Below are 57,671 nucleotides of genomic sequence, written 5' to 3'. Positions count from 1 at the left end.
GTTTCTGCGAATACACCTCCCACGGGCATTGCGGCGTACTGCATGACCACGGCGTGGATAACGACGCAACGCTGATTAATCTCGGCAAACAGGCGGTGGTTGCTGCCGCTGCCGGTGCAGATTTCATCGCGCCATCCGCCGCACAGGACGGTCAGGTACAGGCTATCCGCAGTGCACTGGATGAAGCCGGTTTTATCGACACCTCGATCATGGCGTATTCCACCAAGTTCGCGTCCTCAATGTACGGACCGTTCCGGGAGGCGGGCGGCAGCGTGCTGAAAGGCAACCGTAAGCAATACCAGATGAACCCGATGAACCGCCGCGAAGCCGTGCGTGAATCGCTGATGGATGAACAGGAAGGCGCCGATGCGCTGATGGTGAAACCTGCCGGCGCGTATCTGGATGTGATCCGCGATATCCGCGAAGCCTCCCGCCTGCCACTGGCGGCGTATCAGGTCAGCGGCGAATACGCGATGATCAAGTTCGCGGCGCAGGCCGGTGCTATCGATGAACGCGCCGTGGTGCGTGAAAGCCTGGGCGCGATTAAACGTGCAGGCGCAGATATTATTCTGACGTATTTTGCGATGGATATTGCTGAAAACGGGCTGTAATCTCTGCTGATGCTGCAAACGAAAAACCGGGCTTTCGCCCGGTTTTTTTATGTCCTCGCGGCAGAACCGGCAGGCAGTCTTTCGCTTCTGACCTTAGACGGATGACCGGGTTGTTCTACTTTCACCATTACCGTCAGCACGGCAGCGACCAGATACAGCACGGTATACGCCCAGACCACACCTTCGATGTCGAAGAACGGCAGCACAATGGATGCAATGGCCGGTGCGACAAAATTACTGAGACCTGCGGAAAGGTTATAAATCGATATCGCCGCGCCTTTGTGGTTGGGTTCGAGCACCGGGAAGACGGCGGTCATCGGTACGAAAGCGGCGACGGTGATACCGAGCATAATGGCCGGGATCAGCGCCACCCAGAAATTATGTCCTGCCCAGACCGGCAGATAATAAAATGCCAGGCTGGAAATCGCGCAGCCGATACAACCGAACCAGCGCACCTGCCGCAGCCAGCCAATTTTCTCGCCTAATACGCCCCACATCACGTTGGTAAAAATCGTCACGAAGAAGAATACTGCCCAGATTTGCAGCCATTCCGACATCGTGAACCCCAGTCGCCCGACAAACAGCATCGGCATGATAACCGCAAAGCCGAAGAGCGAAATCGTATTAATAATGCGGATCAGGCAGGACATAAAAATATTGCGGTTGGTGAATAAAATCGTCACGGCGCGGCTCAGTTCGCCGAGCTTTTCTTTCGGCGTCAGACTGGCTTTACTGCTGGGTTTTCCGACCTTACGCAGCAGCGTCATCGCCATTACCCCACCTGCGACTACCCACGCAATCGCAAACCACAATGTGCCGGTTTCACCCATAAACGGAATGGTAAAACTGGGCAGATAGCTGCCGATACAACCAATGCCAATCGAGTACATGGCCCAGAACCAGCCCATCGCGGAGGACAGATTTTGCTTCGGCACGGTCTGAACCACCAGCATCACAAACGAGTAGATGAACAGCGGATAGGCCAGCCCGCGGATGCCGTAAAACAGCAGCATCAGTGGATAGTTTTTCATACCCAGACCGAACAGCATAAACAGTACATGCATCACCACCCACAGAATGAAACCGATGCGCATGGCTTTTTGCGGCGTGATGATTTCCGCCACCACACCGGAGCTCCACGCCGCCAGCGCCGCCGCCAGGCCGTACACGGTAAAGACCACGGCAGATTCTGAGGCGGTGAATCCCATATCAATAATATGTTTGGAAAGGAAGGCCATTTCGAAGCCGTCGCCGCTCATGAAAAGCGCTATGGCGATGTAGCCCCAGAACAGATTCATCGGCAGGCCGAACCAGTGGGTGCGCGGTTTTTGTATATCGTGCATGTCAGACTCCTCTGCGAAAGGTTTCGCAGCTGGTGATGTTGTAGAGGACAGAGGCGGGGCGCTCAGGCGCCCTCGGGTGTTATTTCAGTATTCAGGCAGAACGCAGGGCGACCTGCTGCTGATAAAGCTGACGGTAGGTTTTCAGGCGCTCCGCGAGCATGTCGCGGGTTTGGGCATCAGGATGAAAGTGCTGGGCTATCGGCGGCTTGCTGCACACTTCGCGAAAGTCTCCGCCCGCTGCCAGCCAGCCCAGACGAGCAGCGCCCAGTGCGCCACCGGCCTCGCCGCCGCTGTGGGTGACGACCGGCAAATTCAGCGCATCACTCATCAGTTGCGCCCAGCGGTCACTGCGCGCACCGCCCCCGACCAGCGAGCATTGCTGTAATTGCGTTCCGGCCTGCTGCATCACATCGCACCCGTCGGCCATGCCGAATGCCACACCTTCCAGCACCGCATAACCTAAGGCGGCGCGGTCGGTGGTGTGCGTCATCCCATGAAATGCGCCGGTGGCATAAGGATCGTTGTGCGGCGTACGTTCGCCGGAAAGATAAGGCAGGAACAGCGGTGCCTGGCGCTGCTGCGACGGATTTAGCTGGGCAATTTCCGCCAGCAGCGTGGTTTCATTGCTGCCCACCAGATTGCAATACCAGCGCAGCGCACTGGCGGCGGTCAGCATCACGCTCATCTGGTGCCAGCGGTCCGGCAGGGCGTGGCAAAATGCATGAACCGCCGACTGCGGGTTAGGGCGGAAGCGGTCATTGACCGCAAACAGCACGCCGGACGTGCCCAGAGAGATAAAGGCATCACCCGGATCTACCGCACCAATACCGACAGCGCTGGCGGCGTTATCACCGCCACCTCCGGCGATCACCACGTTGTCGCGCAGACCCCATGCGCGGGCGATATCATTTTTCAGGGTAGCGCTGACGTCACTGCCTTCGGCCAGACGCGGCATATGGTCGCGTGTCAGGCCACAGGCGGCGAGCAGATTATCCGACCAGTCACGTTTCGCGACATCCAGCCACAGGGTGCCCGCCGCATCTGACATATCAGAGACTTTCTCTCCGCTCATCATCCAGCGCAGATAATCTTTAGGCAGCAGGACAGTCGCCGTTTGTTCGAAAATCTCAGGTTCATGGCGCGCCACCCACAGGAGTTTCGGCGCGGTAAAACCGGGCATCGCCAGATTTCCGGCAATCTGATGTAGCTGTGGCGCGCTTTGTGTCAGCTGCACGCATTCCGCCGCACTGCGGGTGTCGTTCCACAAAATGGCAGGGCGCAATACCCGGCCTTCGCGGCTGAGTAATACCGCGCCGTGCATCTGGCCTGATAAACCGATGGCGCAAACCTCTGCCCATTGCTGCGGCAATTTCTTGCGCAGGCTCGAAATCACCCGTTGCGTGGCCAGCCACCAGTCCTGAGGATCCTGCTCTGCATGGTGCGGATGCGGGCGACTGACCTCCAGCGGCTCACCGGCGCTGGCCAGCAAACGGCCCTGACCATCAATCACCACGGCTTTGATTTCCGACGTTCCTAAATCCAGTCCGAGATACATACGTTGCTCCTCAGGCGCGTTTCGCGTCATTCAGCCAGTGATGAACACGCTCAACGGACTGGCGCATCAGGTCGGTAAAAGCAATGTCACCCGCCAGTCCGGCAAACAGCTTTTTATCGGCGGTAAACTGCGCCACAGGATCGTCGCTGCTGAACAGGGCGTGCACCGCAACCGCATCGAGAATGCCGTCCTGATATTCGTACGGCAAAAGACCCAGATGCCATTGCTGAATGTAAACGAAGAACAGGGCGGGCAGCATGGTGGTCGCCCGTGGCGTCTGGCCGCGCTCATAGCATTCCTGCAAAGTCGGCGTAATGAATCCCGGTATTTTGGAGAAACCGTCGGCGGCAACGCGCTGATTGGTGTCCTGAATATGCGGATTACTAAAACGCTCAAGCACCACGTCGCGATAGTGCGCCAGATCTAACGGGCTTGGCGTCAGGGACGGGATCACATCTTCGGTCACATAGTCATAGGCCATCTGACAAATGGATGATGTGCGGGTGCTTTCATCAATAAAGCGCTGACCAATAAGCGTTCCCGCCCAGGCGATGCAGCTGTGACTGGCGTTGAGAATGCGGATTTTGGCTTCTTCATACGGCAGAACAGACTCCACCATTTCGACGCCGACCTCTTCAAGTTGCGGGCGACCGGCGATGAAATCATCCTCAATAACCCACTGAATAAACGCTTCGCCCATCACCGGTGCGCGGTCTTTGAATCCGGTTGCCTGTTCCACGCGCACGGCCACTTCCGGTGACGGACGCGGCGTGATGCGGTCAACCATCGTGTTCGGGCTGCGGGTGTGATTTTTCACCCAGTCGCTGATGTCGTGCTGCTGACGCAGCGCCAGAAATTGCAGCAGACCGTGGCGGAAGCGCTCGCCGTTATGACGCAGATTGTCGCAGTTCAGCAGGGTGACATCGCCGCCGTGAAGCGCAATTCGTCGCGCCAGAATATGACCGATGGCACCGTAAATCGTGCGACATCCGCCATGAATATCGGCCTGAACATCGGCGTTATGCTGGTCGAGATTGAACTGGTTATCGAGGTAGTAACCGCCTTCCGTCACCGTAAAGGAAATTACTTTGGTCTGCGGATCCGCGCCCTGTGCTACCAGCGCCGCCAGTTCGTTATCCCACGGAATGATTTTCTGAATCGACGTGATGGTTTCGTATTCACGTTCGCCTTGCGGAGTGACCGTCTCCAGCACGTACTTGCCATTCTGCGCCTGTAACGCGTTCAGCACGGGGACGCCATCTTCACGGATATTCCCCAATGCGATAGACCAGCTGTTATCGCCTTTAACCAGCAACCGGTGCAGATACCATGCCTGGTGGGCACGGTGGAAAGATCCACTGCCGATATGCAGCCAGACAGACGATTCAGATGGGTGAGCGTTTTTCATCGGATTCTCCAAAAGATAATAATCATTGTTTTGGGCTTAAGCTCTTCAGTTGGGCTTTTGCTCGTTGATGGTCAATCTAATGGAATATTTGCCCGTTAAATGGGCTTTAGCTCACAAATTTCACGGCAGGGCAAATTTAGCGATCACGGGAGGGGGCAAAAAACGATAAAATCCGGCCATTGAAATCACCGGTCGGAATGGGCGCATGAGTAAGAACGATAAGAAAATGGATCTGGCTGCGCGTGCTGCGTGGATGTATTACGTCGCCGGGCAAACCCAAAATGAAATCGCTGAAGCGCTGGGTGTTTCGCGACAGGTCGCCCAGCGGCTGGTGGCCAGCGCAATTGATAACGGGCTGGTCAGCGTCCACATTTCCCATTCTGTCGGGCGCTGTATGGAACTGGCGTCGCAACTGCAAAAGCGTTTCGGTCTGGGCATTTGTCAGGTGGTTCCGGGGCAGGGAATGACACCCGCGGGCATCAGCCACGCGATTGCGGTGGCGGGCGCAGAAGTGATGACGCAGTTTATCCGCAGCGAAGAACCGATGATTATCGGCGTGGGCTCCGGGCGCAGCCTCAAAGCGGCTATCGACGAACTGGCCGATATTGAAAGGCCGCAGCACAGCAGTGTTTCGCTGATTGGCGCCATCGCATCTGACGGTTCCTGTACCCGCTACGACGTACCGCTGCTGATGGCGCAAAAAACGCAGGGGCGTTATTTCATCCTCCCCGCGCCGCTGTTTGCCGACGGCGAGGAAGATCGCGCCATGTGGTGCAATCACCGTATCTATCGCACGGTCAGCGAAAAAGCCAGTCAGGCCAACGTGACCTTTATCGGTATCGGTACCATTGAGCCGGGCTGCCCGCTACACAAAGACGGATTTATCAGTCTGGAAGACGTAGAAACGCTGACGAATAGCGGAGCCGTCGGGGAAGTGCTGGGGCATTTTATAGGGCAGGACGGGCAGCGTATCGACAGTGGATTGAATTCGCGTCTCACCAGTGTGGGGCCGCATCCGCATGATAACCAACCAGTGATCGCGCTGGCCGGTGGCGCAGATAAGCAGATTGCTATCCGCGCCGCGCTCGAAGGCCGCTGGATAAACGGTCTGGTGACTGATGAGGCTTGTGCCCAGGAATTGCTGGGGTAACCTACTTCTTCACAATCCCCGCAATATCATTGGTGTTCATCAGATGGTAATCGCCGTCCATGTCGGTGTAGCTGGTCATGCCGGTATCGCGGTCACGCTCGGGTTCGCCATGGGCGAAAAGCTGATCGCCGGCTTTGGTGTTGATCACATAATCACCGGCACAGCCCGTTAAACCCAGAGCCAGCAGCATTACCATCACGCAGGATAATTTCTTCATTGTTCAGTAGTTTCCCGTTGCAATCATCTGCCCGCATTACAAAACAACCCGCCGCAAGAAGCAAAGAAAAAAATATAACAACGGGTTATCCGTCGGCAACTTCGCGTCGCATTTTGGTGCAGGGCGTTCCTGCATCGTCATTTTCCTATTCTTTTCAGCACCAGTGCGGTGCGATGTGATCCCGTCGTTGTTTCTGTGAGTTCCCCGCAACGCCTGACGGGCGCTATCTATACTCACATAACCGTAACATTCACAAACGTCGGGTAACACTGGCAGATATTTTGCTTAAGTTTCTTACCTTTGATGTTGTCCGCCTGCGGTGGACATACGGGATCTTCCCTCCATTGGCTTGTGCTTTAAATTTCAGATTTTCAGATTACGACTTTGCGTTGGTGTTTTTGCTGCATGCGTTGCCCATAACCCGTTTGCATAAACTCAGTCCTAAGGATCATGATGATGTCGATGAAATTTATGAAAAGTCCTCTCTCTCTTTTACTGGCAGGTTGTCTGGTCACGGCGTTTTCCGCGCGTGCGGATATTGTGATTGGCGTGGCAGGTCCGTTCACCGGCCCGAACGCCACTTATGGCGACCAGTACTGGCATGGCGCGACTCAGGCCGCCGAAGACATTAATGCCGCTGGCGGGATTAATGGCGAAAAAATCAAGCTGGTGCAGGGTGATGACGCCTGCGAACCGAAACAGGCCGTCGCGGTCGCTAACCGTCTGGTCGATCAGGATAAAGTGCAGGCGGTGGTCGGGCATTTCTGTTCGTCTTCCACCATGCCTGCTTCCGAGGTGTATAACGACGCAGGAATTATCGCCATCACGCCGGGGTCAACTAACCCGCAAATCACCGAGCGCGGGATGAGCGACATGTTCCGTATGTGCGGACGCGATGACCAGCAGGGACTGGTCGCCAGTGATTACATCATCGACAAGCTGAAAGCCAAAAAAGTGGTCATCATCCACGATAAAGATACCTACGGGCAGGGGCTGGCGGATGCAACCAAAGCGGCGCTCAACAAACGTGGCGTCAAAGAAGTGATGTATGAAGGTCTTTCTCGTGGCGAAAAAGACTTCAACGCGCTGGTCACCAAAATCAGCGCGCAAAAACCTGACGTGGTGTTCTTCGGTGGCTGCCATCCGGAAGCCGGTCCGTTAGTTCGTCAGATGCGTGAGCAGGGCGTTCAGGCGACCTTCTTCTCCGGCGACTGTATCGTCAACGAAGAAATGGTGACCGCAGCAGGCGGTCCGCAATATACCAACGGCATTCTGATGACCTTCGGCAAAGACCCGCGTCTGATCCCGGACGGCAAAGCCGTTATCGACAAATTCCGCGCCAACAAATTCGAGCCGGAAGGTTACACCCTCTATTCCTATGCCTCCGTACAGGCGATTGCCGCAGCGTTTAAAGCCACCGGTGGCAGCGATTCCGCCAAAGCCAGCGCCTGGCTTAAAGCCAACAGCGTCGATACCGTCATGGGTAAAAAGTCCTGGGACAGTAAAGGCGACCTGAAAGTCTCCGATTACGTCGTCTACAAGTGGGATGACAAAGGCAAATATCAGGAAGTGAAAGAATAAAGCCATCTTTTTTGCCATTTTGAACCCGTGTCAGACCGCGCGCTCAGCCAGGCGCGGTCACAAAAAGAGACTGCGTATTTATGGACTCATTCTTCCTGCAACAACTGTTCAATGGCATTACGCTCGGTGCTGTTTACGGTCTCATCGCCATCGGCTACACCATGGTTTACGGCATTATCGGCATGATCAACTTCGCTCACGGCGAGGTGTATATGATTTCTGCCTACCTCTGCGCCATCGCGCTGGCGTTGCTTTCCTTCTTCGGGTTGCACTCATTTCCCCTGCTGATCCTCGGCACGCTGGTGTTCACCATTGTGGTGACCGGCGTTTACGGCTGGGCGATTGAGCGTATTGCCTACAAGCCGTTACGAAATTCCACCCGCCTTGCGCCGCTGATTTCTGCCATCGGGATGTCGCTGATTTTGCAGAACTACGCGCAGATAAGCCAGGGGCCGCGACAGCAGGGGATCCCGACCATGCTCGACGGCGCCCTTCGTTTTCATATCGGTGAAAGCTTTGTCCAGATGACCTACACCAAACTGTTCATTCTGGTGGCATCCCTGGTCGGGATGCTGGTTTTATCCTGGATTATCAGCAATACCCGTCTCGGGCGTATGTGTCGTGCAGTGCAGCAGGACAGAAAAATGGCCTCGATCCTGGGCATCAACACCGACCGCATAATCTCGCTGGTCTTTATGATTGGTGCAGCGATGGCGGGGCTGGCAGGCGTTCTGGTCACCATGAATTACGGCACTTTCGATTTCTATGCCGGATTCATTATCGGCATCAAAGCCTTCACCGCGGCAGTGCTTGGCGGTATCGGATCGTTACCGGGCGCGATGCTCGGCGGGCTGATTTTAGGCATCGCCGAAGCGCAGTTCTCGGGCATGGTGAATTCAGATTACAAAGACGTGTTTTCTTTTGGATTGCTGGTGGTGATCCTCATTTTCCGCCCTCAGGGCCTGCTGGGCCGTCCGGTCGTGACGAAAGTGTGAGGGAAATAAAATGACGACACAAACTGCTGTGAACAGCGGATTTTCGCTGAAACGTTGTCTGCTGGATGCGATTTTTGCCGGACTGGTGGCGCTGATTATTTTCGGACCGGTAGTCGGCGTGGTGCTGGACGGCTATAGCTTTAACTTCCATTCTCAGCGGCTGATCTGGATTATCGCCGCCGTGATGATCGGGCGCTTTTTACTGAGTGCTTTTCTGGAAACCGCGAGCGGACAGAAAATGCGCGCACGTTTCGAATCGGACAGCGCCGGTGTGTATGTCCGTCCGCACGATCACAAAAGCAATCTGCGCTGGATATTGCCGCTGCTTATTGTGCTGGCAATTTTCTTCCCGTTCGTCGCCACCAAATACATTCTGACCGTCGCGATCCTCGGGCTGATCTACGTGCTGCTAGGCCTCGGGCTGAATATTGTCGTCGGGCTGGCCGGACTTTTGGATCTGGGATACGTCGCCTTTTACGCCATCGGCGCGTACGGGCTGGCGCTGGGGTATCAGTATCTTGGCCTCGGATTCTGGTCGATGCTGCCGCTGGCCGCGCTGATGGCGGCGCTGTCGGGCGCGCTGCTGGGATTCCCGGTGCTGCGTATGCATGGCGATTATCTGGCGATTGTGACGCTCGGATTCGGTGAAATCATCCGGCTGGTGCTGACCAACTGGTTGTCATTTACCGGCGGCCCGAACGGCGTTTCCGCACCGCCACCGACGTTTTTCGGCCTGGAGTTCGGGCGAAGGGCGAAAGAAGGCGGCGTGCCGTTCCACGAGTTTTTTCACCTGACTTACAACCCGAACATGAAGTTTATTTTCATCTACGCGGTGTTGGTTCTGGTGGTCTTGCTGGTGCTGTTCATCAAACACCGGCTGACCCGTATGCCGATCGGTCGTGCGTGGGAAGCGCTGCGCGAAGATGAAATCGCCTGCCGTGCAATGGGGCTCAATCACGTTCTGGTCAAGCTTTCGGCGTTCACGCTTGGCGCGTCGACAGCCGGAATAGCGGGCGTGTTTTTCGCGACTTATCAGGGCTTCGTCAATCCGACCTCATTCACCTTTTTCGAATCTGCGCTGATCCTCGCCATTGTGGTGCTGGGCGGAATGGGTTCGACCATCGGCGTGGTGCTGGCGGCGTTTGTACTCACCGTCGCGCCGGAATTACTGCGCAGCTTCGCTGAATACCGCGTGCTGTTATTCGGCGTGCTAATGGTGGTGATGATGATCTGGCGACCGCGCGGATTAATACGCATCAGCCGCAGCGGGTTTGCCGTGCGTAAAGGAGTCGCGCCATGAGCGAAGCGTTAGCGGATAACAATATTCTGAGCGTCGAACATTTACGCATGCATTTCGGCGGTATTAAGGCGCTGAACGATGTGAATCTGGCGGTAAAACGCGGGTCGATCACTGCGCTGATCGGCCCCAACGGCGCGGGAAAAACCACGGTATTTAACTGCCTGACCGGATTCTATAAAGCCTCCGGCGGCAATATCTTGCTCAACACCCGCTGCCGCACCACTAACGTAATCCAGGTGCTCGGGCAGAAATTCCAGCCGGATGACTGGATAAAACCGGCGCAGCTGGGCAAACGGATTTTCTACAAAATGTTTGGTGGCACGCATCTGGTGAACCGCGCCGGACTGGCGCGCACTTTCCAGAATATCCGGCTGTTTCGGGAGATGTCGGTGATTGAAAATCTGCTGGTCGCGCAGCACATGCAAACCAACCGTAATCTGATTGCCGGTGTGCTGAATACGCCAGCCTATCGTCGTGCGGAAAATCAGGCGCTGGACCGGGCATTTTACTGGCTGGAAGTGGTCGAACTGGTCGATTGTGCCAACCGGCTGGCGGGCGAAATGTCCTACGGTCAGCAACGGCGGCTGGAAATTGCCCGTGCGATGTGTACCGCGCCGGAGATGATATGTCTCGATGAACCGGCTGCCGGGCTCAATCCGGTAGAAACCCGGACACTGAGCAAAATCATCCGTTTTCTGCGCGATCACCATGACATTACCGTCCTGCTGATTGAGCATGACATGGGCATGGTGATGGAGATTTCCGACCACATTATCGTGCTCGATCACGGCGATGTGATTGCGCAAGGTCTACCGCAAGCTATTCAAAATGATGAAAAAGTCATTGCCGCCTATCTCGGTGCTGATGAAGACGACGAGGTCAGCTTATGAGTGACGCGATGCTGGAGTTTCGCGATGTGAATGTGTATTACGGGGCGATTCAGGCGTTGCAGCAGGTTTCCCTGCAGGTAAATCAGGGCGAAACTGTGGCGCTGATCGGCGCAAACGGCGCCGGTAAATCGACGCTGCTGATGTCGATATTCGGTCAGCCGCGCGTGCAGAGCGGGCAGATTTTATTTCGCGGTGAAGATATCAGCCGTAAATCGACGCACTTTGTGGCCTCGGCGGGCATTGCGCAGTCGCCGGAAGGACGGCGGGTTTTCCCGGATATGACCGTCGAAGAAAATCTGCTGATGGGCACTATTCCCGTCGGCAATAAATATGCATCGGAAGATCTGCAAACCATGTTTGATTTATTTCCGCGTCTCAAAGAGCGGCGAAAACAGCGGGCAATGACCATGTCCGGCGGTGAGCAGCAAATGCTGGCGATTGCCCGTGCGCTGATGAGCCGCCCCAAACTGCTGTTGCTCGACGAACCCAGTCTTGGGCTGGCGCCTATCATCGTAAAACAAATCTTTCAGACGCTGCGCGAGCTGGCGCAAAGCGGGATGACTATCTTTCTGGTGGAGCAAAATGCGCACCATGCGCTGAAACTGTCCGACCGTGGCTACGTGATGGTCAACGGGCAGATCCGCCTCAGCGGTAGCGGAGAGGAATTACTAGGAAATCAGGAGGTGCGCAAAGCCTACTTAGGCGGAATCTGATTTTTGCTTCTTTAAGCCCGTAATACCGCGTGTTGCGGGCTTCTCCACAAATTTCTTTCTCAATTTTGCATCTCCCTCCACATTTCGCTCATACTATTCCGCTATCATGCAATTCTTACCGAAAAGTGACGGTGTTGTTAAAGTTCTGAGTTATCATCCGCAGCCCGCCGTCAATAATTTGTAAAAAGTCAGTTTTTTAGGACAAATCAGTGACCTGACGCAGTGTTAAGGCGTTGACCCTGCACGGGGCAAGACGCTAAATAGCGCTATCCGTTTTTGGCATGACATTTTCCTGTCTCAGGGATGCAGTGAATGACAAACCGGTCATTCGCTCGATGAGTTGAACCGTCGGCGCTGCCCGCAAAGCGGCAGAGAAGGGTCGCAGAGTTTATTGTTTTAATCAGACAGGGTGCTGAAATGGCTTCTGAGATAATTTCATTTATTTTATTTCTTTCCTCAATTTTCTTATACGTCACCCGGGCGTCGGCCAGCCGTATCTGGTTTTCGCTGGTGCTGTTTTTTCTCGGCCTTTACGTCATCCTGAATGTCATTCTGATTGGCAGTAATTACTTTACCGGCGAAGGCATCACGGATGCCGTGTTGTATACCGTCACCAGTAGCCTTAAAGGTGCCGGTCTGAATAAATACATCCTGCCATTCATAGGGTTACTGAGCGGGCTGATTGCCGTTTTCGCACTGCTCGCCTGGGGATTAAAACAGCGCCGGGCCAAAAACAGCAGCGTGATGTACAGCGTGCTGGCCGTCGTGCTGGCGGTCTTCTCGGTGGGTTCTACTCAGGCCTTCCAGAACATTTCCCGTCTGGTCAAAACTCAGATTTCCGGTAACGGTGCCGATTTCGATACTTATTACAAAGTGCCGGAAAAAATCGTTAAAGGCGCGAAAAAACCGAATCTGGTTTATATCTATGGCGAAAGTCTCGAACGTACCTATTTCGATGACAAAGTATTTCCGGGACTGACGACGCAGTTAAGCGAACACAAAGCGCAGAGTATTGATTTTACGAACACTAAGCAGGTTCCTGGCACCGGTTATACCATCGCCGGTATGGTCGCCTCGCAATGTGGTATTCCTCTGTTTGCGCCATTCGATGGTAATGCCTCGAGCGCGCTGGCGACGTTCTATCCTGAAAACGTCTGTATTGGTGATGTGCTGAAAGGCGCCGGTTACACCAACTATTTCTATCAGGGCGCAGAACTGGCGTTTGCCGGTAAAGGCACCTTCCTGAAATCTCACGGTTTCGACCATCTTTATGGTTATAACGAACTGCGTCCGACCGTCGCTGACCCGTCTTATAAAAATGACTGGGGCTGGTATGACGACACCTTGCTGGACGAGGTGTACAAAAAATTCGTTACGCTCAGTAAGGAAGGCAAACCTTTCTCACTGTTCACGCTGACCGTGGATACGCATCATCCGGACGGCTTTATTTCACGCGGTTGTACCCGCAACGAATATAAAGTTAACGGCAAGGCTAATCAGTCGCTGAGCGCGGTGTCCTGTAGTCAGGAGCTGATTGCGGCCTTTATCGATAAAATCAAAAAGTCCGGTTATTTCGATAACACCATTATCGTGGTGTCTTCCGATCACCTGGCGATGAACAACACGGCTTACAGCATTCTGACCAAACAGAACCGTAAGGACCTGTTCTTCGTGATTGACGGGCGTCATCCTGTCAGCGAACTGAATGCGGCCAAACGCAGCACCATTGATAACGGTGCGACCGTGCTCGATATCATGGGCGGCGACAACTATATCGGTCTGGGGCGCAGCGGGATTTCGGCCACCTCCATGACGGCGCAGTTCCTCAATATTGATGACAAAGTGAATGCCTGGAAACCGGCGGTCATCAAGCAGTGGGGCTTCCCTAACAGCATCAAAAATTACATGGTGAACAACAAAGACAGCACTTTCACCTTCTCCGGCATGACCATTAAAACGCCGTTTATTCTGAAAGTGACCGGCGACAAGATTGAACCTATGTTCGACGTTTATCTTTCCACGCCGCTGAAAAAACAGCTGGCCGGACTGGCGACCAGTGACAACTTTGTCTGGGTGGATAAATGCTACGAAATGGGGCGCGTCTGGGCACCGGAACTTTCGCTCAATACCGGCCTTTGCGTGGCTTCCGGTAACCTTGGCGCGAAACCTTCCATCGTGCAGGCCACCGGCGACAGCTTCAAAGGGAAAGTCGATTTCGCGAAAGACACGTCTGGCAGCAATGAGATTTACCAGCAGACGCTGAAAACGCTGAACATTGACGATGAAGCGACCCGGTATCAGTCTCCGGCTATCGCCTTTATGGTGCCGGGTTTACCTGAGCAGGTGAAAGCGATTACCGGTGTATCTGCGGTGGAAAACTGGGGACGCTGGTCTGATGCCAATCTGGCACCATCGGTGAAAATCGATTACGTCAAACCGCTGCCAACCACGTTTGATGTGGTGATCCGCGCGCGTGCTTACGGTAATAACATTGATAAACCGGTCTCCGTCCGTGTGGGCGACCAGGAGCAGTTTGTCACTTTCGGCGATCAGGATGGCATTGTGAAAGTCCAGTTCACTAACCCTGAAGCAGCGCAGAGTATTGTTATCACGCCCCCTGCACCGACCGAGCCAACCGAAGGCACCAGCGGCGGTTTCCAGCCGCGTAAACTGGGCATCGGGATGGTGTCACTGGAAGTCCAGCCGGTAGAAGAGCCGCAATCTTAAAACGCGCTTCCAATCCCCTTATGCTGAACATGAAAACCCGCTCCGGCGGGTTTTTTTATGGGCTATTTCCTTGCCCCCAAACCCTTAGCTTTTTTCTCGATTTACTATCCCATTTCAGTTATTCATTTCAGGAATAACTATCATTAAAACAATATTATATAGAAATATGCCGCTGGGTATACTCGCCAAATTCCTGCACTGAAACACAGCCGTGTGCAGGCCTCTCATCACACTTTTGGGGATACTTTATGCGCAAGACTTTTAACAAATCTAAGACCCGAATTAACCGTGCATTTTTACTGGCCGTGACATCCGCAGCCATCCTTTCAGGCAGTGTTCTGGCACCGCTGAGCGCGGCACATGCCGCCGACAAAACCACCATCAAAGTCGGCATTATCAGCGGGGAAGATGAAGATGTCTGGCGCGAAGTGGTTAAGCAGGCAGCCGCGAAAGGGCTGACCGTGAAACCGGTTATTTTCAACGATTACAACCAGCCTAACGAAGCGCTGCAAAACGGTGAAGTGGATGCCAATGCTTTCCAGCATCAGCCTTTCCTCGATAATCAGATCAAAGTAAATCACTACAATATCGTGCGCGTGGGCGATACCGCCGTGTGGCCAATCGGTTTGTATTCCAAAAAAGTAAAATCGGCTGACCAGCTGAAAGAAGGCGCAGTGATTGGCGTGCCAAACGATCCGTCGAATGAAGCGCGTGGCCTGATCCTGCTACAGCAATCCGGCGTGATTAAACTCAAACCCGGTGCCGGCATTTTCGCGACAACGGCAGATATCACCGAGAACCCGCGCCACGTGACCATCAAGGAACTGGATTCCGGCATTATTGGCCGTTCCGTGCCTGATTTAGATGCGGCCATTGTCAACACCGACTGGGCGCTGAAAAGTGGACTGACGCCTGCGGATCGTATCGCGCAGGAACCGGTAAAAGGCAATCCTTACAACAACTTCATCGCGGTCAAAACAGAAAATGTAAATGCGCCGTGGGTGAAAACGCTGGTCAGTTCTTACCAGAATGATGCCGTCAAACAGGAGTTTGATAAGGTTTATAAAGGCACCGGCGTGACGGCCTGGTAAGGATGTAAAGCATGACGATCCTCTCTGAAACCGGCGCGCAATTTACCGCGACGCCTTCAGACAACGACTATGCCCGCCCGGTTAACACCGGGCTGTACACTCATACCGGCAACGATGTGGCACAAGACAGCACGGAAAATGTTGTGCGTCTGCACCACGTCAGCCGTCAGTTTGGTACGACGCAGGCATTGAAAGATGTTTCGCTGACCGTCAGACGGGGGGAAATTGTCGGCATTATCGGGCGCAGCGGAGCAGGAAAATCGACGCTGATCCGCTGCCTTAATGGCCTCGAACAACCCGATGAAGGCGTGATTGAGATAGAAGGGCGTCCGATCACCGGTCTCAGTGAAAAAGCCTTGCAGGCCGTGCGTAGCCGCGTCGGGATGGTGTTTCAGCATTTCAATTTGCTCTCGGCCAAAACCGTTGAGCAAAACGTCGCGCTGCCGCTGAAAATTGCCGGATACGACAAGGCACGGCGTCAGGCGCGAGTCGCCGAATTGCTGGCGCTGGTCGGCCTTGAGGATAAAGCCAAAAACTACCCGGCGGCTTTGTCCGGCGGGCAGAAACAGCGCGTCGGTATTGCCCGCGCGCTGGCGGCCAATCCTGCACTTTTGCTCTGCGATGAAGCCACCTCGGCGCTGGATCCGGAAACTACCCGTTCAATTCTGGCGCTGCTGCAATCTCTTAATCAGAAACTCGGCATCACCATTTTGCTGATCACCCATGAGATGGAAGTGATCAAAAAAATTGCGCATCGCGTGGCAGTGATTAACGCCGGTGAAATTGTCGAAGAAGGACCGGTGTGGCAGGTGTTTGCCCATCCGCAATCTCCGCTGACCCGAACGTTGTTGCAGGGCTTGCTGCCGCAACTTCCTGAATCACTGGCTGAACGCCTTTCCCCGGTACGTCAGGGCGAGGCGATTTACAGTGTTCAGTATGCCGAACAGGGCAGGCAGGGCGAAATTCTCACGCAGATGGCGACGGCATTACCGGGCAAATTCCGCCTGATTCAGGGGGGTGTGGATCATATTCAGCATTACGCCGTCGTGCGTTTCTTCTTCTCATTGCCGGTAAACGATACGGTCTCTGAGCAGGTCGTTTTAGACTGGCTGCAAGCGCACCAGGCCACTGTGGAGCTGACAGGTTATGTCTCCGGTAATGATTGATTTGCTGATTAACGCCATCGAAGAAACGTTGCTGATGACGGCGATTTCCGGACTGTTTTCTCTGATCGCCGGTCTGCCGCTGGGGCTGATTCTGGTGATGAGCAGCCCCGGCGGGATTGCTGAAAACCGTTGGGTTAACCGCTCGCTCGGGCTGGTCATCAACGGTTTCCGTTCGCTGCCGTTTATCATTTTGCTGGTAGCGCTGATCCCGGTTACCCGTTTTCTGGTCGGTACCTCGCTCGACACCTGGGCGGCGATTGTGCCGCTATCGATAACGGCGACCCCATATTTTGCCCGTGTGGCAGAAGTTTCACTGCGTGATGTCGATCGCGGCCTGATTGACGCCGTTCGTGCGATGGGCGCCAGCAAACTGCGTATTGTCTGGGACGTACTGATCCCCGAAGCCCTGCCGGGGATATTGTCCGGGTTTGTCGTCACGCTGGTGGCGCTGATTGGTGCTTCGGCAATGGCGGGCGCAATCGGTGCAGGCGGGCTGGGGGATCTGGCGATCCGCTACGGCTATCAGCGTTTTGAAACGGTGGTGATGATTGAAGTGATCGTCGTACTGATTGTGATGGTATGCGGTATTCAGTGGCTGGGTGATCGCGTTGTGGCGCGCGTCGATAAACGCCATTGAAACGCTGTCGCCAAAGCTTGTGTTACACGGACTCATCGTGGTTTGTTTCACATTGCTGGCCTCAGGCACCCGTTCTTTATTTTTTCCATCGCACGAATTTTTGGAAGACGTCTTCCGTATTTTTACCTTGCTCCTTGTGAACGATTCCCTTCGCGCAGTACCTTCTGATTATAGCATTTGACCTATATAGTAATTGACCTATAATCGACAAGGAGTCGCTGTGTGGATAATTAATACGACAGAAAAATTTGATCGCTGGTTTAATCAACTCGACGATGTTGAGCAGGCAAATGTGTTGGCTCTGTTGATTGTCTTAAAAGACAAAGGGCCTGCATTATCGAGACCTTACGCAGATACTGTGAATCACTCTTGTCATCGTAATATGAAAGAACTGCGGATACAGAGTAAAGGCGATCCCATCCGGGCATTTTTTGCTTTTGACCCCTTGCGAAGAGGCATAGTGCTTTGCGCTGGGAACAAAGTTGGAAATGAAAAACGATTTTATGACGTCATGATACCGGTCGCCGACAGTGAATATACCCGTCACCTGAATACGATAAAAGAAAAGGAATGGCCTTAATGAGCAGAACCCTTGAACAGTTACTGGCATCGGTAAAACCTGACGTTGCCGCACAGGCACAGGCAATGGCCGCCGATATTCTGATCACCATTGAGCTGGCTGAACTGCGTGAAAGAATGCATAAAACACAATGTGAGATGGCAGAAACGTTGGGCGTTAAACAACCGACGGTTGCCGGAATTGAAAAGCCCGGTCGTGACCTGAGATTGTCTACTTTGAAGCGTTATGTCGAAGCCGCCGGTGGCAAGTTGCGTCTGGAAATCGATTTGCCGGATGGCAGTCATTTTGGGTTTGCGATGTAACAGCAAGGCCTGACCTGCAAGATTTCAGCTCATAATCAGAAAAGCAAAACGCCCGCTTAAGTTTCCTTAAGCGGGCGTTTCTAATATGGCTCCTCTGACTGGACTCGAACCAGTGACATACGGATTAACAGTCCGCCGTTCTACCGACTGAACTACAGAGGAATCGTTTGAACGGGGCGAATAATAGCGACTGCCCCGAAGCATGTCAAAGGGTTAACGCAAAAAGTTGTCTGACTGCTGCCTTAATATTCAACTTGTTGAGTATTAAGGCAAAGTGATTAAAACCTCTGCCATTCATCCCAGTCTTCACACCATTTCACTGCCGCATTGCACTAAAAGCAAACACAAGTTGCCTGTTTGTTGTGCAGCCGTTATCAGTAAGTTCGATTCTGGCCGATCATTAGCAAGTTTTTTGCCAGTAACGGGGCATAAATCCACTCTAAATTCAGATCTGCTGCACAAATTTCACTCATTTATGGGAATTGGCACACCCCGTGCATTGTTATTTTTCTAACAGCGAGTAGTTTTTTGACAATAAAGCAACAAAGGATTAACCGATGCAGCCAGCGCAGGATGTGATCCAGCAACTCGAAGCCTCGTTCGCCGGACAGACACCGACGGGTAAACGCATTGCCAGTTATTTGCTGGCTAATCTGGCGCAGATCCCTTTCGAAACGGCGGACAGTATTGCGCGCAGCGCGGCGACCAGCGGCATTTCCGTCGGGCGTTATCTGCGCAGTCTCGGTTATCGCAATCTCGATCATTTCAAACAAACTTTGCGTCTGCAAAGCGGCTCGTCTTATCAGCCCTGGGTGGTCACCGACCGTCTTGGTGCTTACCGTGAACGCAGCAAACAGCCGCAACAGGAAAAGCTACAGGATTCACTGGCGCTTGAGCTTGATGCCATTAATCACGTGTATCAGCTGGCGCAGACCGATAGTTTTGCGCAGATCAGCCGTCGCCTGGCCGATGCGGAGGCGGTATTTATTCTTGGCATTCAGTCCGTGCGCGGCATCGCTAACAATTTCTCCAGTTATCTCGAGTATTTACGGCCAAAAGTGTATTTCGCTGACGGACTGGCAGGCACGTATGTCGAATCCCTGAATTCCGAATTTGCGCAGCCTTATCTGGTGGTCACCGATACGCGGGCGTATTCGAAAATGGCACAAACCTATTGCGAAGCGGCCTGCGAACGCGGGCTGAACGTGGCGTTGATCACCGATATTTACTGTCCGTGGGCGCGCGATTATCCGGTGGATTTATTGCAGGTGAAAACCGACACCGGCCAGTTCTGGGATTCGATGGCACCGCTCAGCTGCCTGTTCAATCTGCTGTGTTCAGCAGTGCTCGAACTGCGTGGTAACGACGTGGAACAGCGTCTGGCCAATAACCGCATCCTGCAAAAACAGCTTGGACAATTTGAATCCTGACCTTTTAAACCAGCGGAAAGATTGACTGATGAACACGAAAACACCTGATATCGACCTGATCGACCTGGCAGATGCTTTGCCCGATGCCGTGATCGACCTGAAATATGCCACCGCCGATAACCTGACCGGTCAGCCGATTTATCGCGAATCGCGCTGTTTGTTACATCCCGATGCAGCTGCGGCGCTTCTGCGCTGCAACGAAGTGGCGAAACTGGCCGGATTTAGCCTGAAAATTTATGACGCCTACCGGCCTCAGGCGGCGCAAGCCTGCTTATGGGCGGCGTTTCCGAATCCTGATTACGTTGTGGATATCAAACTCGGTTCGCACCACAGCCGGGGCGTGGCGGTAGATCTCACCTTGCTCGATGAGCAGGGGGAAGTGGTGGATATGGGCGCGGGCTTTGACGAAATGACTGAAGTTTCACACCCGTTTTATCCTGATTTACCGCCACAAATTCAGCGTAACCGCCTGCTGCTCAACGCCGTGATGGCGGCGGGAGGCTTTAAAGGTATCACCAGCGAGTGGTGGCACTTTGAATTACCGGATGCCAAAACGTATCCGTTGTTGGAAGAGCGGTTCGGCTGCTATCCGCCGGTCAATGCCGCGTAATCATTGCACGTCTCTTATCACTTTTTGACAGAGCCAGGAGTTATCCGATGAGCAACACAGCAATCAACACGTTCCGCAAAAATACGAAAACACAGGTCGCCGGTGCCATTTTTCTCGCCTTGTCAGGCTTAAGTTTTACTGCGCAGGCCGCCGTACCGAAAGACATGCTGGTGATCGGCAAAGCGGCGGATCCGCAAACCCTGGATCCGGCGGTGACTATCGACAACAACGACTGGACGGTCACGTATCCGGCATATCAGCGTCTGGTGCAGTATAAAACCGAAGACGGCAAAGGCTCGACGCAGGTAGAAGGTGACCTCGCGGCAAGCTGGACTGCCTCGCCGGATCAACTGGTCTGGACGTTCAAACTCAAGCCAGGCGCAAAATTTGATGACGGTTCCGACGTCAATGCCGACGCGGTGAAATGGTCATTTGAGCGTCTGATGAAAATCGGTCAGGGCCCGTCTGAAGCCTTCCCGAAAGATATGACGGTCACCGTGGTCGATCCGATGACCGTCACCTTTACGCTGAAAACGCCGTTCGCACCATTCCTCTACACGCTGGCGAATGACGGCGCGGGCATCGTCAATCCGGCGATTGCCAAAGCCAACCCTGCCGATGAAGGCAAGGCGTGGCTGGCCGGTCATACTGCCGGTTCCGGTCCTTATAAGCTGGATCGCTGGCAGAAAGGCCAGCAACTGGTGCTGGTTCCCAATCCGCATTACAGCGGCGCGAAGCCTGCGTTCAAACGTGTGACCGTGAAAATTATCGGTGAAAGCGCCACCCGCCGTCTGCAACTGTCGCGCGGGGATCTGGATATTGCCGATTCCCTGCCGATGGATCAGCTGGCTGCGCTCAAGAAAGAAGACAAAGTCGCAGTTGAAGAATTCCCTTCATTGCGCGTGACGTATCTGTATCTCAATAACGCTAAAGCGCCAATGAATCAGGTGGATTTACGTCGTGCGATTTCTTCTGCCGTAGATTATCAGGGCATGGTGAAAGGTATTCTCGGCGGCAATGCCAAGCAAATGCGCGGCCCGATCCCGGACGGCATGTGGGGCTTTGACCCGACGGCGAAGCAATACACCTTAGATCTGACGCAGGCCAAAGCGGATCTCGAGAAAGTCAAAGACAAGCCACAAACGCTGGACTTCCTGTACTCCGATAACGACCCGAACTGGGAATCTATCGCGCTTGCCGTGCAGGCCAGCCTCGGCCAGGCCGGTATCAACGTGAAGCTGGAAAAACTGGCGAACGCCACCATGCGCGACCGCATCGGGCAGGGCGATTACGACATCTCGATTGGTAACTGGAGCCCGGATTTCGCCGATCCGTACATGTTCATGAACTACTGGTTCGAGTCCGACAAAAAAGGCCTGCCGGGTAACCGTTCGTTCTACTCCAATCCGGACGTTGACGCGTTGCTGAAAAAAGCCGTGTCAGTTACCGATCAGAAACAGCGTACTGACTATTATCAGCAGGCACAGAAAATCGTTATCGACGAAGCGGCGTACGTTTACCTTTTCCAGAAAAACTATCAGGTGGCAATGAACAAAGATGTGAAAGGCTTTGTTTTCAACCCGATGCTGGAACAAGTCTTCAACGTTGGCCAAATGCATAAGCAGTAACCGCAATATCATTCACGAAAACCCCTTTCAGGACCTGAGAGGGGTTTTACGGGGAAAATACTATGACTTTTTGGACTCTGATCCGACAAAGATGCTGGGGTTTAATACTGGTGATGGCGGGCGTCTGCGTCATCACTTTTATCATCTCGCATATGATCCCCGGTGACCCGGCTCGGTTGCTGGCGGGCGATCGCGCCAGTAATGAAATGGTCGAACATATCCGTGAGCAACTGGGGCTGAATCAGCCTTTATATGTGCAGTTTTTCCGGTACGTCAGTGATTTGCTGCACGGTGATTTGGGTACTTCGATCCGTACCGGCCGTCCGGTGCTGGAAGACCTGAAAGCGTTCTTCCCGGCGACGCTGGAACTGGCAATCAGCGCGCTGTTTCTGGCGATTGTGCTCGGTATTCCGCTGGGGGTGTTGTCGGCGGTTTATCGTAATAAATTCCCGGACCATCTGGTGCGTCTGCTCTCGGTGTTGGGGATTTCCACGCCTGCATTCTGGCTGGGCCTTGGCGTGATCATCCTGTTCTACGGTCATCTGAACCTGCTGCCGGGCGGCGGAAGGCTGGATGACTGGATGGATCCGCCCGCCAATATCACCGGCTTTTATGTGCTCGATTCCCTGCTGACCGGCAACTGGGACGCGTTCTGGAACAGCCTGCAACATCTGGCGATGCCTGCGCTGACGCTGGCGTTTGTGCATATGGGCATTGTGGCGCGACAAATTCGTTCGGCGATGCTTGAGCAACTGAGTGAGGATTACATCCGCACAGCGCGTGCCAACGGGCTTTCGCATTGGCGCGTCATTCTCAGCCACGCCTTGCCGAATGCGCTGATCCCGTCCGTGACCGTGCTCGGGCTGGCGATGGGCGATTTACTGTATGGCGCGGTGCTGACCGAAACCGTTTTTGCCTGGCCGGGCATGGGCGCATATGTGGTGAATTCCATTCAGGCGCTGGATTTTCCGGCAGTGATGGGCTTTGCGGTGGTGGTGTCGTTTGCGTACGTCATCGTCAATTTGTGTGTGGATTTACTGTATGTGTGGATCGATCCGCGCATTGGCCGTGAGGGGTGAGGCATGTCTGTGATTGAACCGGGCGTCAATAATCATCGGGCCGACATCGTGGCGCCGGACGTCAAACCGCGCTTCGCTAACTGGCGTCGCACATTTCATCTGCTGAGCCGCAGCCCGCTGACCATGCTCGGGCTGGCGATCATGCTGATTGTGTTGTTTATCATGATTTTCTCGCCGTGGCTGGTGCCGCACGATCCGAACGCTATCAGCCTCACCGACCGGTTACAGGCACCTTCCGCGCTGCACTGGTTTGGCACCGATGAAGTGGGGCGCGATTTGTTCAGCCGCGTGCTGATTGGCAGCCAGCAGTCGGTGGCGGCGGGGCTGGCGGTGGTGATTATCGCCGGCACGATTGGCTCGCTGCTGGGTTGTTTTTCCGGCGTGGTCGGCGGTGTGGTGGATGCGCTGATTATGCGCTGCATGGACATCATGCTGTCGGTGCCGTCGCTGGTATTAACGATGGCACTGGCCGCTGCGCTCGGGCCGAGTTTGTTTAATGCCATGCTGGCGATTGCCGTGGTGCGTATTCCGTTTTACGTGCGGCTGGCGCGCGGGCAGACGCTGATGCTGCGTCATCAGGCGTATATGCAAGCCACGCGGACATTCGGCGCGTCGCGCTGGCATCTGATCACCTGGCATGTTTTACGCAACGTTATGCCGCCGCTGGTGGTGCAGGCTTCGCTGGATATCGGTACCTCGATTCTGATGGCCGCAACGCTCGGTTTTATCGGCCTTGGCGCCCAGCAACCGACCGCAGAGTGGGGCGCGATGGTCTCCAACGGTCGTAATTATATTCTGGATCAGTGGTGGTATTCGGCGTTTCCGGGCGTGGCGATTTTAATTACCGCCACCGGTTTTAACCTGTTCGGCGACGGTCTGCGCGACCTGCTGGATCCAAAAAGCAGAGGCCGCTGAGATGACTGAACAAATACACACGCCGGTACTGGAAATCGACAATCTGCAACTGGTCTTTCCGGTTTACGGCGGCGAAGTGAAAGCCCTGAATCAGGTTTCGTTGTCAGTGAGCGCTGGCGAAATCGTCGGCGTGGTTGGCGAATCCGGTTCAGGTAAATCGGTCACGGCGATGATGGCGATGCGCCTGCTGCCACCCGACGGTTTCACCGTCACCGGCGGCGAATTACGGATGCTCGGCACCGACGTGGTGCACGCCAGTGAAGAGCAGATGCGCACCTTACGCGGCGCGCGCGTGGCGATGATCTTTCAGGAGCCGATGAACGCGCTGAACCCGACGCGCAAGATTGGTCGTCAGATGTGTGAAGTGATTTGTCTGCATCAGAAACTCAGCAAGGCGCAGGCGTGGCAAAAAGCCATCGGCTTGTTACAAGATATGCAGATTGCGGACGCCGAACAGGTGATGTCGCGCTATCCCTTCGAGCTTTCCGGCGGTATGCGCCAGCGCGTGTTGATCGCAATGGCGTTCTCCTGCGAGCCGGAACTGATTATCGCCGACGAGCCGACCACCGCGCTGGATGTCACGGTGCAGCGACAGGTTTTACGTTTGCTCCAGCGAAAAGCCCGCGCCAGTGGCACCGCCGTGTTATTTATCACCCACGATATGGCGGTGGTGTCGCAGCTTTGCGACCGGGTTTACGTGATGTATGCCGGGCATGTGATTGAAAGCGGCGACACACAGGACGTAATAGAAGCGCCGTCGCATCCGTATTCCATCGGTTTATTACAGGCGGCACCGGAAAACGGCGAGCCGCGCAGCCTGCTGAAAGCCATTCCCGGGACGGTACCCAATCTTGCAAAACTGCCGCAAGGCTGTGCGTTTCGCGGACGGTGTAATCATGCCGATGAACGATGTCTTGAAACACCGGTGCTGGCGCCAATGACGCAATTCCCGCACCAGTCCGTTGCCTGCTGGCATCCGCAGCGTCATGCCGGTGAAATCCGGGTCCAACCCGTTGAGGAGCTTTCCTGATGATTGATGAAGCGTTAGTCGAACTCCAGGATGTGCGGGTGCGTTTTCCGGTAAGTGTTAACTGGCGCGGCAAACCGACCGGTTATGTCCATGCGCTGAACGGGTTAGATCTCAATATTATCCGCGGCGAAACCTTAGGGATTGTCGGCGAATCCGGCTGCGGCAAAAGCACGCTGGCGCAGTTACTGATGGGTTTACAAAAGCCGAGCAGCGGCGAAATTCACCGCGCGCGCCACGACAATTCGTGGTTTGGTTCGGGCATGCAAATGGTGTTTCAGGATCCGCAATCGTCACTGGATCCGCGTCTGCCTGTCTGGCGGATTATCACCGAGCCGGTGTTTGTGCAAAAACACAACAGCAGCCGCGAGCGTCGCGAACTGGCCGCCACGCTGGCAGAGCAGGTGGGCATTCGCAAAGAATATCTCGACCGTCTGCCGCATGAATTCTCCGGCGGCCAGCGTCAGCGAATTTCCATCGCCCGCGCGCTATCTTCAGAGCCAGACATCATCGTGCTGGATGAACCGACCTCCGCGCTGGATATTTCGGTGCAGGCGCAAATCCTCAATCTGCTGGTGGAACTGCAACGTCAGCGCAATCTGACTTACGTGCTGATTTCCCACAACGTGTCCGTCGTGCGCCATATGAGCGACCGTGTGGCGGTGATGTATCTGGGGCAAATCGTCGAACTGGGCGCGGCGGAAAAAGTGTTGTCCGAACCGCAGCACCCGTACACCCGTTTGCTGCTCGATTCCGTTCCCCGCGCCGGACGTGCTCTGGATGAAGGGATCGTCGATAAGAAGGGCGAATTACCCAGTAACCGGAATCTGCCGATGGGCTGTTATTTTCGCGAACGCTGTCCGCTGGCCGGCGACGGCTGCCAGATGCCACAGGATCTTGTCTGCGGAGCAGGGGGGGTGGTGGCGCGATGTCATCGGGTTATGCCGGAGCGGGCATAAAGGCGCTTTTTTAATTTTAAGGTCAAAACCGTGGGTGGCAACCCACAGTTTTGACCTTAAGGCCGGCACCCCACGCCCCCCGACCTTATGATCGGTTCGCATCACCGGCGATGCAAAATATCCATAGTTTTATCCCACTCAAACGGCTCCAGATCCGAATACCGGATCCCCTTCGCTGCCATTGCATCCACCAGCCCTTGCTGGGCGAGCACCGTGCCGGAACTCATATTCGGCGCGACGCCTACATCCGCGAGCGTTTTCACCACTTCGCGCATTTCCTCGGCGCGGCGTTTGCCATGTTCTGCAATCCGGCTGATGAGATAGTGCGGCAACTGTGCGTCCCAGCCGAGTGACGGAAAACTGGCGTGCAGTGAGGCCAGTACTTCTTTTTCGACGCCGTACTGGCGCGCGGCGCTCAGGCATTCGGCGGTCAGGGCTTCGAGGCCTTTGATCATCACGCTGCGGCACATTTTGATGGCGGAGGCTTCACCGACAGTTGTGCTGTGAACTTTGGGGTTAAATCCATTTTCATTCAGCCATTCGCTGATGGCGTAAACCTGTGCGCCGCCCAGCAGCAACGGAGTTTTCAGACGGGCAGGGGGATAGGGCGCCATTACTGCGACGTCGAGATAATTGCCGCCAGCCTGTTCAATTAACGCCATTGCCTCGCGTTTGGTGTGCGGCGAAACGGAATTCAGATCAAGAAAAAACTGTCCGGGTGCGAGGTGGCGGGCAACGGAACCGGCAACATTCAGCGCTTCGGCGGCGGTCACGGCCGAGAATATGATCTGACTGTTTTTTACGGCGTCTTCCAAAGACGGCGCAAAGTGCACCCCGGCGTCGCGGGCGCGCTGCCGGATAACGGCTGAATCCGTCTGCTTATCAAACGCCACAATATCCAGCGACGGATTTTGGTTCTTTAAATCCGTAGCCAGAATGGTGCCGACCTCGCCGAGGCCAATCAGGGTAACGCGGGTCACGTTATTCATGGGGGATCTCCTGATGTCCGTCCCAGACGCTGGCGGGGACGGCGACGCGGCCTTCAAAAATCAGCCGTGCGGTGCGTAACAGGGCGCACCCTTTAAGGCGTTGTGCGCCGGTCTGTGTCGGATCGAGTTGTAATTCCACGCTGAATTCGCCGGTCGGATGTTCGACGCTGATTAACGGCGTGTCGCCGGAGGGCGCGTGCGCCAGGCCTTCGGTGATGCTGCCGGGGATCAGGCAGGCGCTGGCAACGCTGACCGCGCCGAGGACACCAATCGAGGCGTGGCAGCGGTGCGGAATAAATGTCCGGCTGGAGATGGCACCGCCGTTTCGCGGTTCAGCGATCAATGTCATTTTCGGCACGGTACGCTGCGTGACATCGCCGAGATTCATTTTCGGACCGGCCTGCAAGCGTATCGATTCGAGACGCATTTTCAGCTCCGTATCGGCATCCAGCTGTTCGCGGGTTTCATAGCCACTGCGCCCGAAATCGGCGGCGCGCAGCAGGATCACCGGCATACCGTTGTCGATGCAGGTCACGTCGATGCCATCAAACTTATCGCGCGCATTGCCTGTCGGCAGTAACGCGCCGCAGCTGGAACCGGCGATATCGGCAAATTCCACGCTGATTTTGGCCGCAGTGCCCGGCACGCCATCGATGCGTAAATCACCCTGATAGCAAACCTGGCCGTCTTTGACCGACACATACGCAGTCGCAAGTTGTCCGGTATTCTCCATAAAGATGCGCACCGGCGTGATGCCTTCGACCGTGCTGACAAGATCCCGCTCGAGAGCGAACGGGCCGACGGCGGCCAGAATATTGCCGCAGTTTTGTCCGTAATCCACCACCGCTTTATCGACATTCACCTGAGCAAAAAGGTAATCGACGTCGGCATCCGGGCGCGCGGAAGGGCGCACAATCGCCACTTTGCTGGTCAGCGGATCCGCGCCGCCGAGCCCATCAATCTGGCGCGGATCGGGGGATCCCATTACCGCCAGCAGCACGCGGTCGCGTAGCTTTTCATTTCGCGGCAAATCAGCCGCCAGAAAAAATGCGCCTTTCGAGGTGCCGCCGCGCATCAGCAGGCAGGGAATTCGGGTCTGCGGCATATCGGCTCCTCAGCGCTTTCCGGCTTGTTCTAATTCTTCAGTGGAATCAAAATATTTCAGGCCTTTTTCCGCCAGACGAGGGCGCATGTTGTAGATATCCAGCCCGAGTTCTCCGTCAGCCATTCGCGCCCGTTTGCTCTCTTCCAGCGCTTCCCGTTCACGGCTGGCCTGCACAACCTGTGCGACTTCTTCACGACGTACAACCACCACGCCGTCGTCATCGGCCACGATGGCATCACCCGGATATACCAGCTGTCCGGCACAAACTACCGGCACGTTAACCGACCCGAGTGTCTCCTTGATGGTGCCTTGCGCATGAACCGCCCGCGACCAGACGCGGAATCCCATATCTCGCAGCGTTTTGGTATCACGAACACCCAGATCTGCCACCAGCCCAACCACGCCGCGCGCTTTCAGCGACGTTGCCAGCAAATCGCCGAAAAAGCCGTCAGAACACGGCGATGTCGGAGCAACCACCAGAATGTCGCCCGGCTGACATTGTTCGACGGCAACGTGGAACATCCAGTTATCACCCGGCGCAGTGAGCACGGTGATGGTGCTGCCGGAAATCGCACAATCCTGCTGAATCGGACGAATGCCCGCATCCAGCAAACCTTTGCGACCCTGTGCTTCATGCACCGTCGCCACGCCAAAGGCGGCAAGTGTGGTCACGTCCGTTTTATTTGCCCGTGGAATATGGCGTACCACGACGCCTTTTTTGCCGACCAGACTCATGCTAAATCCTCCGTCACACGCGGGAAGATGCTCTGATAACCCTCGCCGTAAACGATGTTCTTGGTGCTGGTGATCCCGACATTACGTTTTGCCTGCACGCCGCGCTGCTGGGCGACGCGGGTGTAGTATTCCCACAAATGTTCCTGACCGGCCATGCACTGAATAGCCTGATATTTCTTGTCCCAGACATCAGTGATATCGAGCAGCACGTCGGGTTTCCACTCGCATTGTTCCGGCTGATGCGGCTCAAAGCAGTAAACCGGTGGCGCGCCGACGATGGTTTCGCCCGGCTTATAGCCTTCTGCCTGCGCGATAATCCGCGCTTCCTGCGCCAGATGCGTCGCCATCGGATGGTCATAGTTGTACGGGTCTTTCAGGGAATGCGTCAGCACGAAATGCGGCTGTACGCGGCGGTAAACATCGGCCAGACGGAACAGCGATTCTTTGTCGGCACGCAGCGGATAATCGCCCATATCAAAGAACTCAACGGTGGCGCCCAGAATTTCAGCGGCCGCCATCGCTTCATCGCGACGCGATGCTTTCACGATTTCTTCGGTCATATTGCCTTTACGCCACAGTTTGGCGGATTCGCCACGCTCGCCGAACGACAGGCAAACGATGTGGACGGCATAACCGGCCTGGGTATGTTTGGCGATGGCGCCGCCCGCGCGCCAGACGAAATCGGCGGAGTGGGCGCTGACGACTAATGCGCTTTTAGAATCATCTTTTTTTGGCTGAGTCATGAGGGTGTCCTTGGTTTTATTGTTCTCAAAATGTCTGAGTTCCATGCTGTCAGCCTGCGCCCGTGACGGGTAATTCATTTGATTGCAGGGGGTATGCGTTTTATTTATATTGCAGGGGGGCGTCACGTAAAAAAACCAGAAAGGAGAAGGGGATGGCAGAGACTGAGATGCTGAGTAACCTGATGCAAATACGGGCATTTTGTCAGGTTGTCGATCAGGGAAGTGTATCCCGCGCGGCTGATGAGCTTTACCGCACGCAGTCGGCGGTCACGCGGGCGATACGTGATCTGGAACAGGCGCTTGATGTCCCGCTGTTTGAACGTCACGCCAACGGCATGTTACTGACCGATTTCGGAAAATGCGTGCTGCCGCGTGCGCGGCGGGCGATTGCCGAACTGCGTCAGATCCCTTCGCAGCTGGCGAAATTACAGGGCAAAAGCGGGCAACGGCGCGGTGACACTGAACCGTTGTATTTGTTTAACGTCCGGCGTCTGCAAATTTTTATCTCCCTGTGCAAAACACGGCATATGCAGACGGTCGCTACTTTGCTGGGTCTTAGCCAGCCTGCGGTCAGCGCCGCGCTGAAAGTGCTGGAAAACGGTGCCGGTCTGGCGCTGCTTGAGCGCACGCCGCACGGCATGATGCCTTCGCTGGCCGGGCAGGATATCGTGCCGAACCTGCGTCGTGCGCTCAACGAACTGCGCCATATTCCGGCGGATATCGCCGCGCGTCGCGGTGTGCTGGAAGGAACAGTGCAGGTCGGGGCGCTGCCGCTGGGTCGCACACGGTTATTGCCGCAGGCGATTATCGGCCTGACGCAACGCTACAGCGGTGTGAAAGTCGTGACTAACGAAAGTGCGTTCAGCGCATTGGCCTCTGAATTGCGTTCAGGTGAAGTGGATTTCATTTTTGGCGCGCTGCGATCCAGTGATTATGCGGCGGATATGGCGACGGAAACCCTGTTCACCGAAAGCATGGTGATTCTGGCAAGAAAAGGGCATCCATTGCTGAGCGGTACCCTTACGCAGGCGCATCTGCGCGAGGCGCGATGGGTGCTACCGCGCGCCGAAACGCCCGCCCGACGCCTGCTGGATAACAGTTTTGCCGCAATGAATATACCACCGCCCGATCCGGTAGTGGAAAGCGGGGATCTGGGAATTGTGCGCGGTCTGTTACTCGGTTCCGATATGCTGGCGGCAGTATCAGCCCGCCAGCTGGAGCACGAGCTGGGATCCGGAGAACTGGTCAAACTGCCGCTGGATCTGACCGACACGCACCGCGCCATCGGGCTGACATTCCGCGCCGGGAGTTTGTTGTCACCCGCCGCCGAGGCGCTGGTAGCGGAGATCAGAAAGCTTTGCAGCTAAATCATTTTTTCAGATTCACCACAGCCTGTCTGATCGCATATTCATAACCCTGAATGCCGAAACCGCAGATCACGCCGACGGAGACGTCGGAGAGAAATGAGTGATGGCGGAAGGTGTCGCGTTTATGCACGTTGGTGATGTGCACTTCGTACAGCGGCAGGCTGACGGCAGTCACGGCATCGCGGATGGCGACGGAGGTGTGCGTCCAGGCGGCGGCGTTCAGGATCATCGCGTCCACCGTTCCCCGACAGGCCTGAATGCGGTCAATCAGGTCACCTTCGTGATTCGTCTGGAAGAATTCGATAGTCGCGCCACAGCTTTCGCCGGTCTGATGACACAGCTTTTCGATGGTCGCCAGCGTGTCGTGACCGTAGGTTTCCGGTTCACGGGTGCCGAGCAGATTGAGATTCGGGCCGTTAAAGACGGCGATTTTATAATTCATTGTCCTTCCTTTCTTCAGTAATCGGTAAATCCAAACAATGCTTTCGGCGTCTGCCACAAAATCTGCTGACGGGTTTTTTCATCAGGGAATAATTGGTCCACCAGCATCAGCAACGTGCCGAGATCCATCCGGTGTTCTGCCCGCAGGAACGGCCAGTCGGAACCCCACATGCAGTGCTCTGCGCCAAAGGCATCGAGCAGGGCGTGCTGATAGGCGTGTCCGTCCTGATAAGGAAAAGGCTGACGACTGAATTTCGCCAGGCCCGACAGTTTGACCCAGGTTCTTTGCGTGTCGGCCAGGCCGAGAAGTGCCTGAAACGCCGGTTGTCGCAGACCTTGCGTGACATCCGGACGTCCGGAGTGATCAATCAGCAGCCGCGTTTTATTGCGGTTGATCAGCGGCAACAGCGCCAGCAGCTGATCGTTCTGTACCTGGATAGCAGCGAACAGTTCCAGTTCGGCAAGACGCCCCATCAGTTTGTCGAGATACAAAAACGGCTCCGTGCCGAGCATCGCCACGTTCATGGCAATGCCGACCACACCGGCCTGTTTCAGACTGGCGAGCCGCTCAATGCTGATATCAAAGGGCACCACGGCAATACCTTTAAAGCGTCCGTTGCCTTTTTCCAGCGCATCCAGCAGACAGGTACTGTCGGTGTTGTAACCTGACGTCGGGCCGACAATCAGCGAGTGGCGGATGTTGTACGCCTGCATCACGGCGCGGTAATAATCGGTGGTGCCAATCTCGTGCCCTTCCGGACGATAAGGTGTGTCCGGAAGGTACGGGAAGCGCGCCGGATCAAACACGTGGTGATGTGTGTCGATCTTGGGTTGCTCAAAAATCGTCATGCTTTCGCTTTACCTGCTACTGAATAGAGAACTTGTTGATTGCGGGTTTTCTGGAATTCTTCCAGCGTTTCGCCGCGCATCGCGGAATAAATATGTAAGTTGGAAACGCCGACTACCGCGCCGAGTTTTTCCAGCAGGAAGAAGCTGACGCCGTAATGGATCATGCCGCGCCAGTCGAGTTCCCGCAGCAGCTTTTGTTCTTCGTCTGTCAGTTTGTTTTCAGCCAACATCGCCTGCTGATCGGTAAGGAAACGCTCGCGCCACGCGGGCTGGATCAGACGGTGCAGGAACCGGTTAATGCGCAGCGCTTTCAGGCTGCGTGCCTGCGTGAACGGATAGGTGCCCGGCAGCTTTTCGACGCCTGCCATCTGCTGCGCGATTTTGTCACGCTGGCGCTGCTGCACGTCATACGGCGCTTCACGGGACTGATTCTCAAGAATAAGCGTGGCGATACCGGTCATCGACGGCAGATAATAGGCCTGATGCAGTTTCTTCACATTGGCGGATAACGCGCCGCGCATCACCAGCCACATAATCACTTCCGCGCCTTCCATACCACCCTGCGTGGCGAATTCGGCCAGCGTCATTTCGGTCAGACGTTCCGGGTCGTTGACTATCATATCGACGAACTGCTCATCCCAGTCGGGATTGTTAAAGCCACAACGCTCGCCATGAACCTGATGCGAAACGCCACCGGTGGCGACAATCGCCACGTTTAAGTCTTCCGGGAAACTTTCAATCGCACGACGCAGCGCCTGACCGAGTTTGTAACAGCGGCGCGCGGTCGGAATAGGGAACTGCAACACGCCGATTTGTAGCGGGACGATTTGCGTCGGCCAGCCGCCTTCATGCGGGAGCAGGGCAGAAAGCGGGGAGAACAGACCGTGATCCAATGGCTTGTCCTGGAAGAATGACATATCAAATTCGTCCGCCATCAGGCTGGCACCAATATGCTGCGACAGCGCCGCATGGCCTTTCACCGCAGGCAGATCGCGCGGACCACCGCCTTCGTCAGCGACTTCATATTTTTCGTCGATACCCAGCGTAAACGCGGAATAGTGATCGAAGAAAAACGACGTCACGTGGTCATTGAAAATGTAGACCAGCACGTCAGGTTTTTTGTCATCCAGCCACTTTTGCATCGGCGTAAAGCTTTCGAAAATAGGCGCCCAGGCGCTCTCTTCCTGCTTGTTATGGTCAACCGCAAAACCGATGGTCGGGGTATGTGAAACTGCTAAACCACCTATGATTTTCGCCATCTTAAATCCTCAATACTTTTTGTAGGGTAACCGCGGCGCGAAAGTCATGCCGCCTTCTTTATGTAAATGATTATGTTAATGATTACTGTTCTAATTATAAGGTGGCTAATCCAGAGATTAGCGGATATTCATGGTGCGTGACAACTCCGGGATGTCAGTAATATCAACGCCTTTGATCATCTCGGCCGGGTGCGCCGCGCGGTGTAAAAGAATGCTCAGACCTGCCAGCAATGCAGGCAGCGCCAGAATAATAAAGATCATGTTTTGACCGGAGAAAACGCCCAGCAGGACGCCGCCCATCGAAGAACTGATAATGGCGCCGCTTCGCCCGATGCCGTGCATCCAGCAGACGCCGGTGGCACGCATTTCAGTCGGATAGAAGGCCGGAGAAAATGCCTGCAAACCGGTTTGTGCGCCGTTAATACACACGCCGCTGATGAACACCAGCAGAGCCAGAATATCCGGGCCGAAGTTGCCGATGCCCTGCGATAACAGGCTGACTACGCCCATCATGTAAAAACCGGCGATGACGCGTTTGGCAATAAACCGGTCCATCAGGCCGCCGACCATCAGGCCGCCGAAAGTGCCGCCCAGCTGGAAAAGACCGGCAACAATCGCTGCTCGTTCCAGAGAGAATCCTCCATTTCGCATGATGGTCGGCAGCCACCCATTGAGCAGATAAATCACGAACAGCCCCATGAAATACGTGACCCACAATACGATGGTGCCTTTGGCGTAGCCGTTGGTGAACAGCTGGAACACTTTGGCTTTTTTCTGAATAACCGGCGCTTTCAGCACGAACCTGGTGCCTTCACTGAATACGCCACCGGCGCGGGTCAGCACTTTGGCGATTTTCTCTTTCGCCACTTTACGTACCACCATATACATGGCGGATTCTGGCAGGATCCACAGCAGCAAAGGCAGCATCAGCAGCGGCACAATCCCGCCTGCGAAAATCACTGCTTTCCAGCCAAAATGTGGCAGTAAGCCAGCGGCAACAAAACCACCCGCGCCTGAACCCACGTTAAAGCCACTGTACATGACGGTTATCATCAGGCTTCGGCGGCGTTCTGGCATATATTCCGACACCAGCGTCACGGTATTGGGCATCACCGCGCCTAAACCGAGCCCGGTGAGAAAGCGCAGGAGAGCCATTTCCATCGGCGTGCGGGCAAAAGTGCTCAGCAGGCTGAACAAGGCGAAGCAGAGGATTGACCACATCAGCACACGTTTGCGCCCGAAGCGGTCTGCGTTTGGTCCGGCGATCAGCGCACCAATGGCCACGCCAAACATGGCTGCGCCCAAGATCGGCCCCATTTCCGCGCGGCTGATGCCCCAGTCTTCTATAAGGGCCGGGGCGATAAAGCCCATCACGGCGGCGTCATATCCGTCGAACATGATGATGATGAAACACAGGGATAAAACCACCCACTGATATTTCGATATCGGGCGTTCGTCTATCCACGTTTTCACGTCCACGATGGTGTTGTTGCTCATAGGGTACGCTCTCTGTTTTTTTTATTAATATGTGATCGGATTAAAACTTTGAAGAAAATTTCACTGACCGGCGGAGCATAGAAAACGGCAGTGAGGGTGTTTTATTGTGATTATTTTATTTATTAAACAATGAGTTGATTTATCATTGTTGTGCTTCCTGATAACCAACTTAGGGGCTGTAAAGCGTGCTGTCTGCCATAAAATGATTATGCGGGTATGAGTTTTGTTTATGAGACGTGTTTAAAATTACGGCAGGCGGGCTGCCGTATTCAAAAAGAGGTTCGGGAAGAGGAAGGGACAAAGCTGTGAGAAGGCGAACGGGTTATGCCGTCATATCCCGGAAACAGTCGTTATCGAGGGTGATTGTGGCGATTTTCTGCACCGGGCCGCGCATGTTGACCTGAAAATCGCCGCTGAAACTGATGGCAAGTGTCCCGCCCGGCATATGTACCGTGACATTGTCATCCACCAGTCCGAGTTTGCGCATCGCACTGGCCGCGGCGCAGCTGCTGCTGCCAGAGGCCAGCGTGTAACCGGCACCGCGTTCCCAGATGCCGATACGGATGTTGTTTCTGTCCAGCACCTGAGCGAACTGCACGTTGGTGCGTTTCGGGAAAATCGCCAGCGTTTCTATTTCTGAACCCAGCTGTTTTACCCGATCCAAATCCAGTTTATCCACGCGGATCACGCAGTGCGGATTGCCCATCGACACCAGCGTCGCACTGAAATGATGTCCGCCCGCCACCAGTGGCAGCGCAAGGGCTTCGTCACCTTCAACAGTGGCCGGTAAAGCGGCGGGTGAGAATTTTGCCTGTCCCATATCCACGATCACCTGATGCGCCCCTTCGGTGACTTCACAGCGCACCTGCCCGCCCAAAGTATTCACCTGAAACGGCTCATGCGTCACGCGGCCAATATCAAACAGATAACGGGCGTAAATGCGCAGGCCGTTGCCGCTTTTCTCGGCCTCGGAACCGTCAGGATTAATAATGCGCAGTGAAGGAATGTCCGCGTCATCATTGTCGATAAGCAAACCGTCAGAGCCGATGCCGTAATGACGATCGCAAATACGCTGAATTTGCGCGTGACTGAGCAGGGCGGCAACGCTCTGATGGCAGACCAGATAATCGTTACCCAGACCGTGATAGCGGTGAAAAATCATGTTGGCACTTCCTCTGGCAAATACTGCAAATTCATAATTGATGTGAATAGCTTTAATAGGAAATCTTGCCTGTTTCAATAGCGCCACGTAAATTCAAAATAATCAGTGAGAAAATGCTCCGCTGATCTCCGTAAGATCCCGCCATAAACAAGGAGTTACTGATGGAAGCTTTTACCGTTCCTGTGGCCGTTCCGCCGCTGGCTGTCGCCACACCACGCCTGATTTTACGTCAGTGGCAGGAAAGCGACGCTGAGCCTTTTGCCGCGATGGTCGCCGATCCGCAGGTGATGGAGTTTTTCCCGTCGACGATGACCCGCGAGAAAAGTGACGAAATGCGAACCCGTTGCCGGGATATGTTGACCGAACGCGGATGGGGGATCTGGGCGGTTGAGTTGCGTGAAACCGGCGAGTTTATTGGCTTTGTCGGGCTGCATACACCGGGCTATGACCTGCCGTTCACTCCTTGCGTGGAAATTGCCTGGCGATTAAAAAAGGATGCCTGGGGAAAAGGTTACTGCACCGAAGCCGCCCGCGCTGTTCTGGACGCAGGATTTAATCAGCTGGGACTGAAGGAGATCGTAGCTTATACCGCGCTGCCGAATGTGCGCTCTGAGGCGGTGATGAAAAAGCTGGGCATGGTGTGCAGTCCGAAAGAGAACTTCATGCATCCGATGCTGGAAGAAGGACACTGGCTGCGGGAACATTGCTTGTATCGTTTGCCGCGTCCGTGAACGAAATACTGCTCCCCCTTTTCAGAGGGAGCAGTGTGTTTTCAGCAAGGACATTTGCCCATTTTCCCGCCTTCGCTCGGGAATCTTGCCTCCAGACAACGGCGGTGGAATTCCCGCTCCGTCATCGGGGTGCTGTCAGGATGCCGAACCTGCATATGACGGACATAATTCTGGTAATCCTGCACGCCGACCATCAGCCGGAAGCTCTGCGCCGTGCGCTTTATGGCCAGTTTCAGCCAGTCAGCGACGTTATGCGGCTTCGGTTGCGGCACAAATAACGGCTGACAGCGCGTCACCTGAAATGCCGCTAAGCGTGGCGTCTTAAATAATGCGCGTGATTCAGACATGGCGTGCCTCGCGACGGTTAACGACAGCAGTTTCATGCACCGTTGGCGTAGCAGATTTCAGCGCCCGGCGGATTACGAAGAAGGCGGAAATCAGCATCGTTACCGCCACCAGCATGAAGAAACCACACAGGATGGCGTTGATCTGATTGTTCAGCACGATGGTATGCATATCCGCCAGCGTTTTCGCCGGTTTGATGATTTCGCCACTGTCGATTCCGGCACTGAATTTCTTCGCCTGTGCCAGGAAACCAATAGACGGTTTTTCGTGGAAAATCTTCTGCCAGCCTGCGGTCATCGAGGTGATGAACAGCCAGATAGTCGGCAAAATAGTCACCCACGCATAGCGCTGTTTCTTCATTTTAAACAGCACAACTGTACCCAGAATCAGCGCCATTGAGGCCAGCATCTGGTTACCGATACCGAACAGCGGCCACAGGGTATTGATGCCGCCGAGCGGATCCACCACGCCCTGATACACGAAGAAACCCCAGCCTGCGACCGCGACCGTAGTCCCGGCAAATGTGCCGATCCAGGAACGGTTATTCGCCAGCGACGGAACGGCGACGCCGACCAGATCCTGCACCATAAAACGGCAGGCGCGGGTACCGGCATCCACGGCGGTCAGAATGAATAAGGCTTCAAACAGGATGGCGAAGTGGTACCAGAACGCCATCATCGCGCGGCTGTTGAACACGTCGGTGATGATGTGCGCCATGCCGACCGCAAAGGTCGGTGCGCCACCCGCGCGGGAAAGAATCGACTGCTCGCCGACGTCTTTGGCGATTTGCGTCAGAATGTCCGGCGTGATGACAAAGCCCCAGCCATTAATCACCTGCGACGCACTTTCCACCGTGGTGCCAATCAGCGCCGCCGGTGAGTTCATCGCGAAGTACACGCCGGGATCGATAACCGATGCGCAAATCAGCGCCATGATGGCGACAAAAGATTCCATCAGCATTGCGCCGTAACCGATAAAGCGGATGTGGCTTTCACGTTCAATCAGTTTCGGCGTGGTGCCGCTCGAAACCAGCGCATGGAAACCGGAAATCGAACCGCAGGCAATGGTGATAAAAAGGAACGGGAACAGGCTGCCGGAGAACACCGGACCGCTGCCGTCGATAAAGCGCGAGACTGCCGGCATTTTCATTTCCGGCATGGCGAAGACGATACCGACTGCCAGACCGGCAATCACGCCGATTTTCAGAAACGTAGACAGATAATCACGCGGTGCCAGCAGGAGCCAGACCGGCAACACCGAAGCAATAAAGCCGTAAATCACCAGCACCCAGGTGAGCGTGGTGCCGTGCAGCGTAAAGAACGGGCCCCAGTAAGGATCCGCCGCCACGTTACCGCCGTATACAATGGCCAGCATCATCAGCACGAAGCCAATTACCGACACTTCTGCGATTTTGCCCGGACGCAGAAAACGCATGTAGATGCCCATAAACAGGGCGATTGGGATAGTTGCCGCGATGGTGAACAGACCCCACGGGCTGTCGGCCAGTGCTTTAACCACCACCAGCGCCAGCGCGGACAAAATAATAATCATCACGCCGAGCGCGCCAAGCATGGTGATCACCCCGGCAAAATCGCCCAGTTCCTGCTTGGCCATTTCACCTAATGAGCGCCCGTCGCGACGGGTAGAAATGAACAGGATCAGGAAGTCCTGCACCGCACCGGCCAGCATCACGCCAACTAAAATCCAGATAGTGCCCGGCAGGAATCCCATTTGCGCGGCAAGGATCGGGCCGACCAGCGGACCGGCTCCGGCGATGGCCGCAAAATGGTGCCCGAATAACACCCATTTGTTGGTCGGTACGTAATCCAGCCCGTCGTTGTGACGCTCTGCCGGGGTCATGCGTTTGTCATCGAGTTCAAAGACTTTTTCAGCGATAAACAAGCTGTAAAAACGGTAGGCAATGCTGTAACAGGCAATAGCGGCGACCACCAGCCAGAGCGCGTTGACGTGTTCGCCCCGGCTCAGGGCAAGCATTCCAAAGGCAAAAGCCCCTATTAACGCCACCACCAGCCAGGTTATCCCGGACTTGACGCTTTTCATGATGTACAACTCCTTTTAGTGGTCCCGCGAATTGCGAGCCACTTTTTTGTGAGAGTGTGATGTAGGGAGGTAAGGGTCGGTGTACAGAATGTACGTTGCGACTATGTTAAATTGCTGTTTAAAAATAATGTGTTTAAACAGAAAAGTTTGAAGTTAAGAATGAAAATGTGATGAGGCTGGCGCTTTGAACAGAGAAGACTGGTCTGATGACATCAAAGTTGTGAGAGCCAGTCACTCTGCGCGGGTGGGCTGGATATTTTGCACGACGTTTTCCCGGGATTTGCCGGAGCAAAGCGCAATCCCTGCTGCAATCAGTAACGTACTGACCAGATGAAAGGCGTGCAGCGGGATATTGAGAAACAGAATACTCAGCGCGCCGCCGCTCAGCGGGATCAGGTGCGAGTAAATTTCGCCCCGCGTGGCACCAATCACCTGAATGCCTTTGTTCCAGAGCAAATAAGAAAGCCAGGAAGGAAAAATCACCAGATAGGCTAAACCGGCCAGAAAACTGCCGCTGAAATAGGCGTGCAGTTGCTGATGAAGGTCGGATACCGACATGAATCCGGCAAAACTGAAAGCCAGCACCGGCAGCAAAATCAGGGCGCCGAGTGCCGCGCTGACGGCAACGAAAGCATTGCCGCCGACGCTTTTCGGTTTGGTGCGCAGGAATGCGCAGTAAAGCGCCCAGCTGATGGCGGAACCCATCGTCCAGACATCACCGCGGTTGAGGTTTTTCAACGTTTCTACATGCAGTAAATCGCCCTGCATCACCAGCCAGACCACGCCGAAAGAGCTTAAAACCACGCCGGTAATATTGCGCGATGAAATCTTCTCTTTGAAAATAAACTTATTAATCAGCAGCACCAGCGCCGGGGTGGTGGATAAATAAATGGCTGCATTTAAAGACGACGTATATTGCAGGCCAATGTAGAGCGTGAGAGGAAATAATACCTGTCCGCACAGCGCCAGAAAAAGAATGGTCCCTTTCGCTTTCTTCATTTCCGGCCATTGTTTTTTCACCTGCGGTAAATAAAGCGTGAGCAACAGCAAGGCGGTCAGCATCCAGCGGGCTTCGGAAAGCATAATCGGGTCGGCCTGCGTCACCAGAAAATGTCCAACAACATAGTTTCCGCCCCAGAAACAGGCGGCCAGGGTCAAAAATAAATAAGGCATAAGTTTTACCAAAAGTAGTGTCTGTGTCGATATCGGTTTTATGCATGCCAGAATCAATAACAGACGGGTTAAGTACGCTAAAATGGTAAAACGCCACATACAGCAAATCTAATTCAAAGTTTTCATCGGGAGGTATAGTTTAAAACTATGAAATTCACCCTGCGGCAACTGAAATTTTTCATTGCGTTAGCACAGACGCAACAGATATCGAAGGCCGCGTCTCGCTGCAATATTTCGCAGTCTTCGATGACCGTCGCGATGCGTAATCTCGAAGAGTCGGTGAATAACGCGCTGTTTTTGCGCCATGCAAAAGGTGTCACCCTGACGGCCGCCGGAGAGCGCTTTTTGCATCATGCGCGGAAAATTATCAATGACAGCCAGCTCGCCATTGACGATTTGCTTTATCAGCCGCAGCTGGCGAAAGGCACCGTGAACATTGGTGTGGCAAAAACGCTTTCGGCGTATTTACTGCCCGCCATCATTACTGAAGTGGAACAGCATTTTCCGCTGATGACCCTCAATTTCATCGAAGCCGATGCGGCGCAGCTGATTGCTGCTTTAAGGCGGCGGGAAACCGATTTTTGCCTGTTGCTGACCTCGAATATTGCCCGTGAAAACGACCTGAAAATCGAAACGTTTATTCGCTCCCCGCGAAGACTGTGGATTGCGCAAGGGCATCCGTTGCTCAGTCAGCCGGTTATCCATCTGGCTGATATCGCCAGCCTGCCTTTTCTGCTGCTCGACACTGACGATTATCCCGACGTCATCCGGGATCACTGGCAAACGCACGGCGGTCAGCCGAATGTGACGTTTACCACCACATCGTTCGAAACAGTGCGCAGCATGGTGGCGAAAGGCCGCGGCGTGACTATTTTGTCAGATCTGGTTTATCGGCCATGGTCGCTGGATGGATTGCGGGTGATGCGGCGAACGGTGGAAGACAGCCTGACGTATATGGACGTGGGCGCGGTAATTTCCGAAACGCGGGTACTTTCGGAACCTGCCGCCGTGGTGCTGGATTATTTGCGCGTCCTGATCACCCGTCATGGCGAAGACGCCTGAGGAGATAAGGCAAAAAAAAACCGGCCTGTATGGGGCCGGTTTGTCGATGTCAGGTCAGATATTATTCAGCAGTAGCGGGTTTATCCTGGCCTGGTTTGTGATCACGCATCTGTTCCATTTTGGCAGCGCGTTTCTGATAGTTCTCGTTGAACTGTTTTTTCTGCTCAGGTGTCAGCAGGTTATACATTTTGTTCTCAGCACGGGCGCGGTCGAGCATGCGGTCGGACTGTGCTTTGGTGATGGTATCAATCTGCGATTTCACTTTAGCTTCATCGAAGCTGTCGGAAGCCACCAGGCTGTGCATCTGATCCATCTGCGCTTTCATTGCTGCACGGTCAGGACGCGCGCCGCTGTCTTTCATGATTTCTTTCATCTGAGTTTTCTGCTGCTCAGTCAGGTTCAGACCGGCAAACGGGCTCATATGATGCGGGCCTTTATGATGCATCATTTTGCCGTGTGGCGCGGTGGTGGCGTCAGTTGCCGGAGCAGCGGTTGTTTCAGCAGCAAACGCGAAAGAAGCAGAGCTCAGAGCCAGAGTTGAAGCCACAATCATTGCGGTAAGTTTACGCATAATTAAATTCCTCATTGAATATTCAGGCACGTCGCCCGTTTTGTTTCGACGTAAACAAGTCTACTCATTCCAATGAATAGTAATGCGAGGAAGATGTAAAAGAGTGAAAGCCAAAGTGTCATTTTTCCGGCAATCGTGGAGAAATTGTTTAGAAAGCGTAAGGTTGCGCGAACAGGCATGAACGGGAGTTCAGATAAATCTGAGTAATGCGGTGTATTGACACATTAACATGGTGAATGTTTCGCCGCCAGACCTCTCTGGTAAACATTGATTGCTGTTGATGAGCAGTTTACTTCGCAGGACAGGGCCAAAAGCAGGCATAATAGTTATCATTTTATAAACATACTCTATAACAGTGTAGATGAATTATGGCTGAATCCCGTTATGAAACGCTGGCGCGTACTTTACGCAGGCAAATAGAGACACAGGTCTGGCTGCCCGGCGACCGTCTGCCTTCGTTACGTGATACCTGTAAACAGTCCGGCCTGAGTCTGATGACGGTATTGCAGGCTTATCAGCTGCTGGAAAGTCAGGGAGTGATTGTCGCACGACCTCAATCCGGTTATTACGTGGCGGCAGGCATTCATCGACCGGTGCGCCATTCTCCCGACGAGCGTTTGCATGCCGCCGAACAGGTTGACGTCAACGACGCCATTTTCGATATCCTCAAGGCCGGACAAGACCCCTCCGTAGTGCCTCTCGGTTCCGCGTTTCCCGATCCGACACTTTTTCCGCAACCGCGACTGGGGCGATCCCTTGCCAGCGCCGTCCGCCGGATGTCGCCGCACAGTGCTATTGCTAATCTGCCGCCGGGCAATGAAGAACTGCGCCGCAGCATTGCGCAGCGTTACGCGCAAAACGGCATTGAAGTCGCACCCGATGAAATTGTGATTACGTCGGGTGCGATGGAATCCCTGGGATTAAGTTTACAGGCCGTGACAGAACCGGGCGACTGGGTGGCGATTGAGTCACCGGCTTTCTATGGCGTATTGCAGGCTATTGAGCGGCGTAAATTAAAAGCCGTCGCCATTCCGACGGATGTACGTTTTGGGATGGATCCTGATGCGCTGGAAAAAGCCCTCGAAACTTATCCGATTAAAGCCTGCTGGCTGATGTCGAGTTTTCAGAATCCGCTCGGAGGCAGTTTACCGCCGGAAAATAAGGCACGACTGGTGGCAATTTTGCAGGCGCATAAAGTGGCGCTGATTGAGGACGACGTTTACAGCGAACTGTATTTCGGCAGCGAGCGCACGGTGCCGCTGAAGGCGTCGGATTACCGCAGTGAAATTCTGCATTGTTCGTCATTTTCAAAATGTCTGGCGCCGGGATTTCGTGTCGGCTGGGTCGCCGCGGGCGCTTATGCCGAACGTATCCAGCGTCTGCAACTGATGAGTACCTTATCGGCCAGCGTGCCGGTTCAGCTGGCGCTTGCGGATTATTTGCAGGGTACACAGCAGGGGGGTTACGACACGCATTTACGGCGTTTGCGGCGTCAGCTCGAACAGCGTCAGCTGGCGATGCGCCACGCCATTATCCGGGAATTTCCTCCGCAGGTTTGCGTTTCACAACCGGCGGGCGGTTATTTCCTGTGGCTGGATCTGGGCGATAACGTCGATGCGGCGCGGGTTTATCAGCGCGCGCTGGCAAAAGGCGTCAGCGTTGCGCCCGGCACTATGTTCTCTGCCGACGAACGTTTCCGCCACTGCCTGCGTCTTAACACCTCATTCGAATGGGGGCCGCACACCGCGCGCGCCATCTCAGTTCTGGCGGCGCTGGTGGCGGAAGAGATTAAAGGGTAAGGGTGTTATCAAACATCCTTCTCCCGCAATGTCTTCCCGACATTCCCCCCCGGATGGACTTTGAGCAAACGCTGTTGGTCAAAGCCGTTGCGCAGCATGATGTTGCCGCACAACGCATCGAATACTGCCAGCACCAGCACGATAGAGGTGGTGGCCAGCATATTGAGCGGATCGATTTCCCGCTGAATATGCGTTTTCACGACCAGCGTGGCAGCACGGGCAATGGCCGAATCCAGATTTTCCGTCACGCTGATGATTGCCACGCCTTTGGCTTTCAGCGTCGGCAGCAGGCGCGTCAGTTCTTCAGAGTTGCCGCCGCGGGAAATGAGGATCATCAGGTCATTGCTGCGCATAAAGCCTAAGTCACCGTGGGCGGCGTCAGTGGCGCTGAGATACACCGCCGGTTGCTCGACGCACGCCAGCATATGGGCGATTTTGCGCGCCGCAATGCCCGAAGTACCCACGCCGGTGACGGCAATTTTGCCCTTGCAGCCGGTGACCAGCGTCAGTAACTGCTGCCAGATATCGGCATCAAGATTGCGCTGCAACGCCAGTAATTCCTGGCTATAGGTCTGCCAGCCCTGACACGCCAGAGCAAATTCTTCCTCTGCATTCATTCGGTTTCCCCCTGCATCAGGCGGCGGTATTTCATGCTGTCGTGGTACATCTCATGGAATACGCGGTATTTGCGATCGTAATACTCTTTGATTTTGTTGGTTTGCGGCGTAACGGTTTTGCCGATGCGGCTCATCGCCGCCATCGCTTCCGGCAGAGAGTCGTACGCGCCAGCCGCGACGGTGCCCATCATGGCGCTGCCAAGTAACATCGCCTCGCTTTCTTCCGGCAATAACATCGCGCAGCCTGTCGCGTTGGAATGCTCCTGTACAAACACCGGGTTTTTAGTGCCGCCGCCGCTCGCCATCATGGTATCGATGCGGTAACCGCTCTGATTCATGGTCTCGATAATGTGACGGGTGCCAAGCGCCAGTGCCTGAATGGTCGCCAGATAATGCAGCGCCATGTCTTCCGGTGTACGCGAAAGTTTAAGGCCGGTCAGCGTGCCGGTCAGCGTCGGGTTGGCGCGCGGTGAACGGTTACCGTGGAAGTAGGGCAGCATATGAATGTCTTTGGTCAGGAAGGCGATATTCTCCGGTTCTCCGGCCATTTTACGCAGAATGCCGTTGAGCACTTCATAAATGGTTTTACCGCTGTCTTTACCCTGTTTCAGCAGATCCTGATAACACGGATGCGACTGAATAACGTGGTCGATCAGCGCGCCGGTAGTCGATTGCCCGCCTTCGTTCAGCCAGTAATCCGGCAGAATAGCCGAGTAATAAGGCCCCCAGATGCCGCCGATATAGCGCGCGCTGCGCGACATCGCCATATGTGCCGTGGACGTGCCGCCAATGAGCGCGATACGGTTGTCGAAATCGGCTGATTCACCGGATGCGCCGCTGGCACCGAGAATGCCAAGGCTGCCTGCGTGGGCATCAATAATCGAGACGCTGACAGCCGTACCCGCCATCAGCCCCATTTCAGCAGCGGCGCGCTGCGTCAGGCCGTGACCGAGCGGTTCGCCCATGGTTTTCACTTCGCTGCCGATTTTTGCTGCGTTGTTTTCCAGTAAATCTTCCAGACCGATCTGGCGGAAATAGCTCGGATCCCAGCGGTCTTCGTGGCCGATATACGTCCATTTACAGACGGTAGAACACAAGGAACGTGTGGTGTCCTGCGTGGCGCGCCAGGTCAGGAAATCCGGCAGGTCGAAAAGATGCCCGACGTTGTTCCAGGTGGTCGGCATATGCTGTTTGAGCCACAGCAGTTTTGGCGTCTGCATTTCGGGCGAAATAATCCCGCCAACGAATTCCAGTACGCGGTGTCCGGTGGCGTTGATGCGTTCTGCCTGAGTGATGGCGCGGTGATCCATCCACACAATAATGTTCTGCTCGCTGCGTCCGGACGGACTGACGGTCAGTGGTTTGCCTTCTTTATCCAGCACCACCAGCGAGCAGGTGGCATCGAAGCCGATACCTTTCACCTGAATCGGGTTGATGTCGGCCTGATTGACCGCATCTTTCACGGCGTTACAGACGGATTGCCAGATTTCATCGGAAGACTGTTCGACGAAATCGGCTTTCGGGCGGTACAGCGTTATCTCACGGCTGGCCTGGCCGACCATGCGGCCGGTCATATCGAAGACGCCCGCGCGGGCGCTGCCGGTTCCTACGTCTACTCCAATAAAATAACTCGCCATGTTCTTTCCCTTCGGTAAAAAGCTTTCGCTTAAGATTTTCTGTTTTGCAGCGCGATAAACAGGATCAGGACGCCGCCCCAAAGGGCCATCGTCAGATAACTGCTGACGCCCATCAGGTTCAGACCGCTTTCCAGCATTTGCAGGACGATCAGTGCCAGTACCAGCCCGATGACCCGCCCGAATCCGCCGTCGGGATTAATCCCGCCGAGTACCGAGGCCAGAATGGTCACCAGCAAATACGAGTCACCGTAGCCTGCTTTCGCCGAGTTAAATTTGGACATCATCAGCAATGCCGCGCCCCAGCCGAGCAGGGCGGAAAGCACGTACACCGCAATGGTCACTTTGTGGGTGTTAACGCCACTGAAACGCGTGGCCTGTTCGTTGGACCCCATCAGATACAAGCTGCGGCCAAGTGTGGTGTGTTCAAGCAAAACCCACAGCAAAAGCGCGACCAGCAGGAATAACAGCAGGGCGACCGGAATGCCGAGCAAACTGCCGTTGCTGAGATACTGAATCGCCGCCGGGAAACCTGAAATCACCGCACCGTTGGTCAGCAGAATATTCAGCCCGGCAATCAGCGTCATGGTGCCGAGCGTCGCCAGAATCGGTGAGACACCGATATAGGCAATCAGCGCGCCATTGAGGACGCCAATCACCACCGCAACGGCCAGACCGGCGAGCATCGCCAGCGCGAAGTATTCCGGCTGACCCGGATGCGCCACCAGAATCGCCGCCATCGCCAGCGAACAGGCATTAGCGCCGGCAATCACCGAAAGGTTAATGCCGCCGGTAAGCATGGTGATGCCCATCCCCAGCGCCAGCATGCCCAGAATCGGTAACTGCGAGGAGATCGACTGGAAATTGCCGACGCTGTAAAAACTGCCGCCCAGCGTGAATGAAAACAGCACGGCCACAGCGACGATGATCAGCAACTGCAAACGGATGATGCGGTCGCCGGGGAAGAATCGGGTTAAGGTCGTCATGTCACATCCCCTTTGCCAGTTTGCGTTTTTCATTCCACGCGGTGCTGCTGATGCTGACCAGAATGATCACGCCGCTGAAAACCTGATGCCAGTAGGACGAAATACTCAACAGGGTCAGGCCGTTTTGCAGGAATGCCAGCAGCATGACGCCAAGAATCGTACCAGTGAGCGAACCGCGTCCGCCTGTCATGCTGGTGCCACCTAATACCACCGCCGCCAGCACCGTCAGTTCATAGCCGAGCAGGGAGTTAGGCGCAACAGACTGGGTGATTTGTGCCTGAACCACCGCAGCAATACCCGCCAGTAATCCCATAAATCCGTACACGTAAAAATGCAGACGCAGGATGTTCAGACCGAGGCGCGACGCGGCATCACGGTTGCTGCCCATTGCGTAAATCTGACGTCCAACGCGGGTGCGGTTCATCAGCACGCCGGTGGCGATGATAACCCCGAGCAGGCTGAGCAGCGGTAGCGTCAGGCCATAGTCGTAGCCGTCAGCGGCAGTAAACGAGAACCAGTTAATGCCATTCATAAACCAGTCCGGGAATCCGTAAAGCCAGGTGCCGTTAGTCAGATACACCAGCAAACCGTAGAACAGGTTCAGTGTGGCGATGGTGATGATGATGGCCGGTACACGCAGCCAGTACACCAGAAAACCGTTGACCAGCCCGAGCAGTAAACCCGTGCCCATCGACATCGCAAACGCCAGCGGGAAACTGCCGCCGTGATGAATGATGTAACTCGCCATCACGTACTGACCAATGGAGGTGACGGCCGGGAAAGAGATGTCGATACCTCCGGCTATCAGCACTACGAACAGGCCGCAGGCCAGAATGCCGAGAATGGCATAACTGGTCGCGACGTCGGTCAGATTGCCGAGCGTCATAAATTCATGGGTACTGACGCTCAGGCCAATCACCAGCAGCAGCACCAGTAAACCCAGCCAGAATTCATGCTGAGAAAACAGTTTCGAGAGAGATTTGTTATCCATTGATCGCCTCCGCAATCTGCGCTTCGCTGCTCTGGTGCGGCGCGAATTCCGCCACCAGCTGGCCTTTACGCATCACCAGCACGCGATGGCTGTTGTAATACGCTTCCGGGATTTCATCGCAAATCATCAGTACCGCCATGCCGGACTCCGCCAGATCGCGGGCGATGCGGTAAATCCCTTCTTTGTTGGCGATATCGACGCCGACGGTCGGTGAATCAAGGATCAGAATATGCGGCTGGGTCGCCACCCATTTGGCGATGGCGATACGCTGCGCATTACCGCCGGAAAGCGTCTTCACCGGCAGGCCGCTGTCCGAGACTTTAATGTTCAGGTCACGGATCAGATCTTTCACCACTGATGTCGCTTTGCGGTGATCCATCAGCCCGGTGCCGGTGTGTAACTTGTCGAAAATCGACACCAGCGTGTTGTCGTAAATGGACTGCTCCATAATCAGCCCCTGCGTCAGACGGTCTTCCGACACGTAAGCAATACCGTGGCGGATAGCGTCGCGGTTGCTGTGAAATTTCACTGCATTGCCGTTAACACGAATTTCACCGCTGTCCGGCTGGCTCATACCGAACAGGCTCAGACACAGTTCGGTACGCCCTGATCCCAGCAGGCCGATAATTGAGGTGATTTCGCCCTGACGCAGCGACAGCGAAATATCCTGATACTGGTCTTTGCGGCTCAGATGGCGGACTTCCAGCAGCGGTGTCACGTCGGCGGGCGCACGGTGCGGCAGGTGACTGTAAGTAAAACGCTGTCCGGTCATCAGGAACGCCAGCTCATTGCTGTCGAGTTCGCTGGCGGGATACGTCCCCACCAGTTTGCCGTCGCGCATCACGCTGATACGGTCGGCGACTTCCATCACTTCATCAAGACGGTGGCTGACAAACACCACGCAGATACCGGCGGCTTTCAGCTCATTGACTACCCGCAACAGGCCATTTACCTCGGTGCGGGTCAGTGACGCGGTGGGCTCATCCATGATGACCAGACTCGCGTCAGCAGCGATTGCGCGGCATATTGCCACTAACTGACGGTCTGCGATCGACAGTTTTTCGACTTTACGGTCCGGGTCGAGAGAAACCCCGACACGTTGCATAGCGGCGACAGCTTTTTTGCGCATTGCCTCGCGATGTACCCAAAAATCGCCACCCGGTAAATAACGGTGAATGGCGATATTTTCGGCCACCGATAAATTCGGGAATAAAGATAAGTCCTGATAGATAACCTGAATGCCGTAATAAGAAGAAAGTTGTGGCGTCAGGGTATGAAAAAGTTTTCCGTCGAGCGTAATCGCTGCCCCTTTTTCCGGCTGATAAACACCCGAAATGACTTTAATAATGGTGCTTTTCCCGCAGCCATTCTGACCAGCCAGACAATGCACTTCGCCTTTATTCAGCGTCAGGCTGACATTATCCAGCGCTAATACGCCGGGGAATTTTTTACTGATTTTTTCGAGGCTGATAAAGGCCTCAGCAGGGGCAGGGGACGTGCTGAGAGTATTCATCACATGATCCTTACAGCATTCTATTTAGAATAGTTTTCAATGTCTGATTAGAAATTCAGATACGGCACAGCAAACATCGCCGTATCTGTTTCTATTTGCCTGGTGTGGCGTTGGAGATAAATCTATCTCCGGTAAATATCCTGTAAATCAAATCATTAAAAAGTTAAATCAGAAGCCGAGTGATTTCGCATTCTCTGGTGTCACTTCCAGAATTTTATTAAAGCGGATCACGTGTTTATCCATATCCACATCTGCTTTGCCTAAACCGTCGATGCTCAGGTCTTTAGTGACTTCTTTGCCCTGTAACAGCTGGTCGGCCACGGTCACTAAGGCGTAACCGGCATCTTTTGGATCCCACAGCAGCACTTTCTTCACATCACCACGCATCAGGTATGGCGCAGCCTGAGCAGGCATGGCGATACCGACAACCGCGATTTTGTTTTTCGCACGTTTCTGCTGAACCGCCTGACCGGCACCGATCGGGCCGAGTGAACCGAAACCGATAATCCCTTTCAGATCAGGATAGGTTTTCATTAAATCCAGCGTGGTGGAGTAAGACTTATCGATGTTTTCTGCCACCGGCAGGCGTGAAGTGACTTCATGCATATCCGGGTATTTTTCTTTCTGATATTTAATGGCGGCATCTGCCCAGGCGTTATGCAATGGCACGGTCAGGGAACCCACATATATGGCGTAACCGCCTTTACCGCCCATGTCTTTCGCCAGCTCATCCATATTCGCTTCGGCATATTTCTGGCTGTCGATGGTTTCGATATCCCACTGACCAATCTGCTGATCCGGCGATTCATGCGTTAACACCACGATGCCCTGATCGCGTGCTTTTTTCAGCACCGGCTCCAGCACTTTTGCATCGTTCGGCACCACGATGATGGCGTCGACTTTTTTGGCGATCAGATCTTCAATCACTTTGACCTGCTGTGCCGGGTCCGGCGTTGAAGCGCCAACCTGATAGGCGTTGACGTCCAGTTTCTGTGCCGCTTCTTTTACGCCAACTTCCATGCGGGTGAACCAGGGAATACCAGTCACTTTGGCGACGACAGCGATGTCGTAAGGTTTGGCAGCGAATGAGGGTGTTGTGAATAACATGCATGCTGAAACCACACATGCACTGACTAATGCGAGGTTAAATTTCATGTCGGTACCTTTCTTATGATGTTTTGTTCTGGTGTAGGGGAACGGCTGGTGGTCATTTATTCCACATTCAGAGATTAACTTAACGGGAAAGCGCTTTTCGCGGGGTCGTGAATGGAATGTGATCAACGCCCTTAATTGTTAAAATAAATGATTTTATATGTAAAATATAAGTTAATTAATTCCAGCTTCGTGCTGTGACGCCGTGCGGTAATGGTGAGTTACCGATAACAATGAAACATTAATGGATCAAATAATTAACAAATTAAATACAATCGAACAGCGTCGCAGGGATTTTTCAGAAAGAAAGGAGGGGCGCTGTTTTTTATTTGCGCAGAGTGTGAGCAGGGTCACGGGGCGTAAACGCGCCAGAACAGTGCGTTGCTGCACTTTTATCGGGCATTGCCATTGAAGAAGGCAGGAGCGATACGCGCCGGATCACAATCCTGTATAAAACATGAAGGCCGAAATCAAATTATTTCCCTGCATACTCATTCTTAAGACCTCGTTGCTGCAAAAGGGGATTTTTTCTTTTATTCATTTTTTATGCACTTTAAGTGAATAACGGACGGTATTAAGTGGTTGTTTTTTCTGGATGTGACTTTTTTTATTCACTTTTTTCCTTTGCTGGCATGAAGACTGCACTCTATGATGTGACTGAGTGAGATTATTTATTAACTTTTAAATAACAAACCAATAACCAGAATTCCTGCCGGTATGGGGGGCGGACTCCTGCACCCTGAATTCAGCCAGTCACTGGCCTTACATTAAGAGGTTTATATGGAACACCAACAGCAACCACAAAACGTCAGCCGCCAGAACTTTGATGACTGGATGGTGCCGGTATACGCCCCTGCGGCGTTTATTCCCGTGCGTGGCGAGGGATCCTGGCTGTGGGATCAGGCGGGCAAAGATTATGTCGATTTTGCGGGCGGCATTGCGGTGAATGCGCTGGGGCATGCGCATCCGGAAATCCGTAAAACACTGCATAAACAGGCGGACAAAGTCTGGCATCTGGGCAACGGTTACACCAACGAACCGGTGCTGCGTCTGGCCAAACAACTGATCGACGCCACTTTTGCCGACAAAGTGTTTTTCTGCAATTCCGGCGCGGAAGCTAATGAAGCGGCGCTCAAACTGGCGAGACTCTATGGCAACAAAACCGGCGGCGAAAAGAATGAAATCATCGCCTTCAAAAATGCCTTCCACGGCCGCACGCTGTTTACCGTAACGACCGGCGGACAGCCAAAATATTCCGAGGATTTTGCCCCCTTGCCGCAGGCGATTACCCATCTGCCGTTTAACGATCTGGCCGCAGTTTCAGGCCATATTTCCTCCCGTACCTGCGCGGTGATTGTCGAGCCTATTCAGGGCGAGGGCGGTGTGGTGCCAGCAGAAGCTGAATTCCTGCAAGGCATGCGCGAGTTGTGTGACAAACATCAGGCGGTGCTGATTTTCGATGAAGTGCAGACCGGCGTCGGGCGTACCGGCGAACTTTACGCCTATCAGCATTACGGTGTGGTGCCGGACATACTGACCAGTGCCAAAGCGCTGGGCGGCGGTTTCCCGATTGGCGCGATGCTGACCACCGACCGTTATGCCGCATTATTCCAGCCGGGCACGCACGGCACCACTTACGGCGGTAATCCGCTGGCGACGGCGGTGGCGGGCAAAGTGTTTGAGCTTATTAATACGCCGGAAGTGTTAGCCGGTGTCACTAAACGCCACGAATGGTTTATCGCCGGGCTTAAACGTATCAATGACCGTTATCAGGTGTTCAGCGAAGTGCGCGGGCAAGGTTTGTTGCTCGGTGCGGTGATGAGCGGGCGTTACAAAGATCAGGCCAAACAGCTGAATACGCTGGCGGCAGAAGAAGGGCTGATTGCGCTGATTGCCGGCCCCAACGTGCTGCGCTTTGCGCCATCACTGATTATTCCGGGTGCGGATATTGAAGAAGGGCTGAACCGCCTTGAGCGGGCTGTCGCGCGCGTGTGCGTGTGAACAATTGGGTTAAATGAGGTAGAGCATCATGATGTTGATTCGACCTGTGCGGCCCGGCGATCTCGCCGATATCCTGCAGTTATCAGGCAAAACCGGCATCGGTTTAACGTCTTTGCCCAAGGATGAAGCGCATTTACGCGGGCGCATTGAGCGCTCAGTGGCGACCTGGGAAGGCCGCCTTGAGAAAGGCGATCAGGGTTATCTGTTCGTGCTGGAAGATACCGAAAAGCAAAAAGTGGTGGGTGTCAGCGCCATTGAAGTAGCCGTCGGGCTGAGCGAGCCATGGTACAACTTCCGCCTCGGTACGCTGGTGCATGCTTCTAAAAGCCTGAACATTTATAAGCCAGTGCCGACGTTGTTTCTGAGTAACGATCACACCGGCTATACCGAGCTTTGCACGCTGTTTCTTGATGCAGATTACCGTAACGGTAAAAACGGTCAGTTGCTGGCGAAAGTGCGTTTTCTGTTTCTGGCGGCGTTCCGCGAATATTTCTCCCGCAAGGTCATTGCGGAAATGCGCGGCGTCTCTGACGACAGCGGCCATTCGCCGTTCTGGGACAGCGTAGGGCGGCATTTCTTCGGGATGGAATTCGCCGAGGCCGACCGTCTGACCGGCATGGGACAGAAATCCTTTATCGCCGAACTGATGCCAAAACATCCTTTATATACCGAACTGCTCAGCCATGAAGCCCGTGAAGTGATCGGCGAAGTGCATCCGCAAACTGCTCCGGCACGCGCTGTGCTGGAAGGTGAGGGGCTGCGTTACGAGGGCTATGTGGATATTTTCGATGCCGGTCCGACGCTCGAAGGTGAAATCGACCAGTTACGTGCGGTGAAAGAGAGTCGTCTGCTACCGGTCCGGCTGGCTGAAAGTCGCAACGGTGGCGACGAGCCACTGTATCTGGTCGCCAACGAGCAGTATCAGAATTTCCGTGCGCTGCTGGTTCCGGGTGGCGAAACGCCCGATAGCCTGACACTTAACGCCGCCGAGGCGGAAATGCTCGGCCTGAGCGATGGCGATACCCTGCGTGCGGTGGCGCTTTTTCCCGGCAGTAACCCCACTCCTGCAACCCAAATTCTCAAAAAGGAAAGTCTCGCATGATGCAACCTGCACTTTTTATTCAGGGCCAGTGGCGCAGCGGACAAGGCGCGCAGCTCAATAAAACCAATCCTGCCGATAACACGTTGCTGTGGTCAGCGCTCAGCGCCAATGCGGAAGATGTTGATGCCGCCTGTACGGCAGCGCGCACGGCATTTCCCGCATGGGCACGTAAAACCGTGGGCGAACGCGCAGAAGTGATCAAGCGTTTTGCGGATTTACTGACGGAACACAAAATCCGGCTGGCGGAAATCATCAGTCAGGAAACCAGTAAACCGCGCTGGGAAACACTGACCGAAATTCAGGCGATGATCGGCAAAGTGGCGATTTCACTGGAAGCTAATCAGCAACGTACCGGCGAAAAGCATACTGCGATGCCCGACGGCGAGGCGGTACTTCGCCACCGGCCACACGGCGTACTGGCGGTTTTCGGCCCGTATAATTTCCCCGGTCATCTGCCCAACGGACATATCGTTCCGGCCTTACTGGCGGGCAATACGCTGGTGTTCAAACCGAGTGAACTGACGCCTAAAACTGCCGAAGAAACGGTGAAGTTGTGGGAACAGGCGGGGCTGCCGGAAGGGGTGCTGAATCTGGTGCAGGGCGGGCGTTCGACCGGTGAAGCGCTGGCGGCCTGCGGCAATATTGACGGCCTGCTGTTTACCGGCAGTGCGGGCACCGGTTATCAGTTGCATCGTCAGCTGGCAGGTCAGCCTGAAAAGATTCTGGCTCTGGAAATGGGCGGCAACAATGCGCTGATCGTCGAGCCGGTGGAAGACATTGATGCGGCGGTTAACCTGACCATTCAGTCGGCGTTTATTTCTGCCGGACAGCGTTGTACCTGTGCACGACGGTTGCTGGTGAAAGAGGGCACGGCGGGCGATGCGTTTATCGCGCGTTTGCTGGATGTGACGATGCAACTGCGCGTCGGCGGATGGAATGACGACCCGCAGCCATTTATGGGCGGCGTGATTTCTGACATTGCGGCACGCAATATGCTGAAAGCGCAGGACGAATTGCTGGCGCTGGGTGGCAAACCGTTGCTGTTGCTGACACGCCCGGATCCGCTTAATACCGTGCTGACTCCGGGGATTATCGATCTGACCGGTGTGGCAGGCGTTCCCGATGAAGAATACTTTGGTCCGTTGCTGAGTATTTACCGCTACAGCGATTTCGATAATGCCATCGCGCTGGCCAATCAGACACGGTTCGGACTGGCAACCGGTCTTATCTCCGCTGAGCGGGATCAGTTTGAGCAGCTATTATTGGAAGCAAGGGCGGGCATTGTTAACTGGAACAAACCGCTGACCGGCGCATCAAGCAATGCGCCTTTCGGTGGCATCGGCGCATCAGGCAATCATCGTCCAAGTGCTTATTATGCGGCGGATTATTGTGCCTGGCCGATGGCCTCGCTGGAAACAGACAAGCTGGAACTCCCTGCGACGTTGTCGCCTGGTATTGATTTCCGTACAACCTGAGGAGACAGGAATGTCTGGATGTGAAGCAAATTTCGACGGACTCGTCGGGCCGACGCACCATTACGCGGGGCTGTCGTTTGGCAACGAAGCCTCGACTAAAAACCAGAATGCGGTAGCAAACCCGCGTCTGGCGGCAAAACAGGGTTTGCTGAAAATGAAGGCCCTGGCTGATCTGGGTTTTGCTCAGGGAATTTTGCCGCCGCATGAGCGCCCGCATCTGAGCACATTACGTAAAATGGGTTTTGGTGGCAGTGACCGTGAGGTGCTGACCAAAGCGCAGGCTTATTCGCCGCGTCTGCTGTCATCGCTGAGTTCGGCGTCATCCATGTGGGTGGCCAATGCCGCGACGGTTTCTCCCTCGGCGGACAGCGCGGACGGACGCGTGCATTTCACCGTCGCCAATCTGAACAATAAATTCCACCGCGCGATTGAGGCGGAAACGACGTCTGCGATTTTGCGTGCGACATTCCACGCGGATAAATATTTTGCCCATCACGACGCGCTGCCGCAGGTGGCGGCGCTGGGAGACGAGGGCGCAGCCAATCACAACCGTTTATGCGGTGCCTACGATAAACCCGGCGTTCAGGTGTTTGTTTATGGCCGTGACGGACTGGTGACCGGCGAAAATGAACCTGTACGCTATCCGGCGCGTCAGACCCGCTTAGCCAGTGACGCGATAGCGCGTCTGCACCAGCTTGATGAGAAGCGTACGGTGTTTATCCAGCAAAATCCGCATGCCATCGACAGCGGCGTTTTTCACAATGACGTGATTTCTGTCAGTAACGGCAACGTGCTTTTCCACCACGAACAGGCGTTTGTGAATTCAGGTAAAGCACTGGACGAAATCCGCAAAAAAATGGCGGCGCTTGAACTGGATTTTCAGCCGATTGAAGTGCCGCAGTCGAAAGTATCGCTCGACGATGCGGTGGCGACGTATCTGTTTAACAGCCAGTTACTGAGCAAAACGGACGGTAAAATGATGCTGGTGGTGCCGGAAGAATCACGGCAGCACGTGGGTGTCTGGGCGTATTTGTCGGCGCTGAAAGACAGCGGCGGGCCGGTCGATCAGATTGAAGTGTTTGATCTGCGAGAAAGTATGCGCAATGGCGGTGGTCCGGCGTGTCTGCGTCTGCGTGTGGCGCTGAACCGCAACGAACTGAATGCGGTGAATGTGGCCTCGCTGATGAGCGACAGCCAGTTCACCCGGCTCAATACCTGGGTGGACACGCATTATCGCGACCGTATGCAGGCAAAAGATCTGGCGGATCCGCAACTGTTGACCGAAGTGCGTACTGCGCTGGATGAGCTGACTAATATTCTCGGGCTGGGTGCGATTTATCCTTTCCAGCGCTGAACCTCAAAGGAGTGAGATATGTTTGATTTACTGGCGATGACGCTTTCCGGCGATGTGGTAACCGAACCTGCCGGACAAACAGAAATGCTGGACTGGCAGTGGCGCGGCGAGGGCATTCTCGAACTGTCGCCTCGTCAGCCCTGCGAAGCGGCTGTGGTCATTTCCGCCGGCATCCACGGCAATGAAACCGCACCCATTGAACTGCTTAATCAGCTTGTCAGTGAATTGCTTTCAGGTGAACGACAATTACGCGTGCGGCTGCTGGTTTTGCTGGGCAATCCGCCTTCCATGTGCATCAATAAGCGATTTGTCGAAGCGGATATGAACCGCATGTTTGGCGGGCGCCACGCGCGTTACACGCCTAATGATGAAAGCCGACGGGCGCAGGAGCTCGAACAGGTGATGGCACTGTTTTACCGCAGCGCAACGGCTGCGGGAACCACGCAGCGATACCATTACGATTTGCACACGGCGATCCGCGGGTCAAAACATGTGCGCTTCGGGCTGTTGCCGTTACAGGCTCGTCCGAAAAGCGAAGCGATGCTCGCGTGGCTTAATGCCGCCGGGCTGGATGCGCTGGTGCATCATCGTTCACCGGGCGGAACCTTTACGCATTTCAGCAGTGACGTATTTCAGGCTGACAGCTGCACTCTGGAACTGGGCAAGGCGCTGCCGTTTGGCAGTAACGATCACGCACAATTCACCGGTATCCGCCGCGCGCTGGAAACGCTGGTCAGCGATGAACCGTTGCCTGTACGTGAAGCCCCCGCGCCGCTGGTGCATTACTGCGTGGTGCAGGATGTGATCCGTTCCCGGGAAGATTTCGAGTTGTTTGTTCCGGCAGATGCCCTGAATTTTACGGCATTCAGCAAAGGTTTTGTTATCGCTCAGGAAACCGGGAAAACTTACAAAGTGGAAGCCGACGAGGAAGTGGTGTTGTTCCCGAATCCGAATGTCGCTTTGGGATTAAGGGCAGGACTGATGCTGGTGAAGATGTGATGAGTAAAAAGCATCGTAGTTGCCATTAAAACCCCACCCAAACC

The 57,671-nt window shown here is 54.7% G+C and carries 52 protein-coding genes and 1 tRNA gene (1 of these 53 running past the window's edge); 29 read left to right on the top strand and 24 right to left on the bottom strand.

From position 1 onward, the window contains the following. Positions 1-611, top strand: partial view of a porphobilinogen synthase gene (hemB, locus tag J1784_RS21020; RefSeq protein WP_217150818.1) — the 3' portion only. Its footprint begins 364 nt before the window's first position; only the last 611 of its 975 coding nucleotides appear in the window; the start codon falls outside the window, past its left edge; the stop codon is at positions 609-611. 47 nt (positions 612-658) lie between these two features. Here hemB and J1784_RS21015 read toward each other — a convergent pair whose 3' ends face one another. The 3 genes from J1784_RS21015 to dalD all read right to left on the bottom strand — a co-directional run bounded on the left by J1784_RS21015 (position 659) and on the right by dalD (position 4,917). Continuing rightward, positions 659-1,954, bottom strand: a complete 1,296-nt coding sequence (locus tag J1784_RS21015) for an MFS transporter (RefSeq protein ID WP_217150817.1) — start codon at positions 1,952-1,954, stop codon at positions 659-661. Between the two features lie 91 nt (positions 1,955-2,045). After that, on the bottom strand, positions 2,046-3,509 hold the full coding sequence (gene xylB / locus J1784_RS21010) for a xylulokinase (RefSeq protein WP_217150816.1): 1,464 nt from the start codon (positions 3,507-3,509) through the stop codon (positions 2,046-2,048). A gap of 10 nt (positions 3,510-3,519) precedes the next feature. Next, positions 3,520-4,917, bottom strand: coding sequence for a D-arabinitol 4-dehydrogenase (gene dalD, locus J1784_RS21005; RefSeq protein WP_217150815.1), 1,398 nt, complete (start codon positions 4,915-4,917; stop codon positions 3,520-3,522). 205 nt (positions 4,918-5,122) lie between these two features. On the opposite strand from dalD, the gene J1784_RS21000 reads away from it, so the two are divergent. Continuing rightward, the gene (locus tag J1784_RS21000) at positions 5,123-6,067 is read left to right on the top strand and encodes a sugar-binding transcriptional regulator (protein ID WP_217150814.1); all 945 of its coding nucleotides are present in this window, start codon (positions 5,123-5,125) and stop codon (positions 6,065-6,067) included. 1 nt (position 6,068) lies between these two features. Here the strand turns inward: J1784_RS21000 and J1784_RS20995 are convergent, their stop codons facing one another. After that, entirely contained in the window at positions 6,069-6,284 is a 216-nt protein-coding gene (locus J1784_RS20995; protein ID WP_120133421.1) for a YgdI/YgdR family lipoprotein, read from the bottom strand. Between the two features lie 456 nt (positions 6,285-6,740). Between J1784_RS20995 and J1784_RS20990 the strand changes: the two genes are divergently transcribed. The 11 genes from J1784_RS20990 (at position 6,741) to J1784_RS20940 (ending at position 18,266) form a co-directional block, all read left to right on the top strand. After that, on the top strand, positions 6,741-7,865 hold the full coding sequence (locus J1784_RS20990; protein WP_101077000.1) for a branched-chain amino acid ABC transporter substrate-binding protein: 1,125 nt from the start codon (positions 6,741-6,743) through the stop codon (positions 7,863-7,865). 80 nt (positions 7,866-7,945) lie between these two features. Continuing rightward, positions 7,946-8,860 (top strand): ABC transporter permease subunit, encoded by a 915-nt coding sequence (locus tag J1784_RS20985; RefSeq protein WP_217150813.1) that lies wholly within the window; start codon positions 7,946-7,948, stop codon positions 8,858-8,860. 10 nt (positions 8,861-8,870) lie between these two features. Next, positions 8,871-10,160 (top strand): high-affinity branched-chain amino acid ABC transporter permease LivM, encoded by a 1,290-nt coding sequence (gene livM, locus J1784_RS20980; protein WP_217150812.1) that lies wholly within the window; start codon positions 8,871-8,873, stop codon positions 10,158-10,160. Then, complete coding sequence (locus tag J1784_RS20975) at positions 10,157-11,050, top strand: ABC transporter ATP-binding protein (RefSeq protein ID WP_217150811.1); 894 nt, start codon at positions 10,157-10,159, stop codon at positions 11,048-11,050. Before livM ends, J1784_RS20975 begins: the two co-directional genes overlap by 4 nt. After that, entirely contained in the window at positions 11,047-11,763 is a 717-nt protein-coding gene (locus J1784_RS20970; protein WP_217150810.1) for an ABC transporter ATP-binding protein, read from the top strand. The genes J1784_RS20975 and J1784_RS20970 overlap by 4 nt, the downstream gene beginning before the upstream one ends. Positions 11,764-12,180: 417 nt before the next feature. Next, on the top strand, positions 12,181-14,490 hold the full coding sequence (gene opgB / locus J1784_RS20965; RefSeq protein ID WP_217150809.1) for a phosphatidylglycerol--membrane-oligosaccharide glycerophosphotransferase: 2,310 nt from the start codon (positions 12,181-12,183) through the stop codon (positions 14,488-14,490). 248 nt (positions 14,491-14,738) lie between these two features. Continuing rightward, complete coding sequence (locus tag J1784_RS20960; protein WP_217150808.1) at positions 14,739-15,581, top strand: MetQ/NlpA family ABC transporter substrate-binding protein; 843 nt, start codon at positions 14,739-14,741, stop codon at positions 15,579-15,581. Positions 15,582-15,592: 11 nt separating this feature from the next. Next, a complete protein-coding gene (locus J1784_RS20955; protein WP_217150807.1) occupies positions 15,593-16,747 on the top strand; it encodes a methionine ABC transporter ATP-binding protein in 1,155 nt (384 codons plus the stop codon). Then, on the top strand, positions 16,728-17,384 hold the full coding sequence (locus tag J1784_RS20950; RefSeq protein WP_217150806.1) for a methionine ABC transporter permease: 657 nt from the start codon (positions 16,728-16,730) through the stop codon (positions 17,382-17,384). Before J1784_RS20955 ends, J1784_RS20950 begins: the two co-directional genes overlap by 20 nt. 220 nt (positions 17,385-17,604) lie before the next feature. Beyond that, entirely contained in the window at positions 17,605-17,964 is a 360-nt protein-coding gene (locus J1784_RS20945; protein ID WP_217150805.1) for a type II toxin-antitoxin system RelE/ParE family toxin, read from the top strand. Then, complete coding sequence (locus tag J1784_RS20940) at positions 17,964-18,266, top strand: helix-turn-helix domain-containing protein (protein ID WP_217150804.1); 303 nt, start codon at positions 17,964-17,966, stop codon at positions 18,264-18,266. The genes J1784_RS20945 and J1784_RS20940 overlap by 1 nt, the downstream gene beginning before the upstream one ends. Before the next feature lie 86 nt (positions 18,267-18,352). On the opposite strand, the gene J1784_RS20935 is transcribed toward J1784_RS20940, so the two are convergent. Continuing rightward, positions 18,353-18,428, bottom strand: a tRNA-Asn gene (locus J1784_RS20935). Between the two features lie 395 nt (positions 18,429-18,823). On the opposite strand from J1784_RS20935, the gene J1784_RS20930 reads away from it, so the two are divergent. The 7 genes from J1784_RS20930 to J1784_RS20900 all read left to right on the top strand — a co-directional run bounded on the left by J1784_RS20930 (position 18,824) and on the right by J1784_RS20900 (position 25,914). After that, positions 18,824-19,696, top strand: a complete 873-nt coding sequence (locus J1784_RS20930; protein ID WP_217150803.1) for a MurR/RpiR family transcriptional regulator — start codon at positions 18,824-18,826, stop codon at positions 19,694-19,696. Between the two features lie 28 nt (positions 19,697-19,724). Then, positions 19,725-20,306, top strand: a complete 582-nt coding sequence (gene ddpX, locus J1784_RS20925) for a D-alanyl-D-alanine dipeptidase (RefSeq protein ID WP_217150802.1) — start codon at positions 19,725-19,727, stop codon at positions 20,304-20,306. Between the two features lie 47 nt (positions 20,307-20,353). Next, positions 20,354-21,934: an ABC transporter substrate-binding protein gene (locus tag J1784_RS20920; RefSeq protein ID WP_217150801.1), complete on the top strand. Its 1,581-nt coding sequence runs from the start codon at positions 20,354-20,356 to the stop codon at positions 21,932-21,934. A gap of 62 nt (positions 21,935-21,996) precedes the next feature. Continuing rightward, positions 21,997-23,013 carry an ABC transporter permease gene (locus tag J1784_RS20915; protein ID WP_217150800.1) on the top strand — a complete coding sequence of 339 codons (1,017 nt, stop codon included), beginning with the start codon at positions 21,997-21,999 and terminating at the stop codon, positions 23,011-23,013. Between the two features lie 3 nt (positions 23,014-23,016). Beyond that, positions 23,017-23,928 carry a D,D-dipeptide ABC transporter permease gene (gene ddpC / locus J1784_RS20910; protein WP_120505890.1) on the top strand — a complete coding sequence of 304 codons (912 nt, stop codon included), beginning with the start codon at positions 23,017-23,019 and terminating at the stop codon, positions 23,926-23,928. A gap of 1 nt (position 23,929) precedes the next feature. Further along, positions 23,930-24,958 (top strand): ABC transporter ATP-binding protein, encoded by a 1,029-nt coding sequence (locus J1784_RS20905; RefSeq protein WP_217150799.1) that lies wholly within the window; start codon positions 23,930-23,932, stop codon positions 24,956-24,958. Then, positions 24,958-25,914 carry an oligopeptide/dipeptide ABC transporter ATP-binding protein gene (locus tag J1784_RS20900; protein WP_217150798.1) on the top strand — a complete coding sequence of 319 codons (957 nt, stop codon included), beginning with the start codon at positions 24,958-24,960 and terminating at the stop codon, positions 25,912-25,914. Before J1784_RS20905 ends, J1784_RS20900 begins: the two co-directional genes overlap by 1 nt. A 101-nt stretch (positions 25,915-26,015) precedes the next feature. On the opposite strand, the gene J1784_RS20895 is transcribed toward J1784_RS20900, so the two are convergent. The 4 genes from J1784_RS20895 to galB are packed head-to-tail and all read right to left on the bottom strand — an operon-like array spanning position 26,016 to position 29,486. Then, positions 26,016-26,903, bottom strand: coding sequence for an NAD(P)-dependent oxidoreductase (locus J1784_RS20895; protein ID WP_217150797.1), 888 nt, complete (start codon positions 26,901-26,903; stop codon positions 26,016-26,018). Next, positions 26,896-28,008 (bottom strand): 4-oxalomesaconate tautomerase, encoded by a 1,113-nt coding sequence (locus tag J1784_RS20890; RefSeq protein WP_217150796.1) that lies wholly within the window; start codon positions 28,006-28,008, stop codon positions 26,896-26,898. Before J1784_RS20890 ends, J1784_RS20895 begins: the two co-directional genes overlap by 8 nt. Before the next feature lie 9 nt (positions 28,009-28,017). Further along, the gene (locus tag J1784_RS20885; protein ID WP_217150795.1) at positions 28,018-28,743 is read right to left on the bottom strand and encodes a 4-carboxy-4-hydroxy-2-oxoadipate aldolase/oxaloacetate decarboxylase; all 726 of its coding nucleotides are present in this window, start codon (positions 28,741-28,743) and stop codon (positions 28,018-28,020) included. Next, a complete protein-coding gene (gene galB / locus J1784_RS20880) occupies positions 28,740-29,486 on the bottom strand; it encodes a 4-oxalmesaconate hydratase (protein WP_217150794.1) in 747 nt (248 codons plus the stop codon). The genes J1784_RS20885 and galB overlap by 4 nt, the downstream gene beginning before the upstream one ends. A gap of 152 nt (positions 29,487-29,638) precedes the next feature. Here galB and J1784_RS20875 point away from each other — a divergent pair, with 152 nt between their 5' ends. Further along, complete coding sequence (locus tag J1784_RS20875; RefSeq protein WP_217150793.1) at positions 29,639-30,853, top strand: LysR family transcriptional regulator; 1,215 nt, start codon at positions 29,639-29,641, stop codon at positions 30,851-30,853. Between the two features lies 1 nt (position 30,854). Here J1784_RS20875 and aroQ read toward each other — a convergent pair whose 3' ends face one another. The 5 genes from aroQ to dapF all read right to left on the bottom strand — a co-directional run bounded on the left by aroQ (position 30,855) and on the right by dapF (position 36,061). Further along, entirely contained in the window at positions 30,855-31,295 is a 441-nt protein-coding gene (aroQ, locus tag J1784_RS20870; protein ID WP_217150792.1) for a type II 3-dehydroquinate dehydratase, read from the bottom strand. A gap of 14 nt (positions 31,296-31,309) precedes the next feature. Beyond that, the gene (locus J1784_RS20865) at positions 31,310-32,143 is read right to left on the bottom strand and encodes an amidohydrolase family protein (protein ID WP_217150791.1); all 834 of its coding nucleotides are present in this window, start codon (positions 32,141-32,143) and stop codon (positions 31,310-31,312) included. Continuing rightward, positions 32,140-33,402: a gallate dioxygenase gene (locus J1784_RS20860; RefSeq protein ID WP_217150790.1), complete on the bottom strand. Its 1,263-nt coding sequence runs from the start codon at positions 33,400-33,402 to the stop codon at positions 32,140-32,142. Before J1784_RS20860 ends, J1784_RS20865 begins: the two co-directional genes overlap by 4 nt. Positions 33,403-33,519: 117 nt before the next feature. Then, the gene (locus tag J1784_RS20855) at positions 33,520-34,899 is read right to left on the bottom strand and encodes an MFS transporter (protein WP_217150789.1); all 1,380 of its coding nucleotides are present in this window, start codon (positions 34,897-34,899) and stop codon (positions 33,520-33,522) included. A gap of 322 nt (positions 34,900-35,221) precedes the next feature. After that, complete coding sequence (dapF, locus tag J1784_RS20850) at positions 35,222-36,061, bottom strand: diaminopimelate epimerase (protein ID WP_217150788.1); 840 nt, start codon at positions 36,059-36,061, stop codon at positions 35,222-35,224. A gap of 161 nt (positions 36,062-36,222) precedes the next feature. Here dapF and J1784_RS20845 point away from each other — a divergent pair, with 161 nt between their 5' ends. Then, entirely contained in the window at positions 36,223-36,792 is a 570-nt protein-coding gene (locus J1784_RS20845; RefSeq protein ID WP_217150787.1) for a GNAT family N-acetyltransferase, read from the top strand. 41 nt (positions 36,793-36,833) lie between these two features. On the opposite strand, the gene J1784_RS20840 is transcribed toward J1784_RS20845, so the two are convergent. The 3 genes from J1784_RS20840 to J1784_RS20830 form a co-directional block, all read right to left on the bottom strand. Beyond that, positions 36,834-37,139 carry a YbdD/YjiX family protein gene (locus J1784_RS20840; RefSeq protein WP_217150786.1) on the bottom strand — a complete coding sequence of 102 codons (306 nt, stop codon included), beginning with the start codon at positions 37,137-37,139 and terminating at the stop codon, positions 36,834-36,836. Continuing rightward, positions 37,132-39,198: a carbon starvation CstA family protein gene (locus J1784_RS20835; RefSeq protein ID WP_217150785.1), complete on the bottom strand. Its 2,067-nt coding sequence runs from the start codon at positions 39,196-39,198 to the stop codon at positions 37,132-37,134. Before J1784_RS20835 ends, J1784_RS20840 begins: the two co-directional genes overlap by 8 nt. Before the next feature lie 231 nt (positions 39,199-39,429). Further along, complete coding sequence (locus J1784_RS20830; protein WP_217150784.1) at positions 39,430-40,371, bottom strand: DMT family transporter; 942 nt, start codon at positions 40,369-40,371, stop codon at positions 39,430-39,432. A 147-nt stretch (positions 40,372-40,518) separates the two neighbouring features. Between J1784_RS20830 and J1784_RS20825 the strand changes: the two genes are divergently transcribed. Then, the gene (locus J1784_RS20825; RefSeq protein ID WP_217150783.1) at positions 40,519-41,433 is read left to right on the top strand and encodes a LysR family transcriptional regulator; all 915 of its coding nucleotides are present in this window, start codon (positions 40,519-40,521) and stop codon (positions 41,431-41,433) included. Positions 41,434-41,494: 61 nt separating this feature from the next. Here the strand turns inward: J1784_RS20825 and spy are convergent, their stop codons facing one another. Continuing rightward, complete coding sequence (gene spy, locus J1784_RS20820; protein WP_217150782.1) at positions 41,495-42,004, bottom strand: ATP-independent periplasmic protein-refolding chaperone Spy; 510 nt, start codon at positions 42,002-42,004, stop codon at positions 41,495-41,497. Positions 42,005-42,372: 368 nt separating this feature from the next. Between spy and J1784_RS20815 the strand changes: the two genes are divergently transcribed. Beyond that, entirely contained in the window at positions 42,373-43,803 is a 1,431-nt protein-coding gene (locus tag J1784_RS20815; protein ID WP_217150781.1) for an aminotransferase-like domain-containing protein, read from the top strand. A gap of 8 nt (positions 43,804-43,811) precedes the next feature. Here J1784_RS20815 and J1784_RS20810 read toward each other — a convergent pair whose 3' ends face one another. From J1784_RS20810 to J1784_RS20785, 6 genes are all read right to left on the bottom strand, one after another. Next, complete coding sequence (locus tag J1784_RS20810; RefSeq protein ID WP_217150780.1) at positions 43,812-44,420, bottom strand: KpsF/GutQ family sugar-phosphate isomerase; 609 nt, start codon at positions 44,418-44,420, stop codon at positions 43,812-43,814. Next, positions 44,417-46,057: an FGGY-family carbohydrate kinase gene (locus J1784_RS20805; protein WP_120133457.1), complete on the bottom strand. Its 1,641-nt coding sequence runs from the start codon at positions 46,055-46,057 to the stop codon at positions 44,417-44,419. The genes J1784_RS20810 and J1784_RS20805 overlap by 4 nt, the downstream gene beginning before the upstream one ends. A 29-nt stretch (positions 46,058-46,086) precedes the next feature. After that, positions 46,087-47,040: an ABC transporter permease gene (locus J1784_RS20800; RefSeq protein ID WP_217150779.1), complete on the bottom strand. Its 954-nt coding sequence runs from the start codon at positions 47,038-47,040 to the stop codon at positions 46,087-46,089. 1 nt (position 47,041) lies between these two features. Beyond that, entirely contained in the window at positions 47,042-48,031 is a 990-nt protein-coding gene (locus J1784_RS20795; RefSeq protein WP_217150778.1) for an ABC transporter permease, read from the bottom strand. After that, the gene (locus tag J1784_RS20790) at positions 48,024-49,544 is read right to left on the bottom strand and encodes a sugar ABC transporter ATP-binding protein (protein ID WP_217150777.1); all 1,521 of its coding nucleotides are present in this window, start codon (positions 49,542-49,544) and stop codon (positions 48,024-48,026) included. Before J1784_RS20790 ends, J1784_RS20795 begins: the two co-directional genes overlap by 8 nt. 168 nt (positions 49,545-49,712) lie before the next feature. Further along, positions 49,713-50,699 carry an autoinducer 2 ABC transporter substrate-binding protein gene (locus J1784_RS20785; RefSeq protein WP_217150776.1) on the bottom strand — a complete coding sequence of 329 codons (987 nt, stop codon included), beginning with the start codon at positions 50,697-50,699 and terminating at the stop codon, positions 49,713-49,715. 777 nt (positions 50,700-51,476) lie between these two features. Between J1784_RS20785 and J1784_RS20780 the strand changes: the two genes are divergently transcribed. Genes J1784_RS20780 through astE form a run of 5 tightly spaced genes read left to right on the top strand, consistent with a single transcriptional unit; the run spans position 51,477 to position 57,627 of the window. Beyond that, positions 51,477-52,697 (top strand): aspartate aminotransferase family protein, encoded by a 1,221-nt coding sequence (locus tag J1784_RS20780; protein WP_217150775.1) that lies wholly within the window; start codon positions 51,477-51,479, stop codon positions 52,695-52,697. A 28-nt stretch (positions 52,698-52,725) separates the two neighbouring features. Next, positions 52,726-53,799 carry an arginine N-succinyltransferase gene (gene astA, locus J1784_RS20775; RefSeq protein ID WP_217150774.1) on the top strand — a complete coding sequence of 358 codons (1,074 nt, stop codon included), beginning with the start codon at positions 52,726-52,728 and terminating at the stop codon, positions 53,797-53,799. Beyond that, positions 53,796-55,274, top strand: a complete 1,479-nt coding sequence (gene astD, locus J1784_RS20770) for a succinylglutamate-semialdehyde dehydrogenase (RefSeq protein ID WP_217150773.1) — start codon at positions 53,796-53,798, stop codon at positions 55,272-55,274. Before astA ends, astD begins: the two co-directional genes overlap by 4 nt. Positions 55,275-55,284: 10 nt before the next feature. Continuing rightward, positions 55,285-56,628, top strand: a complete 1,344-nt coding sequence (astB, locus tag J1784_RS20765; RefSeq protein ID WP_217150772.1) for an N-succinylarginine dihydrolase — start codon at positions 55,285-55,287, stop codon at positions 56,626-56,628. 18 nt (positions 56,629-56,646) lie between these two features. Next, the gene (gene astE / locus J1784_RS20760; protein WP_217150771.1) at positions 56,647-57,627 is read left to right on the top strand and encodes a succinylglutamate desuccinylase; all 981 of its coding nucleotides are present in this window, start codon (positions 56,647-56,649) and stop codon (positions 57,625-57,627) included. Positions 57,628-57,671 lie beyond the last annotated feature (44 nt).

Source organism: Rahnella ecdela, from assembly GCF_019049625.1.
Lineage (GTDB): Bacteria > Pseudomonadota > Gammaproteobacteria > Enterobacterales > Enterobacteriaceae > Rahnella > Rahnella ecdela.
Note: the sequence above shows the minus strand (reverse complement) of the source record. Positions and strands in the feature narration are given on the sequence as shown.

Bases quoted from the DNA above. Each gene is read 5' to 3' on its own strand.
- J1784_RS21015 (WP_217150817.1), bottom strand. From the start codon at position 1,954: ATGCACGATATACAAAAACCGCGCACCCACTGGTTCGGCCTGCCGATG.
- xylB (WP_217150816.1), bottom strand. From the start codon at position 3,509: ATGTATCTCGGACTGGATTTAGGAACGTCGGAAATCAAAGCCGTGGTG.
- dalD (WP_217150815.1), bottom strand. From the start codon at position 4,917: ATGAAAAACGCTCACCCATCTGAATCGTCTGTCTGGCTGCATATCGGC.
- J1784_RS21000 (WP_217150814.1), top strand. From the start codon at position 5,123: ATGAGTAAGAACGATAAGAAAATGGATCTGGCTGCGCGTGCTGCGTGG.
- J1784_RS20995 (WP_120133421.1), bottom strand. From the start codon at position 6,284: ATGAAGAAATTATCCTGCGTGATGGTAATGCTGCTGGCTCTGGGTTTA.
- J1784_RS20990 (WP_101077000.1), top strand. From the start codon at position 6,741: ATGTCGATGAAATTTATGAAAAGTCCTCTCTCTCTTTTACTGGCAGGT.
- J1784_RS20985 (WP_217150813.1), top strand. From the start codon at position 7,946: ATGGACTCATTCTTCCTGCAACAACTGTTCAATGGCATTACGCTCGGT.
- livM (WP_217150812.1), top strand. From the start codon at position 8,871: ATGACGACACAAACTGCTGTGAACAGCGGATTTTCGCTGAAACGTTGT.
- J1784_RS20975 (WP_217150811.1), top strand. From the start codon at position 10,157: ATGAGCGAAGCGTTAGCGGATAACAATATTCTGAGCGTCGAACATTTA.
- J1784_RS20970 (WP_217150810.1), top strand. From the start codon at position 11,047: ATGAGTGACGCGATGCTGGAGTTTCGCGATGTGAATGTGTATTACGGG.
- opgB (WP_217150809.1), top strand. From the start codon at position 12,181: ATGGCTTCTGAGATAATTTCATTTATTTTATTTCTTTCCTCAATTTTC.
- J1784_RS20960 (WP_217150808.1), top strand. From the start codon at position 14,739: ATGCGCAAGACTTTTAACAAATCTAAGACCCGAATTAACCGTGCATTT.
- J1784_RS20955 (WP_217150807.1), top strand. From the start codon at position 15,593: ATGACGATCCTCTCTGAAACCGGCGCGCAATTTACCGCGACGCCTTCA.
- J1784_RS20950 (WP_217150806.1), top strand. From the start codon at position 16,728: ATGTCTCCGGTAATGATTGATTTGCTGATTAACGCCATCGAAGAAACG.
- J1784_RS20940 (WP_217150804.1), top strand. From the start codon at position 17,964: ATGAGCAGAACCCTTGAACAGTTACTGGCATCGGTAAAACCTGACGTT.
- J1784_RS20930 (WP_217150803.1), top strand. From the start codon at position 18,824: ATGCAGCCAGCGCAGGATGTGATCCAGCAACTCGAAGCCTCGTTCGCC.
- ddpX (WP_217150802.1), top strand. From the start codon at position 19,725: ATGAACACGAAAACACCTGATATCGACCTGATCGACCTGGCAGATGCT.
- J1784_RS20920 (WP_217150801.1), top strand. From the start codon at position 20,354: ATGAGCAACACAGCAATCAACACGTTCCGCAAAAATACGAAAACACAG.
- J1784_RS20915 (WP_217150800.1), top strand. From the start codon at position 21,997: ATGACTTTTTGGACTCTGATCCGACAAAGATGCTGGGGTTTAATACTG.
- ddpC (WP_120505890.1), top strand. From the start codon at position 23,017: ATGTCTGTGATTGAACCGGGCGTCAATAATCATCGGGCCGACATCGTG.
- J1784_RS20905 (WP_217150799.1), top strand. From the start codon at position 23,930: ATGACTGAACAAATACACACGCCGGTACTGGAAATCGACAATCTGCAA.
- J1784_RS20900 (WP_217150798.1), top strand. From the start codon at position 24,958: ATGATTGATGAAGCGTTAGTCGAACTCCAGGATGTGCGGGTGCGTTTT.
- J1784_RS20895 (WP_217150797.1), bottom strand. From the start codon at position 26,903: ATGAATAACGTGACCCGCGTTACCCTGATTGGCCTCGGCGAGGTCGGC.
- J1784_RS20890 (WP_217150796.1), bottom strand. From the start codon at position 28,008: ATGCCGCAGACCCGAATTCCCTGCCTGCTGATGCGCGGCGGCACCTCG.
- J1784_RS20885 (WP_217150795.1), bottom strand. From the start codon at position 28,743: ATGAGTCTGGTCGGCAAAAAAGGCGTCGTGGTACGCCATATTCCACGG.
- galB (WP_217150794.1), bottom strand. From the start codon at position 29,486: ATGACTCAGCCAAAAAAAGATGATTCTAAAAGCGCATTAGTCGTCAGC.
- J1784_RS20875 (WP_217150793.1), top strand. From the start codon at position 29,639: ATGGCAGAGACTGAGATGCTGAGTAACCTGATGCAAATACGGGCATTT.
- aroQ (WP_217150792.1), bottom strand. From the start codon at position 31,295: ATGAATTATAAAATCGCCGTCTTTAACGGCCCGAATCTCAATCTGCTC.
- J1784_RS20865 (WP_217150791.1), bottom strand. From the start codon at position 32,143: ATGACGATTTTTGAGCAACCCAAGATCGACACACATCACCACGTGTTT.
- J1784_RS20860 (WP_217150790.1), bottom strand. From the start codon at position 33,402: ATGGCGAAAATCATAGGTGGTTTAGCAGTTTCACATACCCCGACCATC.
- J1784_RS20855 (WP_217150789.1), bottom strand. From the start codon at position 34,899: ATGAGCAACAACACCATCGTGGACGTGAAAACGTGGATAGACGAACGC.
- dapF (WP_217150788.1), bottom strand. From the start codon at position 36,061: ATGATTTTTCACCGCTATCACGGTCTGGGTAACGATTATCTGGTCTGC.
- J1784_RS20845 (WP_217150787.1), top strand. From the start codon at position 36,223: ATGGAAGCTTTTACCGTTCCTGTGGCCGTTCCGCCGCTGGCTGTCGCC.
- J1784_RS20840 (WP_217150786.1), bottom strand. From the start codon at position 37,139: ATGTCTGAATCACGCGCATTATTTAAGACGCCACGCTTAGCGGCATTT.
- J1784_RS20835 (WP_217150785.1), bottom strand. From the start codon at position 39,198: ATGAAAAGCGTCAAGTCCGGGATAACCTGGCTGGTGGTGGCGTTAATA.
- J1784_RS20830 (WP_217150784.1), bottom strand. From the start codon at position 40,371: ATGCCTTATTTATTTTTGACCCTGGCCGCCTGTTTCTGGGGCGGAAAC.
- J1784_RS20825 (WP_217150783.1), top strand. From the start codon at position 40,519: ATGAAATTCACCCTGCGGCAACTGAAATTTTTCATTGCGTTAGCACAG.
- spy (WP_217150782.1), bottom strand. From the start codon at position 42,004: ATGCGTAAACTTACCGCAATGATTGTGGCTTCAACTCTGGCTCTGAGC.
- J1784_RS20815 (WP_217150781.1), top strand. From the start codon at position 42,373: ATGGCTGAATCCCGTTATGAAACGCTGGCGCGTACTTTACGCAGGCAA.
- J1784_RS20810 (WP_217150780.1), bottom strand. From the start codon at position 44,420: ATGAATGCAGAGGAAGAATTTGCTCTGGCGTGTCAGGGCTGGCAGACC.
- J1784_RS20805 (WP_120133457.1), bottom strand. From the start codon at position 46,057: ATGGCGAGTTATTTTATTGGAGTAGACGTAGGAACCGGCAGCGCCCGC.
- J1784_RS20800 (WP_217150779.1), bottom strand. From the start codon at position 47,040: ATGACGACCTTAACCCGATTCTTCCCCGGCGACCGCATCATCCGTTTG.
- J1784_RS20795 (WP_217150778.1), bottom strand. From the start codon at position 48,031: ATGGATAACAAATCTCTCTCGAAACTGTTTTCTCAGCATGAATTCTGG.
- J1784_RS20790 (WP_217150777.1), bottom strand. From the start codon at position 49,544: ATGAATACTCTCAGCACGTCCCCTGCCCCTGCTGAGGCCTTTATCAGC.
- J1784_RS20785 (WP_217150776.1), bottom strand. From the start codon at position 50,699: ATGAAATTTAACCTCGCATTAGTCAGTGCATGTGTGGTTTCAGCATGC.
- J1784_RS20780 (WP_217150775.1), top strand. From the start codon at position 51,477: ATGGAACACCAACAGCAACCACAAAACGTCAGCCGCCAGAACTTTGAT.
- astA (WP_217150774.1), top strand. From the start codon at position 52,726: ATGATGTTGATTCGACCTGTGCGGCCCGGCGATCTCGCCGATATCCTG.
- astD (WP_217150773.1), top strand. From the start codon at position 53,796: ATGATGCAACCTGCACTTTTTATTCAGGGCCAGTGGCGCAGCGGACAA.
- astB (WP_217150772.1), top strand. From the start codon at position 55,285: ATGTCTGGATGTGAAGCAAATTTCGACGGACTCGTCGGGCCGACGCAC.
- astE (WP_217150771.1), top strand. From the start codon at position 56,647: ATGTTTGATTTACTGGCGATGACGCTTTCCGGCGATGTGGTAACCGAA.